Source organism: Rhizobium sophoriradicis (genome assembly GCF_003939025.1).
Lineage (GTDB): Bacteria > Pseudomonadota > Alphaproteobacteria > Rhizobiales > Rhizobiaceae > Rhizobium > Rhizobium sophoriradicis.
In genome coordinates this window covers 400,753-441,358 of the sequence record NZ_RQIH01000004.1, presented here as the reverse complement: position 1 = coordinate 441,358, position 40,606 = coordinate 400,753, and the positions used below count along the sequence as shown (strand labels likewise).

The window sequence follows — 40,606 nt, the reverse complement described above, 5'->3', positions numbered from 1 at the left end:
GCGATATCCGCTCCCACTGCTCGTCCCGAAGGATCAGACGATCCAAAACACCCATGACTGCCTCCAAAAGACAGTCTTGAATCTGATTTGCTCAGCCTTGGGAATCCCAAGAGTCCACACCGCCTAGTGGCTGACGCCATTTGAAGTGCCGTCGTCAGGGGCACGGCTCGGGACAAATCTCTTCGAGATCAGCCAGCAGCCGAGCGCCCACAGCGCACCCGCGCACCACCCGGCGAAAACGTCTGTGGGGTAGTGGACGCCGAGATAGATCCGGCTCAAGCCGATGATGACGGCGAGGAAAACGCCTGCGGCCAGGACGAAGATCCGCGTCGAGCGGTAACGCTGCGTGCGGGCCAAAAGTGCGCCGAGCGTCAGGTAGGTGACCGCCGAAACCATCGCATGACCTGAGGGAAAACTGAGGTCGCTCACCTCGACGAGATGCGGCACGACATCCGGACGCGGCCTGGCGATCAGGATTTTCAGCGTCGTGCTCGCAAGCCATCCTGTTAGCACCGAGGAAAAGATGAAGAGCGCGATCGGCCAACGGCGGTCGAGAAGGAGATAGATGGTGACGAGCCCCGTCAACAGTGAGAGAACGGTGACGCCGCCGAGACTGGTGATGTCGTCGACGGCATGCGTCAGCCAGGCGGGACCGATCGGCACGGCGAGATCGTTCGCCCGCCGCAGCGCCAGCAGGATCGTCTCGTCGAAACGAAAGGTTTCGCCTTCGAGCACCTCGCTCGTCAGCCGCTGCAGCACGAACAGCCCGCCGGCGATCGATGCCATGGTAATCAATGTCAGCGGCTCATATGCGCTGAGTCTCGCCCAAAATCCGCGTCGTTGAACCTCGCTCATCCCTGAGTTCGAACTCCCTTCTGATCATGCCATTCCCCGCCAGATCGGCAAGGTCAGCCGCAAATTCAAGCCCTTGCGACATTTTGAGAGCCGTACATGAAGGCATGCGGCGCCCGTCCCGGCGGCTCGGTAGCAAAAGCTCAACCTTCTTTTGCTATGGCTGGACCGATTGTCCTGGAGAGGTTTCGGCGATGAAAATTCTGACCGCGATGGTTTTGATGGCAGCCGTCCTGCCGCCGGTCTCCGCCTTCGCAGAGACCGAATGGATGGGCGGCGCGAGACAATGGTCGGTCGGCTTTGCCAATGAAAGCCCGCATCCTTATTGCCGGCTGCTGTGGAACAGCGAGATCGGCAAAACCATGGAATTCCGCCAGAGCGCCACCGAGACCTTCTGGCTGGTGACGAAAAACACCTGGGATATTCCCGCCGGCACCAAGACCGAGGTGACGCTGACCGATCGCGACGTGACGAAAGTGGTCGCCGCCGAATTCTTCGACAAGACCACGCTTCGCCTCTGGCCGATGGGCAGCAAGGGAAGCGCCGGCCTGAAGAAGATCATCAAGAATACCTTTGCCGGGACCCCCGACGTGCAATTGACCTTTGCCGGCGACGAAGGCGACTGGACGCTGCCGCTCTCGCGCGTGGATCAGCTCTATCCCACGTTCTCTCAGTGCCTCAAGCGCCTCGAGGCCGGCGAACCGGCCAAGCAGGATTCGGCAACGAGTAAACCTTTCTGACAGCCCTCGCCTAGATAGCCGGCGGCGCGGTCTCGCGGATCAGGCTGCGCACGGCCTCGATATCGCCGTTCAGCGGCCGCTCGTCGCCATAATGCGAGATGCACTCCCGCACCGCCTGATAGACGAGATCCGTGCCCGGCGCCCGCGGCGCTGTCGCCGCCAGGAAATCATGCGCCTGGGCCGCGGCCATCAGTTCGATCGCCAGGATATATTCGGCATTGTCGATGACGGCGTGCAGCTTGCCGGCGGCGGCTGTCGGATGGGCGAGGAAATCCTCCTGCAGGCCGGAGGTCAGGCCGCCATCCAGGGCGGCGGGCGCGGCAAGGCGGCGGTTCTCGTTACTGAGCGCGGCGGCGGTATATTGGGCGATCATGAAGCCGGAATGGCTGCCGGCATCGCTCGCCAGAAACGGCGGCAGGCCGTTGACCAGCGGATTGACGAGCCGGTCCATGCGCCGTTCGCTGATCGCGCCGATCTGCGCCAGCGCAATGGCGAGACTATCGGCCGCCTGCCCGAGCGCCGGCGCCACGGCATGCGCCTCTGAAAAGATGATCGGCTGCTCCGGCGTACCCGAGACGGCGGGATTGTCCGTCACCGAGGCAAGTTCCTGATCGGCGATGCGGGCGGAATTTCCGAAGACATCGCGGGCGGCGCCATGGGCATGCGGCACCGAGCGAAGGCTAAGCGCATCCTGGGTGCGGCGGCCGAAGGCGGCGGCGACGAGGCCGCTGCCCTGGAGGCGGGCGCGCAGTGTAGCGCCGACTCTCGCGATCCCGGCCGACGGGCGCAGTGCCAGCACCGCCTCGTCGAAGGCGGCGATCTGGCAGCCTGCCGCTTCCAGCGTCAGCGCCGCGATGGCATCGGCCCAGTCGAGCAGCCGTTCGGCGCGGAAAAGTGCTGCGGCGGTGAGCCCGGTGGCGCAGGCCGTGCCGTTGACAAGGCTCAAGCCCTCCTTGGCGCCGAGCACCAACGGCTGAAGGCCGATCGCCGCCAGCGCCTCGCGGCCGCTCATGCGCCGGCCGGTGAGCGTGGCGCTGCCTTCGCCGATCAGCACCAGTGCCGTATGGGCATTGTGGGTGAGATAACCGGCCGAGCCTTTCGACGGCACGTCGGGAATGCAGTCGTGCTCCAGCAAGGCTGTGAGATGCTGGATGATCTCGCGCCGCACGCCGGAATGGCCATGGGCGAAATTGGCGATCTGGGCGGCGATGATGGCGCGCACGTCGCGCCCGGCCAGCAGCGGCCCGACGCCGCAGGCATGGCTGAGCACGATGCTGCGCGACAACAGGCTCTGCGAGGCCCGGTCGACCACCGTATCGGCGAGCGCCCCGACGCCGGTATTGACGCCATAGGCGCGCACACCGGTCTCGACGATACGCTCGACGATGCGGCTTGCCTGCTCGACCCGCGCCCAGGCGGCCGGCGACAGCGCAAGCGCCTCCCCTGCCCCGACGCGCGCGATGTCACGCCAGGTCAGCACTCTATCGATGGTGACGGTCATTGGCCTGTTCCGAAATGGCCGATGAACTGGCGGAAGGCCGGCGAGGCGCCGCTGCCGAACATCTCGTCCGGCTTGCCGCTGCTTTCGATCAGCCCCTCGCGCATGAAGACGACGCGGTTGGAGACATTGCGGGCAAAGCTCATCTCGTGGGTGACGACGAGCATCGTCATGCCCTCCTCGGCAAGTGCGCGCATGACGCGCAGCACCTCGCCGACCAATTCCGGATCGAGCGCCGAGGTCGGTTCGTCGAAAAGCATCACCTTCGGTTTCATCGCCAACGCGCGGGCGATTGCGGCGCGCTGCTGCTGGCCGCCGGAGAGATGGGCGGGATAGGCGTGACGTTTGTCTGCGATTCCGACCTTTTCGAGCAGCGCTTCGGCCTCGGCGATGCAGTCGGCGCGCGGCCGCTTCAGCACATGGATCGGGCCTTCAATGACGTTCTGCAGGATGGTCATATGGGACCAGAGATTGAAGGACTGGAACACCATGCCGAGCTCGGATCTTATATGGTCGACCTGCTTCTGGCTCGCCGGCCTTGTCTTGCCGTTCTTGTGAACCATCTCGATGTGCTCGCCATCGACCCAGATCTCGCCGTCGCTTGCGGTTTCGAGGAGGTTGATGCAGCGCAGAAAGGTCGATTTGCCGGAGCCGGAGGCACCGAGCAGCGAAATTACGTCGCCATCCTCGGCATCGAGGGAAATGCCGCGCAGCACCTCGTGCGTGCCGAAGCTCTTGCGGATATTGCGGACCGAAAGTCGGGTTACGCCTGGCATGGTTGCTCCAATCAGGTCAAATCGCTTACGCCTTCAGCGGCTGCGGGGCCGCGCGGCGGTGTCGGGACAGCGAATATTCCAGCAGGGCCATGCCCTGCAGGATGATGAAGTTCAAAACGAGATAGATGATCGCCGCACAGATGAAGACTTCCATCGTCCGGTAGGTCTGCGAGATCAGCCGCTGGGCGACACCGGTGACCTCCCAGACGGTGACGAGGCTAGCGAGCGCCGTCGATTTCATCATCAGCACGATCTCGGTCGAATAGGCCGGCAACGCGTGGCGGAAGGCGATCGGCGCCAGGATGCGCCGCACCATCAGGAAGCCGGACATGCCGATCGAGCGCGCCGCCTCGATCTCCTTCGGCGAAACGGCGCGAATGCCGCCGCGGAAGATCTCCGCCGTGTAGCCGGCGGTGCAGAGCGCCAGCGACAGCACGGCGCAGACCATCGGCTCGCGCAGGAACGGCCAAAGGAAGGAATAGCGGATGACGCCGAACTGGCCGAGGCCGTAGAAGACCAGGAACATCTGGATCAACAGCGGCGAGCCACGAAAGACGAAGATATAGCCCTTGGCGAAACCGGACAGATAGCGGTTGCCGCTGACCCGCATCGTGACGATGACGAGCGCCAGCAGGCCGCCGAAGAAGATCGACAGCGAAAACAGGATCAGCGTCGTCGGCACGGCTTTCAGCAGCGTTACCATGGTCGAGGCGAGAAAGGTGAAATCCATCATCGCCTCCTTACGCCTGGCCCATGGCGGAAGCCGGCATGCTGCGGTTGGCGCGGCGCTCCGCACCGTTGAAGATGCGGTCGGAAAGGCTGGTGAGGATCAGGTAGAGGCAGCCGCCGGCGATGAAGAACAGAAAATATTGCCGGGTCGAACCCGCCGCCACCTGGCTGGTGCGCATCAGCTCGGCAAGACCGGTGACCGAGATCAGCGCGGAATCCTTGAGGCTGAGCTGCCAGACATTGCCGAGGCCGGGAATGGCGAAGCGAAGCACTTGCGGGATGATGATGCGACGGAAGCGCATGCCGCGATGCATGCCGATCGCCGAAGCGGCTTCGAGCTCACCCTTGGAAATGGCGAGGAAAGCGCCGCGGAACACCTCCGCCTGATAGGCGCCGGAGATGATGCCGACGGCAAGCGCGCCGGCGGCAAAGGAGGGAAGGCCGAGGAAACCCTCATAACCCATCGCCTTGCCGATCGAGGTGACGGCCGAAGAGCCGCCGAAATAGATGAGATAGATGATCAGCAATTCCGGCACGCCGCGAAACACGGTCGTATAGACATTGCCGAGCGCCACGAAGAGGGGATTGCCGGAGAGCTTCGCACCCGCGACGATCGCGCCCAGCACCGCGCCGATCGCCAGCGCCGTCGCGGTGACGGCGAGCGTCATCAAGGCGGCGAAAATAAGCAGCGCGCCCCATCCCGTCGAGCCGAAGCCAAGCAGTTCCAAACTTGCCATATCGTCCGTTCCCCGTCCGCGGCAGTGTTTTGTGGATTGACAATAACACGCTGTCCCCGGCGATAAAGCCGGAGACCCGTGTCTGCGGCCGAAGGGCCGAAACGCTTACTGCTGGGGGCTGACGTCCATCTTGAACCACTTCATCGAGAGGTTCTTGACCGTGCCGTCGGCAAGCGCTGACTTGATCGCCACGTTGAACTTGTCACGCAGGTCCGTATCGGCCTTGCGCAGTCCGAGGCCTTCGCCCTCGCCCCAGATCGGACCGGCGATCTCGGGACCGGTGAAGGCAAGCGTGTCGTTGGCGGCCTTGAAGGCGTTGGCGAAATAGACGGCATCGTCAAAACCGAGGTCGATACGACCGTTCTGCAGGTCGAGGTCGCGGTCGGCGCCGGTCTTGTATTCGCGGATCTCGGCAATATCGCCGAAATTGTCATAGACGAACTTGGCATAGACGGTCGCCGCCTGAATGCCGATCGTCTTGCCCTTGAAGAGTTCCTTCAGCGCGTCGATCTCCTTCACGCCGGTCTGGCCGGGCGTCATCTTGATCGTGGCGCCGGTGCCGGCGGCATTGGCCAGCGGGCTGTCCTTGGCGGTGGCGAAGGCAGCGGGCGTCGCGGCATAGGGGATGGTGAAATCGATGATCTGCTTGCGCTCTTCAGTGATCGACAGCGCATCCATGATGACGTCGAACTTGCCGGCATTGAGCGCCGGGATCATGCCGTCCCAATCGGAGGCGACCAACGTGCATTCGATCTTGGCGCGTTCGCACAGCACCTTGGCAAGCTCCGGCTCGAAGCCGCCGAGCGTGCCGTCGGCATTGGTGAGATTCCACGGCGCATAGGCGCCTTCAAGCGTGATGGTCGCCTTCGCCCAGTCCTTGGCAAAGGCGGGGGCGGCAAAGGCGGAAAAAGCGGCGACGCCGCAAAACAGGATTGCGCTGAATTTCATTGATGAATTCTCCTCTGGAGTTGAAACAGACCTTGCGGCGCCATGCCGATCTTCGCCGGCTTGCCCTTTCCGTCCTATTTTATCTGCCAGGACCAATTGGGAGGTTGTATATGGTACCATATGAAAAAATTTGTGATATGCAAGAGGAAAGTCGATTATGTGGCAAATTGAATCCGTGCATAAGGAATAGGCAATGAAGCGGTCCGGCGAAATGAAGCGCGACCTGGCGGGAAATGACAGCACGCCGCTCTATGCCGGCGTCAAGCAGGTGATCCTCGATCGCATCCACAGCGGCGAATGGCCGCCGAAATACCGCGTGCCGTCGGAAAACGAGCTGGTTGTCGAGCTCGGCGTCAGCAAGATGACCGCCAACCGGGCGCTGCGCGAACTCGCCAATGAAGGTGAACTCGTGCGCATCCAGGGCGTCGGCTCCTTCGTCGCCGAGCGCAAGGGTTATTCGGCGCTGTTCGAGGTGCGCAACATCGCCGAGGAAATCGCCGAACGCGGCCATGTCCATGAGGCTGCCGTCGTCATTCTCGCCCGGGAAACCGCCTCTCCCGAGGTTGCCGACGCCTTGGAGCTGGCAATCGGCGCCGCCGTTTTCCACTCGCTGATCGTCCACAGCGAAAACGGCGTTCCGGTGCAGATCGAGGACCGGTTCGTCCATCCGGAGGCCGCTCCCGAATATCTCGAGCAGGATTTCACGACGCTGACGCCGAACGCCTATCTGACGGCCGCCGCCCCGCTCAGCGGCTCCGAGCACGTCGTCGAGGCGGCGATGCCGCAGGCCTGGGAATGCAAGCTCCTGACCATTCTGAAGAGCGAGCCCTGCCTGACGATCCGCCGGCGCACATGGTCGGCAAAACAGGTGGTTTCGACCGCCCGCCTCATCTATCCCGGCTATCGCTACCGGCTCGAAGCGCGCAGCGGCAAGATGTTCGAAGACTAAAACACCCGCTATCTTGTATATGGAACCTTGCTTATTGTGACGCCGGCGTGAACCGCGCCACCAGCGCGTGACGATCGCCGGGATAGGTGAAGCGCACATGGGTCACCGGGCCGGCGCCGCTCCAGGTGCGGCGCTCCACCACCAGGCAGGCGGCGTTGCGGGCGATGTCGAGGGCGGCGGCCACCTCGGCATTGGCGGGGACGGCGTGGATCCTGTGTTCGGCGGCGCTCCACGGCACCTGATTGAGCAGCCACGGCCCCGGCGCCACCGCCAGGAAATCGGCGTCGGCGGCCTCCGGCACGGTTGCAAGACTGATCAGCCGCTCTTCCAGGCAGAAGGGACGTGCGCCGGCATTGTGGATGCAGACGATCTCGACGACGGAGGAAGCCACCGGCAGTTCCAGCCGGCGGCTGTCTTCCGCCTTGGCCTTGCGGCTCGCCTTCTTCGCAACCGCATAGGAATAGGGCAGGTTCAGAGACTGCACCTCGGCCTTGATGTCGTGGATTTCGAGAATGGCCGATTGCGCCTGCGGCTGGGTGACGAAGCTGCCGGATTTCTTGCGGCGCTCGATGAGGCCAGCCTTGGCGAGCTGGGTCAGCACCTTGTTCACCGTCATCCGCGAGACGTCATACTGGGTGGCGAGATCGACCTCGAAGGGAATGCGATGACCCGGCGGCCATTCGCCCGAGACGATACGGCCCTCGATGTCGCTCAGGATGCGCTGATGCAAGGTGGGGTCCCTGCTTTGATTCATCGCCACGTTCCGATTGGTTTTCCGATCTAGTCCGAATGCCCCGCTCATGAAAAGCGCTTTTTCAGCCGGCCAGCAATTCGCCCATCGCGGCGAGAAACCGCCGGTCGATGGCCTCGCGCTTGCGATGGCGGCCGCCTTCCACCTGCTTGCGGCCGCGCGCCCAGACGCAATCGACGGAAACCCCGCCGGCAAACAGCCAGTGATCGAGAATCTGGTCATTGGAGAGATAGGGAACCGCCGACGTATCGAGCGAAACGAGATCGGCGTGATGGCCCTCGGCGAGACCGGCCGGGGCTTTGAGCGCCGCGCCGCCGCCGGCGAGCGCCTGGCTGAACAGCGCAAGCGCCGTCGAACCGCCGGGTGCGGCAATGACGTTGCGGGCGCGCAGCGCCAGACGCTGCGAATATTCGAGCTGGCGCAGTTCCTCCGGCAGCGAGATGCGCACGTTGGAATCCGAACCAATGCCGTACCGCCCGCCCTCTTCGAGGAAAAGCGGCGCGGCAAAGGCGCCGTCGCCGAGATTGGCTTCGGTGATCGGGCAGAGGCCGGCGATCGCGCCGCTTTTCGCCATCCGCCGCGTCTCGTCCTCGGTCATATGAGTCGCATGGATCAGGCACCAGCGCTGATCGACCGGCATGTGGTCGAGCAGCCATTGCACGGGCCGCGCTCCCGACCAGGCGACGCAGTCCTCGACCTCCTTCACCTGCTCGGCGACATGGATATGGATCGGGCCGTCGCCCGCCATCGGCACGAGCGTCGCCAATTCCTCGGGCGTTGCGGCGCGCAGGCTGTGCGGCGCAAGCCCGAGTTCGGCGCCATCGAGCCGGCCGGTCGCCGCCCGGCATCCCTCCATCAGCCTTTCGAAGCTTTCGAGCGAATTGATGAAGCGCCGCTGGCCGTCGATCGGCTGAGCGCCACCGAAACCGGAATGGGCGTAGAAGACCGGCAGCAGGGTCAGACCGATGCCGGTCTCCTGGCTCGCCGCACCGATGCGCTCGGCAAGCTCGGCAATATTGGCATAAGCTGCGCCATCCCTGTCGTGATGGAGATAGTGGAATTCGCCGACGCGGGAAAAGCCTGCCTCGAGCATCTCCGCATAGAGCTTGGCCGCGACCGCCTCGACATGCTCCGGCGTCATCGCCAAAGCGAATTTGTACATGACGGTGCGCCAGCTCCAGAAGCTGTCGTTGGCGGGACCGCGCACTTCGGCAAGACCGGCCATCGCCCTTTGGAAGGCATGGCTGTGCAGATTGCCCATGGCCGGGACGATCAGGGCATGGCGCTCATCGCCGGGTGCGGCGGCAACGCCCACCTCGATCCGCGCGAGGCGCCCGGCTTCGAGCGTCAGCCGCACGTCCTTCCGCCAGCCTTGCGGCGTCAGCGCCGTCCTCGCGTGAAGTATGGTCATGGCCTCTTCTCCCCTTCTGCCGCGCCGCCGATCTTTCTTTTCCAGAAGAGCGCGCAAAATTTCTCTTGTCACCTGCTTATTATGTATATACATGTTTTGGCATAAGGAAAGGCGCAAAGCTGATGACCGGGAACAATTTTTCTGAAGGAACCCCATCCGCCGATACCAGGCCGGTGCTGTGGCGCAACGCCCGACTGGCGACGCTCGCGCCTGATAGTCCGGGGCTCGGCATCGTCGAAAAGGGTGCCGTGCTCACCGAAAATGGCCGCATCGCCTTTGCCGGCGCCGAAAGCGACCTGCCGGCATCAGCCATCGAACGCTCCGACATTGCCGATCTCGAAGGCCGCTGGGTAACGCCCGGCCTCGTCGACTGCCACACCCATATCGTTCACGGCGGCAATCGCGCCCGCGAGTTCGAGATGCGGCTCGAAGGCGCGACCTATGAGGAGATCGCGCGGGCCGGCGGCGGCATCGTCTCCTCGGTTCAGGCAACCAATGCGCTGTCGGTCGAAGAACTTGTCGCCACGGCGCTGCCGCGGCTCGATACGCTGCTTGCCGAAGGCGTGACCACGATCGAGATCAAATCCGGTTATGGTCTCAACCGCAGCGGCGAAGTGAAGATGCTGCAGAGCGCCCGCCTGCTCGGCCATATCAGACCGGTCCGTGTCGCCACCAGCTATCTCGGCGCCCATGCGACCCCTGTCGACTACAAAGGCCGCAACGGCGACTATCTCGACGATGTCGTGCTGCCCGGGCTCGACGACATGTATAATCTCGGCCTTGCCGATGCCGTCGACGGTTTTTGCGAGGGCATCGCCTTTTCCACGACCGAGATCGCCCGCGTCTTCGACAAGGCAAAGACGCTCGGCCTGCCGGTCAAGCTGCATGCCGAACAGCTCTCCAATCTCGGCGGCGCCAAGCTGGCAGCCGCCTATGGCGCGCTTTCGGCCGATCATCTGGAATATCTCGACGAGGAAGGCGTCGCGGCGATGGCCGCCGCCGGCACCGTCGCCGTGCTGCTGCCCGGCGCCTTCTACGCCATCCATGAAAAACAGAAGCCGCCGGTGGAAGCGCTGCGCCGGGCCGGCGTGCCGATCGCCGTCGCCACCGATTGCAATCCCGGCACCTCGCCGCTCACCTCGATGCTGCTCACCATGAACATGTCGGCGACGCTGTTCGGCCTGACCGTCGAGGAATGCATCGCCGGCGCCACCCGCGAAGGCGCGCGTGCGCTCGGCCTCATCGGCGAGGCCGGAACGCTCGAAACCGGCAAATCCGCCGATCTCGCCGTCTGGAATATCGAGAGCCTTGCCGAGCTCGTCTACCGCATCGGCTTCAACCCGCTTCATACACGCGTCTTCAAAGGCGAAAGGAACGGTCGATGACCATCACGCTCCACCCGGGCTCCGTCTCGCTCAGGGATCTGGAAACCATCTACTGGACCGGCGCGCCGGCAAGGCTCGATCCCGCCTTCGATGCCGGCATCGCCAAGGCCGCCGGCCGCATCGCCGAGATCGCCGCCGGCAATGCGCCGGTTTACGGCATCAATACCGGCTTCGGCAAACTCGCCTCGATCAAGATCGACAGCGCCGATGTCGCCACGCTGCAGCGCAATCTCATCCTGTCGCATTGCTGCGGCATCGGTGCGCCGCTGCCGGAAAATATCGTCCGGCTGATCATGGCGCTAAAGCTGATATCGCTCGGGCGCGGCGCCTCGGGCGTGCGGCTGGAACTGGTGCGGCTGATCGAAGCCATGCTGGATAAGGGCGTCATCCCGCTGATCCCGGAAAAGGGCTCGGTCGGCGCCTCCGGCGATCTCGCGCCGCTCGCCCATATGGCGGCGGTGATGATGGGCGAGGCCGAAGCCTTCTTCGCCGGCGAACGTCTTTCGGGCGCCATAGCGCTCGAAAGGGCCGGGCTGAAACCTATCGTGCTCGCCGCAAAGGAAGGCCTGGCGCTGATCAACGGCACACAGACCTCGACGGCGCTGGCGCTCGCCGGCCTCTTCCGCGCCCATCGCGCCGCGCAATCGGCGTTGATCACCGGCGCCATGTCGACCGACGCGGCCATGGGCTCTTCGGCGCCCTTCCATGCCGATATCCATACGCTGCGCGGCCATAAGGGCCAGATCGATACCGCAGCCGCGCTCCGCGGCCTGCTCGAAAACTCCGTCATCCGCCAGAGCCATATCGAGGGCGACGAGCGCGTTCAGGATCCGTACTGCATCCGCTGCCAGCCGCAGGTCGACGGCGCCTGCCTCGACCTCTTGCGTTCGGTTGCCCGCACGCTGGAAATCGAGGCCAATGCGGTGACCGACAACCCGCTGGTGCTGTCGGACAATTCGGTCGTTTCAGGCGGCAATTTCCATGCCGAACCCGTCGCCTTCGCCGCCGATCAGATCGCGCTTGCGGTCTGCGAAATCGGCGCGATCTCGCAGCGCCGCATTGCGCTGCTGGTCGACCCGGTGCTCTCCTACGGCCTTCCTGCCTTCCTAGCCAAGAAGCCGGGCCTCAACTCCGGCCTGATGATTGCCGAGGTCACTTCGGCAGCGCTGATGTCTGAAAACAAGCAGATGTCGCACCCCGCCTCGGTCGATTCGACCCCGACCTCGGCCAATCAGGAAGACCACGTCTCCATGGCCTGCCACGGCGCCCGCCGCCTTCTGCAGATGACCGAAAACCTGTTCGGCATCATCGGCATCGAGGCGCTGACCGCCGCGCAAGGCGTCGAATTGCGCGCGCCGCTTTCGACGAGCCCGGAGCTTTTGAAGGCAATCGCCGCGATCCGCAGCCAGGTGCCGAGCCTCGATAACGACCGCTACATGGCGGGCGATCTCGCCGCCGCGGCTGAGTTGGTGGCGACGGGGGCGCTGAATGCTTCGGTTTCATCCGGCATTCTACCGGTTTTGGAGGGCTGAGATGATAGTGAACGAAAAAAACCCCTCCCCAACCCCTCCCCGCAAGGGGGAGGGGCTTAACCTGCGGCCCTCGCAGCGGTCGTTCTTGAACGCGGAGCGTAAGGCTAGCCTTAGCCCCTCCCCCCTGTGGGGAGGGGTTGGGGAGGGGTTTTTGCCATGAGCACCCCCGTCTTCGAAACCCACCAGGGCACCTCCCCCGTCATCCTCGCCTTCCCCCACACCGGCACCGACGTGCCGCCGGCGATTTACGATCGCCTCAACGACAACGGCCGGATCCTTGCCGATACCGACTGGCACATCCACGAGCTTTATGACGGGCTGCTGCCCGACGCGACGACCGTACGGGCCACCTTCCACCGCTATGTGATCGACGCCAATCGCGATCCCCAGGGCGTCAGCCTCTATCCCGGCCAGAACACCACCGGCCTCGTTCCAGAAACGGACTTCGACGGCAAGCCGATCTGGAAGGATGGGCAGGCGCCCGATGAGGCCGATATCGCGGCGCGGCTCAGGGATTTTCATGCGCCCTATCATGCCGCCCTTGTCGCAGAGATCGAGCGAGTCAGAGCAATCCATGGCGTCGCCATCCTCTACGACTGCCACTCGATCCGCTCGCACATTCCCTTCCTCTTCGAAAGCAAGCTGCCGGATTTCAATATCGGCACCGATATGGGCCGGACCTGCGACGGGTCGATCGAGCAGGCGACGCTCACCGTAGTCGAAGCCGCTGAAGGCTATGACAGCGTGCTCAACGGCCGCTTCAAGGGCGGCTGGACGACCCGCCATTATGGCCGGCCGGAAACCGGCGTGCATGCGATCCAGATGGAGCTCGCGCAATCGACTCATCTTGAGACCGAGGCACCGCCCTTCGCCTACGACACCGCCAAGTCGGACAGGCTTCGCGTCCATCTCAAAGACATTCTGGTGCGCATCGAGCAGATCGCGCCGGGCCTGAAACGATAACGACAGGGGAACCGCCATGAGCAATCCACGCCATAATATCCGCGAAATCCGCGCACCCCGCGGCAACGAGCTCAATGCCAAGAGCTGGATGACCGAAGCGCCGCTGCGCATGCTGATGAACAATCTCGATCCCGACGTCGCCGAAAATCCGAACGAACTCGTCGTTTACGGCGGCATCGGCCGCGCCGCCCGCACCTGGGAAGATTTCGACCGCATCGTCGCGACGCTGAAGACGCTGACGGAAGAAGAGACCCTGCTCGTCCAATCCGGCAAGCCGGTCGGCGTGTTCCGCACCCACAAGGATGCGCCGCGCGTGCTGATCGCCAACTCCAACCTCGTGCCACACTGGGCGACTTGGGATCATTTCAACGAGCTGGATAAGAAGGGCCTTGCCATGTACGGCCAGATGACGGCCGGCTCGTGGATCTATATCGGCACGCAGGGCATCGTGCAGGGCACCTACGAGACCTTCGTCGAGGCCGGCCGCCAACATTACGGCGGCAACCTCAAGGGCAGATGGATCCTGACCGGCGGCCTCGGCGGCATGGGCGGCGCCCAGCCACTGGCCGCCGTCATGGCCGGCGCTTGCTGCCTTGCCGTCGAATGTAACCCCGATTCGATCGATTTCCGCCTGCGCACCCGCTATCTCGACGCCAAGGCCGAGACGCTCGACGAAGCGCTCGAGATGATCGACCGCTGGACCAAGGCGGGCGAAGCCAAATCCGTCGGCCTGCTCGGCAATGCCGCCGAAATCCTGCCGGAAATGGTCCGCCGCGGCATCCGTCCCGATATCGTCACCGACCAGACCTCGGCGCACGACCCGATCAACGGCTACCTGCCGAAGGGCTGGACGATGGCCGAGTGGAAGGCAAAGCGCGAGAGCGATCCAAAGGCTGTCGAAAAGGCGGCGCGCGCCTCGATGCGCGAGCATGTCGAGGCGATGATCGCCTTCTGGGATGCCGGCATTCCGACGCTCGACTACGGCAACAATATCCGCCAGGTCGCCAAGGACGAAGGCCTGGAAAACGCCTTCGCCTTCCCGGGCTTCGTGCCGGCCTATATAAGACCGCTGTTCTGCCGCGGCATCGGCCCCTTCCGCTGGGCTGCCTTATCGGGCAATCCGGAGGATATCTACAAGACCGACGCCAAGGTGAAGGAGCTGCTGCCCGACAACAAGCACCTGCACAACTGGCTCGACATGGCGAGAGAACGCATCGCCTTCCAGGGCCTGCCGGCGCGCATTTGCTGGGTCGGCCTCGGCGACCGCCACCGCCTGGCTCTGGCCTTCAATGAAATGGTCAGGAATGGCGAGCTCTCCGCCCCGATCGTCATCGGCCGCGATCATCTCGACTCGGGCTCCGTGGCCTCGCCGAACCGCGAGACGGAAGCGATGAAGGACGGCTCGGACGCCGTCTCCGACTGGCCGCTGTTGAACGCCCTGCTCAACACCGCCTCGGGCGCCACCTGGGTATCGCTGCATCATGGCGGCGGCGTCGGCATGGGCTTCTCCCAGCACTCCGGCGTCGTCATCTGCGCCGATGGCACCGATGATGCGGCCAAGCGCCTTGAGCGGGTGCTCTGGAACGATCCGGCGACCGGCGTCATGCGCCACGCCGATGCCGGCTACGACATCGCCCTCGACTGCGCCAGGGACAAGGGCCTGCGCCTGCCCGGCATTCTCGGGAACTGAGTCTCGTGAGGATCCTGCGCGCGGCCGATCATAAGCGCATGCCGTGGAAAAACGGCGGCGGCGAAACGGTGGAGATCGCCGTTTCGCCCGAAGAGGCCAGCCTTGCCGGCTTCGACTGGCGCGTCAGCATGGCGACCGTCGCAGCCGACGGGCCGTTCTCGATCTTTCCCGGCATCGACCGCACGCTGGCGATCCTCGACGGCAACGGCATGGTGCTGGACATTGAAGGCATGGCGCCGGCGCTGCTGACGGTGGCGAGCGATCCGCTGGCCTTCCCGGCGGATATCCCGGTCACGGCAAAACTCCAGGACGGCGCAATCACCGATCTCAATGTCATGACCCGCCGCGACGGCATTGACCATGGGCTGGTCCGCATCGAAATCGCCGGCGGCAAGACCGTGCCGCTAATGTCGCCGACATGCCTGTTGCTCTGCCACCGCGGCACCCTGTCGTTCCGCCACGGCGACGAGACCGGCGCGCTTGCCGCCGGCGATGCGCTGCTGATCGAGAATCAAGCGGAAAGCTCGCTTGAAATCGACGGCGATGCCAAATGTTATCTCGTCTCGATCGCTACACCCTGATCCTGACGCAATCGTTTGAAAATATTGGATAATCGCGGAATCATGCAGGCGTTCGCATCGGCTATTTCCGTGTCGGGCCATGGACGTCATTCGTGCTTTCGGTCTAAACTTCGCCTTTCTGATGCAGAAGAAGACCTAGACTGCCCGCGAGACCGGGGCAGCAGGGGAGCAGGCGTGACGGATCCATACGATATTCTCGGCGTTGAACGCGATGCGGACGATGCGCAACTGAAGGCAGCCTATCGCAAGCTTGCGAAGGTCGCCCACCCGGATTCGGGCGGCGATTCGCAAGCCTTCGACAATCTGCAGAAGGCCTATGCGCTGCTCCTCGATCCGGTCCGCCGCAAGGTTTACGACGATACCGGCTACGACGTCGAATTCGCCGACGCCGCCGAATTGCAGGCGCTTGTCATGATCGAGAAGCTCGTCACCGATGCGGTGCTCGATGAGCGCACGCCGGGAAGCTTCGATCCCGTCGCCGTCATGCAGGACAGCCTTTCGGAGGAGCTGCGGAAAGCGCGCTTCAGCAAGAGCGAGCTGGAACGCCATGCCTCACGCATCGGACTGCATCTGGAGCGGCTCGAAAAACAGTCCGGCCGCGATGTGCTCGCTCATATGTTCCGCGCCCGCATCGAAGCGATTGGCAAGGCGGTCGCGGAAACCGAGGCGAAGATCAAGGCAGCGGAACGCGCCGCCGATATGCTCGCGGGCTATGTCTACGACATCGATCCGCCGCCGCTGCCGGAGGCGTCGATCACCAACCTCGAATGGGCCGAGGCGTCGAGAAACCGCTCCACCGGCTGAAGGCCTGCAGCCTCAATAGGACAGCTTCGGATACCAGTCCGGCGCCCGGCCTTCTGGCGTCGCATCGAGCACGGTCCAGAGCGGCATCAGATCGGGCGCGCCCCGCGGATCCTCGCTGGGATCGGCCGTCACCTCGCCCATCTCCTCGCTCCAGAAATGACGGAGGGTGCCGTCGCGCCGCGTGAAGACGTTGAAGGCGGCACCATCGCTGCCATCCCTGCCGATCGCGTGATAATCACGGCTGTATTCATCGGTCATATCCGAATAGAGCGGCAGGTGATGCCAACCGCGCTCCTTCTTGAAAGCGAGCAGCCTTTCGATCGGCGAGCGGGCGACGACGGCAAGCGCCACGCGTTGCTGCATATCGGGCACTTCACCATCCCAGGCCGACAGCAGCGAGGTGCACATCGGACACGGGCGCTCGCGTTCACGCCCGTACATGTAACTGTAGACGACGAGCGTGTCCTTGTCGGCGAAGAGCTCGCTGAAGCTTATCGGCCCATTGCTGCCTTCGAAGCGGTAGTCTTTCTTCACCTCGCCGCCCGGCGGCAACGCCCGGCGCTGTCTCGCCACGCGCTCGATGTGGCGGCGCAATTCGATCTCTTCGGCGAGCAGCGTATCGCGGGCGATGCGATATTCCGCGCTCTCGTTGGGGAACCGGACGCCGTTCTTTGCCGCAAGCACGGCGGCGGGTACGAGATTCTGATTATTCATGTTCATATCTCCTACAATTGCCTGAGAACGTGCTGACCTGCAGCACATCGTTAAGATGACGAACGGCGGATGCGAAAATCGACAGCACGGCGCAGAAAGCGCCTAAAGAAAAAGTCCCACTTCGGAATCCCGAAATCCCCCCGCTTCGGGATTCCGAAATGCGCGGGCTTTTTTGCCCCGCCGCGGCGCAAAAATATGTAATGATCTCAGTCCCACAGCCAATTTCGGGATTCCGAAGTGCTATATAGATTTTGGTGGGAGTTCCTCAAGATCGCCCAGCTTCGAAGCGAGGCCTCGAGAACGTCCGAAATCAAAAAGGGCGCTCGACCCTTGCGGGGAGCGCCCTTATCCTGTCGGACAGCAAAGGGTTCGACGACGTCGATACCCCGGGCATCCATTTTTCAGGCAGGGCTGCTATATGCGCCCTTTGCGTCGCCGTTTCAAGGGCCGGTCTGCACGATAATTTTGCGATCCCCTAAAAGGCGACACCGGTGACGGGGTTGACCACCGGCCGTTCGCTTTTGTCCCCTTCTCCCGCCGGCTGCACGGCTGGCGGCGCCACCGATTCTGAGTCGGCGGGCTCGGGTTTCTCGGGAACAGCGGCGACATCCTTGGGACGGCGCTGCTCCGGCTTTACGTTTTCGTCATTCGTCGACATTGTCATCTCCTTTCCAGGAAGAAGTCACGGCCATCGACATGGTTCCGATGGCGGATGGAGGATTGCCGATGCTTGACAGGTTTCTGCTGCAAGGCCCCGAGGATGCGCGCTTCACGATCCTGCTTGCGCACGGCGCCGGCGCGCCGATGGATTCGGCGTCGATGACGGCGGCGGCGGAAGCGCTTGCCGATGTCGGTTTCCGCGTTATCAGGTTTGAATTCGCCTATATGGCTGCCCGCCGCAGCGGAATCCGCAAGCCGCCGCCGCGCGCCGAAACGCTCAATCCCGAATATGAGGCGGCGATTGCCGCGCTCGGCGCAAGAGGCCCCCTCATCATCGGCGGCAAGTCGATGGGCGGCCGGGTCGCCAGCATGGTCGCCGACGATCTCCATGATAAGGGAAAGATCGCCGGCCTCCTCTGCCTCGGTTATCCCTTCCATCCGCCCGGCCAGCCGGGCAAGCTGCGCACCGGCCATCTCAAGCGGCTGGCGACGCCTGCGCTGATCTGCCAGGGCACGCGCGACGAATTCGGCACGCGCGACGAGGTGCCGGGCTACGATCTCTCCGACCGGATCGAGATCCTCTGGCTCGAGGACGGCGACCATGACCTTAAGCCGCGCAAGAAGATCTCCGGCTTCTCAACTGCCGATCACCTTGCCACGATGGCCAAGGCGGCCAAGGCATGGGCCGAACGGTTGCCTGCTTAGGCTTTCGGCTGTCGTCGCCGGCTTGCGAGCTTGCGGACATCGATGCGCCGGTCAGTGGCCGATACGGTGATTTCGAAATGATCGGCCTGGACCACGTCGCGAATGTTGCGCGGCCGGTGCGCGGCGATGTTGACGCCGCCCCTCAGCCGGACACTGTCATAGAGAATGCCGGCGCCGCCGCTCGAACGCACCTGTTCTCCAAGCAGCTGCGAGGCCGCATAGCTTGCGCCGTCATAGACATCGGGCCGCAGCGTCTGTTCACCGCGAATGTCGAGATAGTCGCCGACCAGGGTGGAGGTGTAGCTTCGATAAGTGCGCGCCATCGTCGTCACCCCGCGCGCGACAGCCTCGCGCCGGAGATGATGGCCGACCTCGGCGGCGGCAGTCTTGAGGTTGTCGGCGGCATACCAGGCGCCGAGATCGGGGCCGTTGAAGCGCATGCCGCCGGGCGTGACATGCAGGAAGGCCGCCATGACGATGCTGGCATTGGGCGTGCCGTAGACCCATTCGGTCTCGGGAAGCCGCCGGATGCGGTCGGTCACGAGCCGATCATTGGTCCAGCCGACGAGCTCCATCACGGCTTCGAGATCTGCCGCCCTCGCCACCGTATCGAAGAGACCGATCGGCGGAAATTGCGACGGGATCAGCCGATAGGACGGCCGCGGCGCCTCGGCAAAACGCTCGCTCACCGGAAGACGATGTCCGCGTCTTCATACGGCGTGAAGGCCTCGTCAAGCCGGTTCGGCGGCATGTAGAGGCCGCCGCGGGCGCCATCGAGGAACCGGCGCACGGTCATCAGCCCGTCCTGGGTTCCGTTGGTGACGATATCCAGCGGCGGATGGCCGCCGAACACCGGCGCCTGGTGCGGCGTGCGCAGCCAGGCGACGCCGGCGCGTTCGTCGGAAAACAGCACACCAAGCGCCTGATGAATGCCGAACACAGCGGAAATGCGGGTCAGCGTATCGACATCAAGCGTGAAAGCCCCGTGTTCGCGCGCCTGCTTGGCCCAGCTATGATAGGTCGAGCGGGAGGGATAGCCGAGCACCAGCAGGCGCTGCTCTTCGCTTAAGCCCCAGAGATCGGCGATCGCCAAAAAGGTCCGCAAGGCCGGCGGGCTCAGCCTCCGTCGGTTTGCCGGCGCAAACCGCTCCGTTTCCAGCCGTTCCGGCTCTTGCTCCCTGCGTCGCGCCTGCTGCATCACGTTCTCCTGTCCCGAACTAGATTTAGTCCAAATCTGGGCATTCAGCAAGCGAATTTGAAGAGGTGAGGTCAGGAAAGCTCCCGCGCCGCCTCACGGATCGTCTGCATCAGGATCGACTGCGGCGCCGACGGCACGGCATCAGCACGCATCGTCAGCCCAACCGGCCCCTTGGTCTCGCCGGTATCGACCGGCAGAAGCGCCAGCCGCCCGTCGGCGACGTCGCCGGCCACCACGCCGTTGGAAATGATCCAGATCGCGTCGCTCGAGCGCAGGAAGGCGCGGCCGAAGGAATCCGACACTGTCTCAATCTGGTCCGGGAGGCTGGAAACGCCGTTGGCGATGAGGAAGTTTTCGACAACCGGGCGGATGATCGATCCGCGCGTCGGCATCAGCACCGTATAGTCCGCGAAGGCTGAGAACAGCGATTGGCGGCCGTCAAGCAGCGGATGACCAGCCCGCACGGCAAACACCACCTGTTCGGAATAAAGATGTTCGAAGGAAAAGCCGGCCATCTTTTCGGCGCCGGCCAGGCGGCCGACGACCACGTCGAGGTCACCGACGCGAAGCTCTTCCAAAAGCACCGCGTTCTCGCCGGTGACGATCTTCACCCGGCTCCAGGTCTTCTCCCTGAGGAAGAGTTCCATCGCCCGGGGCATGATGCGCGACGAGACCGTCGGCAGGGCGCCGATGCGGATCGGCGGCGCATCGGCGAACTGTTCCCGCGAGACGGAATCGAGACCCTGGCGCAGCGCCGTCAGCGCCGCCCCGGCATGCCGCAGAAAGACCTCGCCGTAGCGGGTGATCTTGATGCCGCGGCCGTCGCGCTCGAAGACGTCGACACCCAGCACCTGCTCCAGTTCGCGGATCGTCTTAGTCACCGCCGGCTGGCTGACATGCAGCAATTCGGCCGCCTTCATCACGCTCCTCTGCCGCGCCACCTCGACAAAGGTCTGCAGATGGCGAAACTTGATGCGGCTGTCGATCATTGTTCGCATAACTCCCTGGTTATCGAAAAGCTAGAAAATATCATTTTACTTAACCGGATCAACCGGTCAGTTTTATCAGTAGGAGTATATACTGTTGGATGGGCGCCGTGCGGCGGGGCGAGTTTGGCAAAAGCCAACGCCGCCCTCCGTCATGCTCGGCCTTGAGCCGAGGATCCATTCCACGGCTGCTTGGTGGATGCCGCGTGGATGCTCGGCTCAAGGCCGAGCATGACGGAGGGTGGGTAGGCGATAAAGACATTCGCGGCGCCGAGATTGAGGGAGACGGTGCGGCATAGCCCCTCGCGCCCCCACTGCCGGGGCCGAGGGACGGGTCGAGACGCGCGGGGCTCGATTCCGGCACGCTAGGATTAGGGGCGGCCAAACCCAATCTCCGTCATCCTCGGGCTTGACCCGAGGATCCATGGCGCAAATGCTGGTGGGTGTCGTGTGGATGCTCGGCTCAAGGCCGAGCATGACGGAGGGCGGGGGGACGGATCGAGCTTTTCGCGGCGTAGAGCCGGATGAGGGGAGAAGTGAAAGCCAGCCTAGTGAAGCATCCGAAACGCGGTGTGCTTTGTAGGGCTGGCGAGTTGGGCGAGACGCCGCCCCACTCTCCGTCATCCACGGGCTTGACCCGAGGATCCATGGCGCGGCTTGGTGGATGCCGCATAACGGAAACGCCAATGGACGCCCCTCACCCTAACCCTCTCCCCGTAGGCGGGGCGAGGGGACGTGCCAAACGGAGCGTCGAGGTTGAGGGAGACGGCGCGGCATATGTCCTTCTCCCGCTGGCGGGGGTCTGAAAGACGGATCGAGACGCGTGGATCGACCCAGGCAAGGTGGCGGCAGCCGGATGAGGGGCCCGCCCCCCGCTGAATTGAGGAGATTGAAGTGCAATTCGCCCGCATAAACGACGTGACGATCCATTATCAGGTCATCGGCGCGCCCGCCGACCGGCCGGTGATCGTCTTCATCAATTCGCTCGGAACGGATTTCCGCATCTGGCGCGACGTGGTGCGGCTCGCCGGCGACGTCGCCATCCTGCTCTACGACAAGCGCGGCCACGGCCTGTCCGATGTCGGCCAGCTCCCCGCATCGATCGAGGACCATGCGACCGATCTTGCCGGCCTGCTCGATCTGCTGTCGGTGAAGGATGCCGTCATCTGCGGCCTCTCCGTCGGCGGCCTGATTGCCCAGTCGCTCTATCAGCGCCGGCCGGATCTCGTGCGCGCCCTTATCCTCAGCGACACCGCCCATAAGATCGGCACGGCAGAGAGCTGGAATGCCCGCATCGCCGCGGTCGAGAAAAACGGCATCGGCAGCATCGTCGACGCCGTCATGGAGCGCTGGTTCACACCCGCCTTCCGCCGGCCCGAGAACACAGCCTATGCAGGCTATTGCAACATGCTGACGCGCCAGCCGGTCGAAGGTTATATCGCCGCCTGCGAAGCGATCCGCGATGCCGATTTCACCGAGGCGGCGAAGAGGATCACGGTTCCGACCATCTGCATCGTCGGCGACCAGGACGGCTCGACGCCGCCCGATCTCGTGCTTGCAACCGCCAAGCTGATCCCGGCCTCCCGTTACGAGGTCATCGCGGACTGCGCCCACATTCCCTGCGTCGAACAGCCGGAAGCGCTGACGGCGATCATCCTCGCCTTCCTCACATCGATTTCGCCTGGAGAAAGCAGCCCATGAACGAGACTCCCTCCGAACGCTACCGGCAGGGCATGGCGACCCGCCGCGCCGTGCTCGGCGACGCCCATGTCGACCGTGCCGCCGCAACGGCAACCGAGTTCGACCGCCCCTTTCAGGAGCTGATCACCGAAGCGGCCTGGGGCCATGTCTGGTCACGCCCTGTCCTGACCAAGCGCGAGCGCTCGATCGTCACTATCGCGCTGCTGGCGGCGCTCGGCCAGGATGACGAGGTCGCTATGCATGTGCGCGCCACGGCCAATACCGGAGCGACCCGCGAGGATATCTGCGAGGCGCTCCTGCATGTGGCGATCTATGCCGGCGTTCCCGCCGCCAACCATGCGATCAAGATCGCCAAGCAGACCTTTGCACAAATGGACGCCGAGCAGGCGGCCTGAGGGGGAAACATGTCCGAATTGGTCAATCGCAAGCCGGAGACCGGCGCCTTCTTCGCCCGCGACCGCGCCTGGCATGCGCCGGCGCTGACGCCCGGCTACAAGACGTCGGTGCTGCGGGCGCCGCAGCGCGCCCTGCTGTCGCTCGACGGCACGATCTCCGAAACGACAGGTCCGGTCTTCGGCCATTCGATGATCGGCGAGCTCGACAACGACCTGATCCTGAATTATGCGCGGCCCGGCGAAAGCGCCATCGGCGAACGCATTATCGTCCACGGCCGCGTGCTCGACGAGCGCGCAAAGCCGGTGGCCGGCGCCCTCGTCGAGTTCTGGCAGGCCAATGCCGGCGGGCGCTATCGCCACAAGAAGGAAAGCTATCTGGCGGCGATCGACCCGAATTTCGGCGGCTGCGGCCGCGCCATCACCGATGAGGAAGGCCGCTATCATTTCCGCACGGTGCGGCCCGGCGCCTATCCCTGGCCGAACGGCGTCAACGACTGGCGTCCCGCCCATATCCATTTCTCGATCTTCGGCCACGGTTTTGCCCAGCGGCTGATCACCCAGATGTATTTCGAGGGCGATCCGATGATCTGGAAATGTCCGATCGTCGGCACCATCCCGGACAAGGCGGCGATCGAGCAGTTGATCGCGCCGCTCGACTGGGGCAACACGATCCCGATGGATTCACGTGCTTATAAATTCGATATCGTGCTGCGCGGCCGCCGCTCGACGATGTTCGAAAACAAGCTGGAGGGCAATTGATGCAGCAGCTCGGCTATCTCAAGGAAACCCCGTCGCAGACGGCCGGTCCCTATGTCCATATCGGCCTGACGCCGAATTTCTGCGACATAACCGGCGTTTACGACAGCGATCTCGGCGTGGCGATGGTCAACGACAAGACGCTCGGCGAACGCATCACCGTCACCGGCCGCATCTTCGACGGCGCCGGCGCCCTCGTGCGCGACGCCGTCGTCGAGATCTGGCAGGCCGACAGCGCCGGCCTCTACAACAGCCCCTCGGAAATGCGCGGCGCCGCCGATCCGAATTTCACTGGCTGGGGCCGCTGCCCGACCCGCGCCGAGGACGGCGTCTACAGCTTCGAGACCATCAAGCCCGGCCGCGTCCCCTTCAAGGACGGCCGCAGACAAGCCCCGCACATCACCGTCTGGATCGTCGCCCGCGGCATCAATATCGGCCTGCAGACGCGCATGTATTTCCCCGAGGAGACAGAGGCCAACGCCGCCGATCCGCTGCTGTCGCGCATCGAACATCGCGAACGCGTCGCGACGATGGTCGCCACCCGCGACGGTGCGACGTGTCATTTCGACATCCGTTTGCAGGGTCCTTACGAAACGGTGTTTTTGGATATTTGAGGGGCTCGCGAATTGCTTTTTCACGAAGTCTTGCGCAAGTAGCCCCCTCACCCTGCCCTCTCCCCGAGGGGAGAGGGGAACAGTGCCCCAAATCCCTTCTCCCCTCGGGGAGAAGGTGGCGGCAGCCGGATGAGGGGGCCGCAGCCACAAAGAGCAGACCATGACCGCATCGCCCTTCGACCATCCCTTCCTCTCCGGCCTCGTCGGCGACGATGAAATCGCGCCTTACTTCTCCGCTGAAGCCGATCTCCGCGCCATGCTTTCCTTCGAGGCCGCGCTCGCCAAAGCCGAAGCCGCACACGGCGTCCTGCCCGGCGAAGCGGCAAGAAAGATCGCCGAAGCCTGCGCGGGCTTTTCTCCCGATCTCGCCAGTCTTCGCGCGGCAACGGCGCGCGATGGCGTTGTCGTCCCTGATTTTATCAAGCAGCTGCGCGCCGCGGTCGGCGAGGAAGCGGGCAAGAGCCTGCATTTCGGTGCCACCAGCCAGGATGTCATCGACACCAGTCTGATGATCCGGCTGAAGGCGATCGCCTTCCTGTTTGCAGGCCGGCTTTCCGCCATCGTCAAAGGCCTCGATGCACTCGAGCGCCTGTTCGGCGGCAACCGGCTGATGGGGCATACCCGCATGCAGGCGGCGATCGCGATCACCGCCGCCGACCGTCTCGCTGCCTGGCGCGCGCCGCTGACGACCTATCGGGACCGCCTGACCGAGCAGAATTTCCCCGTTCAGTTCGGCGGCGCCGCCGGCACCCTCGACAAGCTTGGGCCGCAGGCCGCAGCCGTGCGCGCCTCGCTCGCCCAGGAGCTCGGCCTCACCGACATCGGCCAATGGCAGAGCACGCGCCTTGTGATCGCCGATCTCGCCGGCCTGTTTGCCTCGATCTCGGGCAGCCTCGGCAAGATCGGCCAGGATATCGCCCTGCTCGCCCAAGCCGGTGATGAGATCGAAATGGCAGGCGGCGGCACCTCCTCGGCCATGGCCCACAAGCAGAATCCCGTCGCCGCCGAAGTCCTGGTCTCGCTTGCCCGCTTCAACGCCACAGCGCTGTCCGGCATCCACCAGTCCCTTGTCCATGAACAGGAACGCTCCGGTGCGGCCTGGACGCTGGAATGGCTGCTGCTGCCGCAAATGACCATGGCAACGGCTGCCAGCCTGCGGCTGGCGGGAGAATTGGCCGGCAATATCAAGCGTCTGGGAAGCGCCTGAGCCTGTCGCAACGTCAGAGACAAGGGCACAAGAGGCGGCAATTGTTTTTTCGATCGCGCGCAACCATCTAATAGGCATGACTTGCGGAAAACGCCCCGCCCCGGCAGCCCATTTACCGAAAACCAGCCATACTGGGTTGCTTTCCGACGCGAAAGCCGATTGCTTAGGAGAATATACTTCTTCTTCCGCTAGCGGTTAGGAGAATGAAAGGGGGCGCAGGCAAACCCGTGGAATTCTGCTGCTTCGCATCGGGATGAACTATGAGTACGATGGCGATGCGGGAAGGCCGGTTTGAAAAACGATGACGACAGAACTGTTTCAGATAAAATTTTGGGGCGTCCGCGGCAGTATTCCCGTATCGGGCCCCGAGTTCGACCGCTACGGCGGTAACACTTCCTGCATCGAAATTCGCTGCGGAAAACATCGGATGCTTTTCGACGCAGGTTCCGGTCTGCGCGAGGCGGGACTGTCGTTGCTTGCCGACGGCGTCAGCGACGTCGATCTGTTTTTCAGCCACTGCCATTACGACCACATCATCGGCCTGCCCTTCTTCAAGGCGATCTACTATCCCTCGATCAACGTCAACATCTGGTCGGGCCATCTCGACGGCAAGATGAGCACACGGGAAATGGTCGAGCAGTTCATCAGCCCGCCCTGGTTCCCCGTCAAGACCGACATCTGTCAGGCGACGATGAACTTCCGCGACTTCCATGCCGGTCAGGTTCTGACCCCGCACGAGGGGATCGAGATCAAAACCTTCACGCTCAACCATCCGGGCGGCGCCATCGGCTATCGCATCGAATGGCAGGGCCGTTCGATCGCTCTGATCTACGACATCGAGCACAATCCCGGCAGCTATGATCCCGTCTCGCTGGAAATGATGCAGGGCGCCGATCTCGTCGTCTACGACTGCACCTACAATGAAGACGAGATGCAGCGTTTCAAGGGTTTCGGCCATTCGACCTGGCAGCATGGCACCGAGCTTGCGAAGATGGCCGGTGCCAAACGCTTCGCGCTATTCCATCACGCCCCCTCCCGCACGGACGAACAGCTGGCGCAGATGGAAGCGCAGGCCGAGGCCGCCTTCCCCGGCGCCTTTGCCGCGCGCGACAATCAGACCGTGGTGATCTGACCACTGCCGAACCGCTCCTTTCTCCGCCCCAGGGCAAGGTAGGGACACCTCGGCCTATCGCAGCCCGTGTGCTTGCGCTTTCCTGACGGAACAGTTGCCTGGCCCGACCGTTTCCCCGGCAGCGCAAGATCGATGAAGCGGGGATCAACCATGACCGTGTTGTCAGGACAATGCCTTTGCGGGCAGGTGCAGCTTTCTGTTCGCCGCGAACCGTTGCGCGTGGGCATTTGTCATTGCACCGATTGCAGGAAGGAGAGCGGCTCGGCCTTCACCTTCTATGGAATCTGGCCGGCCGGCCAGTTCGAATATTCCGGAGAAACAGGCGAGTTCCAGGGCCGGCGTTTTTGCACCGGCTGCGGCTCGCGGCTGTTTTCCGCCGATGCGGAAGAGGCGGAAATCAAACTCGGCATCCTGTCCGAAGCCCCGACACCGCTCGTGCCGCGTTATGAACTCTGGATCAAGCGCCGCGAACCATGGCTGCGACCGGTGGAGGGCGCAGAGCAGCATGAGGAGGACCGAAGGTGAACCCGGCTACGCTCGTCCGGCATCGCCGGATCACCGTTGCCGGCATCGAGACCTTCTATCGCGAGGCCGGTCGGCCGGACGCGCCGGTCCTGTTGCTGCCGCATGGCTATCCCTGCTCGTCTTACGAATTCCGCAATCTCATGCCGCGCCTGGCCGACCGCTGGCACCTGATCGCTCCGGATTTCCCAGGTGCGGGCTACAGCGGTACGCCTGATGATTTCGACTACAGCTTCGACGGCTATGCCGCCTGGCTGGAGGCATTTGTCGGCGCCGTGAATGCCGACCGCTTCGCCATCTATCTCCACGATTTCGGCTCGCCGATCGGCGCGCGGCTGGGAATCAGAAATCCCAGGCGGATCACGGCGCTGATCATCCAGAACGGCGATATCCCCTATGAAGATGCCCTCGGCCCGAAATATAAGGACATCGAGGCGACCTGGGCGCTTCAGCCTGCCGAGATGAGGAAAGCGCTGGGCGAAGCAATCAGCGAGGAGACCTTCAGGGAGGAGTTTCTCAACGATCTGGCGCCGCCTCTGGCCGATACGATCCCGCCTGACATGTGGAAGCTGCACTGGTCGCTGATCACCCAGCGGCGCAAGGAAATCGCCATCGACCTGATCGCCGGATTGAGGGAGAACCGCGCCTGGTTTCCCGAGCACCGGAAATACCTTGGGGAAAACAGGCCGCCAACCCTGATCGTCTGGGGACCGAACGATCACTACATGCCGGAAAAGTCGGCGCGAGCCTATCTGCGTGATCTGCCCGATGCCGAACTGCATCTGCTCGGAGGCGGGCATTGGCTGCTCGAGACGCATCTCGATGAAGTCGCAGCCCTCATGCGGGACTTTCTCGGACGCGTTCACCCCGGCTGATCATGCATCCAGAAGCGCCGGCGCCGGCGACCAGCGGACGGCGGGATGCCGACCGGTCGCAGCAAACAGGGCCGACAGGAAGTCCCAGGCAGCGGCGTCATGCACCAGGTGATGGGTGAGAAGACCGATCGGTTCGTCGCTGCCGGCAAAACGGTCGCGGAGTTCCGCCACCAACTCGGCCACCAGCTCCTCGTCGCCGCGCCCGCCGCGCGTGCCGTGCCAGTCGATGATGTCGACATGGGTGTTGAGAAGCCGCACCCGGCCGCCCGGCTTTGCCCGCCCGTAAACCGAAAGCGCCGAAAAGCCGTTTTCGGGCAATGCCGAGATGAGCGCCGCGTCGATCCGGTTCCATGGCGGCACCAGCACCGGCACGAAGCGGGCGGGATGCAGCCGCTGCAGCAGCCGAAAACCGTCGCGCAATTCACCGAGCACCACGTCCGCCGGCCGCTCGCTGCCGAGTTCCTGCTTCTTGCGCTCACGCCCGGCATAATTGGTGTGAGACCAGCCATGCACCGCGACGGCGACGGCTGCTTCCTCCGCCAGCCGCGCGGCCAGTGCTTCGCCGGTCAAAGCGGGAATGACGGCAAGCGTCAGCGGAATGTCATGCGTGCCGGTCAGCGCCAGCAGCGTTTCCAGATCCTGCGTCGGCGCGACGGCATCGTCATCGCGCAGCCAGAACCGGGCCACGCGGCCGGTGGCCTGCCAGCGGTCAAGCTCGCGGCGCAGCGGCTCCCAGCTCTTGCCTTCGCTCATTCTCTTGCTCCTGTTCCGGCGCTTTCACGCAAAATTCCGTCCAAGGCGCGCGCAGCCGTCGCAAGCGAGCGCTCCTCGAGCACGAAGCGCCGTGCCGCCTGCCCCATCACATCACGCGTCTCACCGTTTTCGAGCAGGGCGGCCACCGCCGCGGCATAAGCGGCAACGTCTCCATCCGGCGTCAAAAGACCGGTCGCACCAGCCTCGACGACGGCGGGCACGCCGGCCGTTGCTTGCGCAACGACAGGCAGGCCGGCCGCCTGCGCCTCCAAATAGGCAAGGCCGTAAGCCTCGCCGCAGCCCGGCCAGACATAGATGCCGCCACGCCCGAGGACTTTGGCAATTTCGCCCGCGCCAAGCGCGCCCAACCATTCAATCCGGCCGGAAAGGCCGGCGAACAGCACCTGCACCTCATGCCGCATCGGCCCGTCGCCGATGACCGAAAGGCTCCACATCCGGCTTTCGATCAGGCGCAATGCTTTTGCAAGCATCGCGTAACTCTCCATCTTGTCGCCCGCCCGCATCATTGCGACCGTCACCAGCCGGCGCGGATCCGGCGTGGGTGGCAGCGCTTCGAAGAGCGCCGCATCGATAAAGGGCTTCAGGCCGGCGAGCCGCGCCGCCGGAAAGGCGGCGGAAAGGCCTACCCGGTCGCGATCGGTGAAGCAGATATTGACTGCCGCCTGCAGGACCGCCTCACCCACGCGCTGCTGCTGGGCCGCCCAGCCGGTCCCGTCTCGCTTTGCCGCGTAGGAGGCCTCGGCGGTGACATAGGGAATGGCGAATTCGGCTGAGATCGCCGGCCCGAAGGGATCGGGCGATTTGTAATAGGGGTGGTAACAGAACCAGAGCTCGGGGCGCGGCGCCGATTGCCATTTCAGCCGCAGTCGCTCGTCTTCGGCGCTGATGGCGGGCGCGAGCGCGGCTGCCGCCTCCGGCGTTGCGGCATAAGTCCGGAATTCGGAGGCGACCTCGACCTCGTGCCCGGCCAGCTCCAGCGCCCGGATCAGCAGCCGCGCCATCAATCGATCGCCCGACGGCACCGGATGGTTCGGCGATTTCATCGGCGCGTAGAAAGCCACCCGCATCCGCGTTCCTCACGTAAAGACACACTGTTTCCAATCGGCCTGGCCGCTGGCGAAACTCCGCTATTGTCCATTTCCCGAAAACTTGCGCATAAGCATATGGAATGTGATCGCGATGGAAGCAATTCCGCCTCCTTCTCAATTTCTATGGGCCTGCGGTTGCATCGACAAGAACGGGAATGAATGACGACGGTCTCGGCCACAGGGATTTTTTCGGAACGGACGATCAGAAGGGCGAGGCTTGGATCCGGCCTCGTCATTTTCACCTTCGTCCTATTGCATTTGTCGAACCATGCGCTGGGGCTGATTTCGCTTTCCGCCGCTGATAAGGCTCGCCATCTTTTTATCGGCATCTGGCGCAATCCCGTCGGCACCGCGGTGTTTTATTCCTCGGTGCTGATCCATATGGCGCTGGTGCTGCGCGCCATCTACATGCGCCGCAGCCTGGTGATGCCGAAAGGCGAAACAGCCCAGACCCTGCTCGGCCTGCTCATTCCGCTGCTTCTGATCGATCACGTCATCGGCACACGCATCGGCCACGAACTCTACGGTTATATCGACGATTACCAGACGATCGTCGAACAGCAGTGGATCAAGTCGCCGGCGACCGGCATGCGCCAGGCTGTCGCCGTCATCGTGGTGTGGATCCACGGCTGCATCGGCATTCATTTCTGGCTGCGTTACCGCGCATGGTATGCAAACGTCTCCGCGCCGCTCTTGGCGCTGGCAATCCTCGTGCCGGTGCTCTCGCTGCTCGGTTTCGTCCAGATGGGCCGCACGCTCGCCGACCCTTCCTATCAGCTGTCGACCAATCCTTACGAGGTGAACCTCAACGCCCGTTTTCTCTCCGACCCGCAAGTGCGCGCCGATGTCGCAACGGTGCGCGCCGGCCTCTACGGCGCCTTCTCAGCCTCGCTGCTGATCGTCGTTGCCGCCCGCGCCCGGCGCCGGCTGAAGGAGCGGCTCGACCAGGTGGCGGTGCATTATCCGGGCGGCGAGGTGATCCGCGTGCCGCGCGGCTTCACCGTGCTGGAGGCAAGCCGGCTCGGCGGCCTGCCGCATTATTCCGTCTGCGGCGGCAAGGGCCAGTGCTCCACCTGCCGGGTGCAGATCCTCGGCGATTACGAAAGCCTGCCGCCCGCCGACAAGATGGAACAGACGACACTGAGGCGCATTAATGCCGGCCCGGATGTGCGTCTCGCCTGCCAGCTTCGTCCCGACCGCGACCTCGCAGTCGCGCCGCTGCTCGTGCCGGCGGTCGAAACCGCCCTTCCCGCCAACAGCCAGGAGACCAGCCCGGGCCGCGAACGCGAGATCGTCGTGCTCTTCGTCGATATCCGCCATTTCACCACGCTGACGGAAACGCGCCTGCCCTTCGACGTCGTTTTCCTGTTGAACCGCTATTTTGCCATCATCGGCAAGGCGGTGGAGCAGGCGGGCGGACGGCTTGACAAGTTCATCGGCGACGGCGCGATGGCGCTCTTCGGCCTCAACACCGCACCGGAAGAGGCCTGCCGCCAGGCGCTTAACGCCGCCGCGGCGATTGTCGCCGAGATCGAAAAACTCGCCGCAGAACTCGCCGACGAACTGACGCTGCCGCTGCGCATCGCGATCGGCATCCACACCGGCCCGGCCGTCGTCGGCACGATGGGATATGGAAGGGTGCGCAGCATGACGGCGATCGGCGATACGGTGAACGTCGCAAGCCGGCTGGAAAGTGCCGCCAAGGAATTCGAGGCGGCGATCGTCATCTCCGAGCCGGTGGCGAAGCTTGCCGACGCCAACCTCTCCGGCATCGAAAGTCGTGAAATCAGCGTGCGCGGCCGGGCCCTACCCTTGAAAGTCTATGTGATTCCGAGAGAGAAAGCGGCAGAACCGCTCGAAGGAAAAGACTGATGCCCGGCAAGCCCTGGCTCACCGCCAAATATTGGAGCCGCCGTCTGCGCAAGGCGCGCAATGCCGCCGCCTCGCGCTTCTTCGACACCCGCTTCGGCCGCCGCCTGCTGATCGAGAACATCGGCCCGCGCGTCGTCTCGATGACGGTCAACGCCGGCGATCACCTGATGACCTTTTCACCGGCCGACTATATCGGCCGCAAGGTCTTCCGGAAGGGCCATTTCGAGCGCGATGCCGTGGACCGGCTGATCGTCATCCTGCGCGAGCGCGGCCTGCTCAGAAAGGATGCGACGCTGCTCGAGATCGGCGGCAATATCGGCACCCAGACCGTCTATTTCGCCTTGAGCAACACCTATGCCAAGATCGTCAGCATCGAACCAGACCCGCGCAATTTCCCCTTGCTCGAGCTCAACATCCGCCAGAACCGGCTGGAGGAGAAGGTCCGCCTCGTCAATTGCGCCGCCGGCGAGCGCGACGGCGAGATCGACTTTTTCCTGAACCGCAATAATCACGGCAAGAGCAGCGCCATCCGCCAAAGTCCGACCGACACGAAGATCAGCGTGCCAGTGAAGCCGGTATCCGAAATTCTGGCCGACCTCTCGATCGACCCGGCCGCCATCGGCCTCGTCTGGATGGATATCGAGGGCTACGAGCCGGTCGCCTGCCGCTCGATGCAGCCGCTGCTTTCCCGCCGCGTGCCGCTCCATATGGAGTTCACGCCGCTGTTCTATGGGCCTAAGGGCACGAAAGCCTTCATCTCGATGCTTGCCGGCTTCTACGAGAATTGCCTCGTCCTCTTCGAGGACCGCGAGGAGGAGATGAAGGTACGGGATCTGCCGGCGGTCATCGATCAGTACAACGTGCTGTTTTTGCCGTAGCTGATCGTCGTTGGCGCGTAGCGTGCGGCCCCCTTTTATTAGCCGAACCAGACGCCCCACCCCGGCCGTTCGTAGCGAGCCTGGCATTGGGCACAGCGCCGGCAGCTCATGGCAACAGCGGGTCAATCCGAAAAATTGGCGGCGGTGAAGTCACGCACCTCGTCGGCGATCCAGTTCCGCAAGGCCCGCACCTTCGGGTGATCCTGATTGCCCATGCGGTAGACAAGGTCGTATCCCCATTCCACCTCCATCTTCGTTCGCGGAAAGAGCGCCACAAGGCGGCCGGCGATCAGATCTTCGGCGACCAGCGCGCTGCGGCCGAGCGCCACGCCCTCGCCTCGGATCGCCGCCTCGATCGACATGCTGCCGTGACTGAAGCCTGCCCCTCGCATCTTCGGGTGCGGCATCATTGCAAACCAATGCTCTAGGCAAAGACCTCTGCTTGCGCCTCGGGACGCAGCGGATCCGGACCGAACTTGTTCGGACCTTCCGTGCCCGGAAGCAGGGAGATGACAATCGTTACCGGGAATGTGACGAAAGCGGCATAGGGAATAAAGCTCAGGATGAACAGCGCGAGATACCACCAACCGGAAATGTTGCGATCATGGAAGCGGCGGACCTGTAGGGATATGGACGGCAAAAAAACTGCGATTGTGAACAACAACCAGATGACCACGGTATAATGAGCCGGAGATGGGGCGCCACCACCACTGGTGGCGTAGGCGAGCACAATGGCCAGTATTGCAAGTGGGAACAGCGCCAGCACGCAGAATAGTATGAACCACCAATATTCCGACCTGGATGCCCTGCCGGAAAAGGTTGCATATTTCTGCTTCAGAACAGTCTGAACAGCTTCAGTCAATCCCATTTGAATTCCCCAATTCCCAATTGTCCGAGCATCGCAAGGTGCTGGCTTTCTGCTATAATGCGCCGATAGAACAGCTACAATTCAAACGTAAAGATTGCAAGAAGAGGACCTGCTCCCCGAAGCGGGTCAAAGGCGCCGTCAAGTTATCCGTGACGGTAGGCGTATCGACATCGACGCCTTGTGCAAGCCCGAAAAAAGCAGTTAGCTGGCATCGTTGGGGACGCTCATTTCGCACGGGTGGACGAGCATCGGGACGATAGGTGCGCTGAGACGTATCCGCATTTTGAGGGGAATCTCGTGCGCTGGTCCAAACCGCTCAGAGTGCATCTCGGCGTCCTGGTCGTCGCGTCGCTGCTTTGCACGTCGATGCCAATCATCTGGTTGGCATTCCGGCAGGGAAGCGCTGCTGCGGTGAACGCCGGCGCGCAGCAGATGCGCGAGATGAGCTTACGGCTGATCGAGGGATACAAAGCTGCGCTTCACGGCGGCACCGAGGCGGTGGCGCTGGCATCGACCCTGCCGCAGCTCATTTCCCCGCCGTCTCAGGACATCAAGGCAAAACAGGAAGTCTTTCTCGAGGTGTTGCGAAACGTCCCCGAGGCGACGAGCGTTTACACCGGCTATCCCGATGGTTCTTATCTGCAGGTCATTAACACCGCCAGAAAGGATGTGCGTCAGGCGCTGGCGGCGCCCGATGGCACGGCTTTCGCGATCAGAACGATCGCGGAGAGACAAGGCGCGAATATTATATCGACGCTTCGCTTTCTCGATAGCCAGGCAAGACCGATCGGCGAGCGGGACATCGACTACCTATCCTTCGATCCGCGGCAACGGCCCTGGTACCAATCCGTCGTCCAGGACGGTGTGCCGGTTTCCGTCGGGCCTTATGTGACCGGAACGCTCAATATCCCGACGTTGACGATCGCGGCGCCGATGAAGGATGATGGCCGGGTGGTCGTCGGCATCAACATTCACCTGCAGACGATCGGCCGCCTGCTGAATGCGCAGGGGATTTCTCCGCATGCGCGAGCCTACATCATCGATGGCGGCGGCAACCTCGTCGCCCATTCCGACGCCCAGATCATGAGCAGGGTCATCGGATTATGGGCGAGAACATCAGGCGCCTTCGCCGCGACGGCAAACAGTTTCGACACGAGCCTGGAAGCCGTGGCCAGGCTCAGGCGAGATCCCGCCTTCGCAAGCGGCGGCTTGGCGCGGCTCGATATCGACGGCGAAAGCCACCTGGCGCAAATCGCCCCTGTCAGTGTCTCAGGCCTGTTTAAGGACAGCACGGCCGTGATCGTCGCGCCGCTCGCAGACCTCGTGGAGGAAGCCCATCGGCTGCTCGTGCGCAATCTCCTGATTGCTGGCGCTCTGTTGATCGCCGGAGTCGGCGCATCGGTGGTGCTTTCCCGCATGGTCAGCCGCTCTCTCTATCGGCTCGCCGACGAGGCGCGGCGGATCGGCGATCTCGATCTCGGCGAGACGCCCGTCTCGCATTCCTGGATAACGGAGATCAATACGCTGGCCGGCGCGCTCTCGGCAAGCCGGCATGCCATCAGCCAGTTTGCCCTCTACGTTCCGCGTGAAGTGGTTCGGCGCATCATCAGCCCCGAGGGGCGAGCGGTCGTCAAAGCCAAACGGCAGGATGTGACCGTGCTGTTCACCGATATCAGGGACTTCACCACCATATCCGAGCTCAATTCTCCGGAAAACGTCGTCGATACGCTATCGGCCTATTTCGAGCTGCTGAACATCATTGCCGAGCGCCACGGCGGGACGGTCGTGCAATATCTCGGCGATTCCATTTTCGTCATGTGGAACGCCCCCGTTGCGGATGCCGAACATGCCGAAAACGGCTGCCGCTGCGCGCTCGCGATGAATGCGGCAATCGACGGCCTTAACGAGGAGAACAGAGTGAACGGCCGTCCTGTCCTCATCACGCGATTTGGCCTGCACACAGGCCCGGCCGTCGTCGGCAGTTTCGGGGCGATTTCGCGCCAGCAATACACGGCCATGGGCGATACGATCAATGTCGCCTCGCGCCTGGAGGGATTGAACAAGGATTTCGGTACGTCGATCCTGGTCAGCGCCGCCATCCATAACGCCGTCGGCGACCGTTTCGTGTTTGTGTCGCTCGGCCTGGCGCAGGTGAAGGGCCGGGCGGAGAAGGTGGATATATGGGAATTGATTGGGGAGAGTGACGGCTAAATGTCTGATCGCGAAAACTGGCGATATTCGTTTTCGCAAACGCCCCATCACCCTCGTGAAGCCTCTGCTCAACATCTTGGCGCCTATCCGGCAGGCTGCATCACCAGCGACTGATGGCAATGCACGCCGGCGAGCACCCCCGCGGCCGAGGCAAGCGTGCCGCTGTGCATGGAGCTTGCGGCATCGCCGGCGGCGAAGACGCCCTTGACGCTGGTCTCCTTGTTTTCGCCGGTGCGGATGACCGGACCGAACATACCGTCGTCGAAGGCGCAGCCGATTTGTTCGGCAATGGGGCTTGCCATCGCCGTTTTCGGCGCGACGAAGATGGCGTCGAGCGGCGCGATGCGGCCATCGGCGAGGCGCACTGCCTCGAGTTTCGGACTATCACCCAGCAATTCGACGATCGGGCTGCGTTCTATGCGGACGCCGCGGGCGCGCAGCTTCGCGAGCTGCTCTTCGTCAGGCTCGAACCGCGCCTGGGTGAAAAAGGTGGTCGCGCCCCAGTCAGGGATCATCACGGCCGAATGCGCCGAGTGGGGATGGTTTGCAAGGACGCCAAGCTCGCCGCCACTCACCTCATAACCATGGCAATAGGGGCAGTGCAGCACCGAGCGCCCCCAGCGGTCTCCGAGGCCGGCAATCTCGGGCAGCGTGTCGCGGACGCCGGTTGCGAGAATGAGTCGGTCAGCGCGTTCTTCGCCGCCGCCTTCGATGCCGACGATAAATTGGTCATCCTGCTTCTGCGCGTGGACGACCCTGCCGTCGCGCAACGTGATGTTCGGATAAAGCGAAAGCTGTCTCTTCCCCTCCTCCATGATCGCCGCCGGTGCCCGGCCGTCCTGACCGAGAAAACCGTGCGCGGCCTGCGAAAATCGGTTTCGCGGCATGCCCGCATCGACGAGCAGAACCCGCCGCCGCGCCCGGGCAAGCTGCATGGCAGCCGACAGGCCGGCAAAATTGCCGCCGATGACGATGACTTCGTAAGACATGCTGTCACTCCTCCGGTGTTTCATTTTCATGAATCAACATAAGTTACATGAAATAACCCAGTCAAGCGTCATGTCACTTGTGTTGTTACAGATGGCCTGCGATAATTACCCGCTCGACAGGATGGAACAATGCGCAACGACAGCCGCCTTTCCCGCATGCTGCACGTGCTGATCCACATGGATCGGCACGAGCATTCGGCGACCTCCGAAATGATATCAAAGATGTTGAACACCAATCCCGTCGTCGTCCGCCGCACCATGGCCGGCCTTCGCGAACGGGGTTATGTCAGCTCCGAAAAGGGCCACGGCGGCGGCTGGACCTTGGCGCGTCCCTTGTCTGAGATCACCCTGCTCGACGTCTACAACGCCCTTGGCGAGCCTCACCTCTTCGCCATCGGCCCCGCCGGCGACCAGCCGCAATGTCTGGTGGAGCAGGCCGTCAATAGCGCGCTGGCAGATGCGATGCAGGAGGCCGAGGCGCTGCTGCTGAGGCGGCTGGGCAGTGTGACTCTCAAGCAAATCGCTGACGAGTTCGAGGCAAAACTGGAAGCCCGCTCGGCAGCGGCTTATTCCTGCGCCTCGTGAGGGATTAAATCCTCCAAAGAGGAATAACTGCCACTGCAAATCGCGACAGCGGCCGATGCCGCGGTCCCCGCTCCAATCGCTTACGTCCTGCGATAGAGAAAATACCGCCCTTCTTTGATCCCCTCCGGCAGCGGCAGCGCCACAAGCTCGGGATGCTCCAGCGGCAGGCCGCTGACGGCGACGCCGTTATGAGCGAGCACGCCGGCGATCAGTTGCGGCAGCCAGGTCAGCGTCACGGCGTCGATCTCGTCATGGCCGGTGCCGATATCGGCATGGGCGAGCGCCGCGCCGATGCCGAGGAAGGCCTGGCCGGAGTCGCGGATATTGCCGGTCACCATGTCTTGCGGCTCCGGCGTCGAGGCCGAATAGGAACGGACCTCCCAGTCGAAGGCGATGATGCGGCGGCCGGGAAAATTCTCGCGCAGATGATCATAGGTGCGGCCGTTGCCGAGGCCGAATTCCAGCACCGGGCCGTCGATTTCTGCGACGAGATCGGTGATCGCGTTCAAAATATCGCGCTGGGCCGTCAACCGGCGAATGAAGCTGTCGAGGCGGCTCATCTAAATCCGTATCCGTCATGAAAATCGTGAGCGCGTGCTAACACTGAAACCTTGCCAAGTCGATTGCTGTAAATGGGAATTGGCGTTGCAGCACCAACATGGGTCTGTGCTAAGGTCGATGACATGGAAACCGTGACCGACGAAGACTTCTTTGCCGCCGTGCCGCTCTTCAGCGCCTTCGAGGGCGTGACCGATGCCGCCAACTACCGGCCTCTGCCGGATGGCTGGGTGCTGGCGCTTGCCGATATTGTCGGCTCGACCCAGGCGATCGCCGGCGGCCGGTACAAGGACGTCAACATGGCGGGCGCCAGCGTCATTTCGGCGGTGTTGAACGCCGTCGGCAAGGGCGACTATCCCTTCGTCTTCGGCGGCGACGGGGCGCTGATCGCGCTTCCGGGTTCGCTGGAAAAGGCGGCGCGCGATGCGCTTGCCGCCGTGCAGGTCTGGGTCGAGGAGGATCTCGGCCTGATGCTGCGCATCGCCATCGTTCCGGTCGCCGACACCCGCGCAGAGGGGCTCGACGTGCGTGTCGCGCGTTACTCGGCAAGCCCTTATGTCACCTACGCGATGTTCTGGGGCGGCGGCACCAGCTGGGCGGAACGGCAGATGAAGCAGGGCCGTTACGGCGTCGAGCGCGCCGCCCCGGGCACGCGGCCCGATCTCACCGGCCTCTCCTGCCGCTGGAGCCCCATCGAGGCCGAGAATGGCGAGATCGTCTCAATCATCGCCGTGCCCGGCGAAGGCCGGCCGGGCGAAGAATTCCGCGACCTCGTCAACGGCATCGTCGCCATCACCGCCGAGCAGAACCGCGGCAGCCACCCGGTGCCGGCCGGCGGCCCGAAATTCGCCTTCTCGCTAAAGGGAATCAATCGCGAGGCCAGGGCCACGGCGCCGGCCGGCAAACGTCTTCGGCAGAAGCTGATCATCTTCCTTCAGCTCGCCATCACCGTTCTCTGCTACAAGCTCGACATCCCGCTCGGCCGCTTCGATGCCCGCCGCTACAAGGGCGACGTCGCCGGCAATTCCGATTTCCGCAAATTCGACGACGGGCTGAAGATGACGGTCGATGTCGATGCCGAGCACCTGAAACGCATCGAGACGCTGCTGGCAACGGCGCAGGCAAAGGGCATCGCCCGCTATGGCCTGCATCGGCAGGCTTCGGCGCTGATGACCTGCTTCGTGCCGACGCCGATTTCGCGCGACCATATGCATTTCATCGATGGCGCGTCCGGGGGTTATGCGGTGGCCGCCAGCCGGATGACCGGCAAGGCGCTCTCCGGCGTTGCCGTCACGCCTTGATGACGTGATCGGCCGAAAGGCCGAGCCGGTTGAAGACATTGCGGGTGTCGATGATCAGCGCCGCGCTTTTCGCGATCGCCGCATAATCCACGCTGTCATGGTCGGTCGCCACCAGCACCGCATCGTAGTCGGCGACAGCGTCCGGCATCAGCGCCACCGACCGGCGGCCCTTCAGCGCCTGGTATTCGCGCGTCGGCGGGATCTCGGCGACGAAGGGGTCGTGATAGTCGGCCCGTCCGCCGCGTTCCTCGATGATCTCGATCAGCCGCAGCGACGGGCTTTCTCTGATATCGGCGACGTTCTTCTTGTAGGCGAGCCCGAGTACCAGCACCCGGCTGCGGCTCAGCGCCTTGCCGGCGCGGATGTCGAGCGCTTCGGCGAGCTTGCCGACGACATAACGCGGCATCGCCGAATTGATCTCGCCGGCAAGCTCGATGAAGCGGGTCGGCAGCTCGTATTCGCGCGATTTCCAGGTGAGATAGAATGGGTCGATCGGGATGCAATGGCCGCCGAGACCGGGGCCGGGGTAGAAGGGCATGTAGCCGAAGGGCTTGGTCTTGGCCGCCTCGATCACTTCCCAGACATCGATGCCCATCGCCGCATAGACGGTCTTCAATTCGTTGACCAGGGCGATATTGACCGAACGGAAGATGTTTTCGGTGAGCTTCACCGCCTCGGCCGTCGCATTCGAGGAGACGGGGACAACTGTAGAAACTGCAGCACCGTAAAAGGCCTTCATCAGGGACAGCGCCTCCGGCCCGTCGCCGGCGACGACCTTCGGGATGGTGGCGGTGTGATAATGCTGGTTGCCGGGATCCTCGCGCTCCGGCGAGAAGCCGACGAAGAAATCCGCGCCGGATCTCAGCCCGGTGCCTTCGAGAATGACCTTGACGATATCGTCGGTGGTGCCGGGATATGTGGTCGATTCCAGCACGACGAGCTGGCCGGGACGCAGATGCGCGGCGATCGAGCGCGACGTCGCCTCGACGAAGGAAAGATCGGGATCGCGATGTTTGGTCAGCGGCGTAGGTACGCAGATGATGATGACCTCGCAAGCGGCAAGACCGGCGAAATCGGTCGTCGCCTGAAAGCGTCCGGCATCGATCTCGGCGGCAAGGGCTGCATCGCTGACGGCATCGATATAGGAGCGGCGGGCCTCGAGCGCCACCATCTTGGAAGGGTCGATGTCGAAGCCGGTGACCGCAAAGCCGCTGCGCGCCACCGCCATCGCCAACGGCAGGCCGACATAGCCGAGGCCAATGACGCCGGCGCGCGCCGCGCGGGTTTCGATCTTCTGCAAAAGCGTATCGAAGGTGGAAGTGGCCAAGGCGGGATCTTTCAAACGGAGAAATTCAGAACGCTGATCTAATGCATGATGGCGGCGAATTAAACCCGGGCGCCGATCTTCCGCTTTCCCCCGACAGAAATGCCGATTCGGCGTCAGATTTGCCCCTCACCCTAACCCTCTCCCCGTAAACACGGGGCGAGGGGACGTGCCCTGCGAGACGCTGGCGAAGAATGGAGAGGTTGCGGCTATCCTCCTTCGCCCCGCAAGCGGGGAGAAGGTGCCGGCAGGCGGATGAGGGGCAGTTCTCGCTGACAGACCTGAAAAAGCCTTTAGCCGGGTGTGGCCGAAATGTGCCGGCTGGGTCATCCGATGCAACTTTGAAG

Annotated in this window: 42 protein-coding genes; 22 read left to right on the top strand and 20 right to left on the bottom strand. The window is 63.5% G+C overall.

The genetic code is table 11. The features are described from left to right. Positions 1–123: 123 nt before the first annotated feature. Complete coding sequence (locus EFR00_RS09015) at positions 124–855, bottom strand: phosphatase PAP2 family protein (protein ID WP_077989482.1); 732 nt, start codon at positions 853–855, stop codon at positions 124–126. Positions 856–1,046: 191 nt separating this feature from the next. On the opposite strand from EFR00_RS09015, the gene EFR00_RS09010 reads away from it, so the two are divergent. Next, positions 1,047–1,592 carry a hypothetical protein gene (locus EFR00_RS09010; protein WP_009996322.1) on the top strand — a complete coding sequence of 182 codons (546 nt, stop codon included), beginning with the start codon at positions 1,047–1,049 and terminating at the stop codon, positions 1,590–1,592. 10 nt (positions 1,593–1,602) lie between these two features. Here the strand turns inward: EFR00_RS09010 and EFR00_RS09005 are convergent, their stop codons facing one another. From EFR00_RS09005 to EFR00_RS08985, 5 genes are all read right to left on the bottom strand, one after another. Beyond that, positions 1,603–3,093, bottom strand: coding sequence for an HAL/PAL/TAL family ammonia-lyase (locus tag EFR00_RS09005; protein WP_009996321.1), 1,491 nt, complete (start codon positions 3,091–3,093; stop codon positions 1,603–1,605). Next, positions 3,090–3,866, bottom strand: a complete 777-nt coding sequence (locus EFR00_RS09000) for an ABC transporter ATP-binding protein (RefSeq protein ID WP_077989483.1) — start codon at positions 3,864–3,866, stop codon at positions 3,090–3,092. Before EFR00_RS09000 ends, EFR00_RS09005 begins: the two co-directional genes overlap by 4 nt. A 25-nt stretch (positions 3,867–3,891) precedes the next feature. Continuing rightward, positions 3,892–4,596, bottom strand: a complete 705-nt coding sequence (locus tag EFR00_RS08995; protein WP_077989484.1) for an ABC transporter permease — start codon at positions 4,594–4,596, stop codon at positions 3,892–3,894. 10 nt (positions 4,597–4,606) lie between these two features. Further along, positions 4,607–5,332, bottom strand: a complete 726-nt coding sequence (locus tag EFR00_RS08990) for an ABC transporter permease (protein WP_040140925.1) — start codon at positions 5,330–5,332, stop codon at positions 4,607–4,609. Positions 5,333–5,437: 105 nt separating this feature from the next. Continuing rightward, positions 5,438–6,280 (bottom strand): transporter substrate-binding domain-containing protein, encoded by an 843-nt coding sequence (locus EFR00_RS08985; RefSeq protein WP_077989485.1) that lies wholly within the window; start codon positions 6,278–6,280, stop codon positions 5,438–5,440. 193 nt (positions 6,281–6,473) lie between these two features. On the opposite strand from EFR00_RS08985, the gene hutC (EFR00_RS08980) reads away from it, so the two are divergent. Continuing rightward, on the top strand, positions 6,474–7,229 hold the full coding sequence (gene hutC / locus EFR00_RS08980) for a histidine utilization transcriptional repressor HutC (RefSeq protein ID WP_077989486.1): 756 nt from the start codon (positions 6,474–6,476) through the stop codon (positions 7,227–7,229). A 31-nt stretch (positions 7,230–7,260) separates the two neighbouring features. On the opposite strand, the gene hutC (EFR00_RS08975) is transcribed toward hutC (EFR00_RS08980), so the two are convergent. Then, on the bottom strand, positions 7,261–7,983 hold the full coding sequence (hutC, locus tag EFR00_RS08975) for a histidine utilization transcriptional repressor HutC (protein WP_077989487.1): 723 nt from the start codon (positions 7,981–7,983) through the stop codon (positions 7,261–7,263). A 61-nt stretch (positions 7,984–8,044) separates the two neighbouring features. Then, entirely contained in the window at positions 8,045–9,391 is a 1,347-nt protein-coding gene (locus EFR00_RS08970; protein WP_077989488.1) for a formimidoylglutamate deiminase, read from the bottom strand. A 122-nt stretch (positions 9,392–9,513) separates the two neighbouring features. Between EFR00_RS08970 and hutI the strand changes: the two genes are divergently transcribed. From hutI to EFR00_RS08940, 6 genes are all read left to right on the top strand, one after another. Next, a complete protein-coding gene (gene hutI / locus EFR00_RS08965; protein WP_077989489.1) occupies positions 9,514–10,776 on the top strand; it encodes an imidazolonepropionase in 1,263 nt (420 codons plus the stop codon). Next, positions 10,773–12,308, top strand: a complete 1,536-nt coding sequence (gene hutH / locus EFR00_RS08960) for a histidine ammonia-lyase (RefSeq protein WP_077989490.1) — start codon at positions 10,773–10,775, stop codon at positions 12,306–12,308. Before hutI ends, hutH begins: the two co-directional genes overlap by 4 nt. A gap of 156 nt (positions 12,309–12,464) precedes the next feature. Continuing rightward, a complete protein-coding gene (hutG, locus tag EFR00_RS08955) occupies positions 12,465–13,271 on the top strand; it encodes an N-formylglutamate deformylase (RefSeq protein ID WP_077989491.1) in 807 nt (268 codons plus the stop codon). 16 nt (positions 13,272–13,287) lie between these two features. Next, entirely contained in the window at positions 13,288–14,961 is a 1,674-nt protein-coding gene (gene hutU / locus EFR00_RS08950; RefSeq protein ID WP_077989492.1) for a urocanate hydratase, read from the top strand. Positions 14,962–14,966: 5 nt separating this feature from the next. Next, a complete protein-coding gene (locus tag EFR00_RS08945) occupies positions 14,967–15,542 on the top strand; it encodes a HutD/Ves family protein (RefSeq protein WP_077989493.1) in 576 nt (191 codons plus the stop codon). A gap of 174 nt (positions 15,543–15,716) precedes the next feature. Further along, positions 15,717–16,346 (top strand): J domain-containing protein, encoded by a 630-nt coding sequence (locus tag EFR00_RS08940; RefSeq protein WP_077989494.1) that lies wholly within the window; start codon positions 15,717–15,719, stop codon positions 16,344–16,346. 12 nt (positions 16,347–16,358) lie between these two features. On the opposite strand, the gene EFR00_RS08935 is transcribed toward EFR00_RS08940, so the two are convergent. Continuing rightward, on the bottom strand, positions 16,359–17,060 hold the full coding sequence (locus tag EFR00_RS08935; protein WP_077989495.1) for a DUF899 family protein: 702 nt from the start codon (positions 17,058–17,060) through the stop codon (positions 16,359–16,361). A gap of 475 nt (positions 17,061–17,535) precedes the next feature. Then, complete coding sequence (locus EFR00_RS08930; protein WP_010039227.1) at positions 17,536–17,718, bottom strand: hypothetical protein; 183 nt, start codon at positions 17,716–17,718, stop codon at positions 17,536–17,538. 68 nt (positions 17,719–17,786) lie between these two features. On the opposite strand from EFR00_RS08930, the gene EFR00_RS08925 reads away from it, so the two are divergent. Beyond that, positions 17,787–18,425 (top strand): alpha/beta hydrolase family protein, encoded by a 639-nt coding sequence (locus tag EFR00_RS08925; protein ID WP_077989496.1) that lies wholly within the window; start codon positions 17,787–17,789, stop codon positions 18,423–18,425. On the opposite strand, the gene EFR00_RS08920 is transcribed toward EFR00_RS08925, so the two are convergent. The 3 genes from EFR00_RS08920 to pcaQ form a co-directional block, all read right to left on the bottom strand. Continuing rightward, positions 18,422–19,114 carry an RES family NAD+ phosphorylase gene (locus tag EFR00_RS08920; RefSeq protein ID WP_077989497.1) on the bottom strand — a complete coding sequence of 231 codons (693 nt, stop codon included), beginning with the start codon at positions 19,112–19,114 and terminating at the stop codon, positions 18,422–18,424. The genes EFR00_RS08925 and EFR00_RS08920 overlap by 4 nt on opposite strands. Beyond that, the gene (locus tag EFR00_RS08915) at positions 19,111–19,623 is read right to left on the bottom strand and encodes an MbcA/ParS/Xre antitoxin family protein (RefSeq protein WP_009991053.1); all 513 of its coding nucleotides are present in this window, start codon (positions 19,621–19,623) and stop codon (positions 19,111–19,113) included. The genes EFR00_RS08920 and EFR00_RS08915 overlap by 4 nt, the downstream gene beginning before the upstream one ends. A gap of 71 nt (positions 19,624–19,694) precedes the next feature. Further along, positions 19,695–20,612 carry a pca operon transcription factor PcaQ gene (gene pcaQ, locus EFR00_RS08910; protein WP_077989498.1) on the bottom strand — a complete coding sequence of 306 codons (918 nt, stop codon included), beginning with the start codon at positions 20,610–20,612 and terminating at the stop codon, positions 19,695–19,697. Between the two features lie 891 nt (positions 20,613–21,503). On the opposite strand from pcaQ, the gene pcaD reads away from it, so the two are divergent. From pcaD to EFR00_RS08870, 8 genes are all read left to right on the top strand, one after another. Then, a complete protein-coding gene (gene pcaD, locus EFR00_RS08905; protein ID WP_077989499.1) occupies positions 21,504–22,310 on the top strand; it encodes a 3-oxoadipate enol-lactonase in 807 nt (268 codons plus the stop codon). Then, the gene (gene pcaC / locus EFR00_RS08900; protein ID WP_010060636.1) at positions 22,307–22,705 is read left to right on the top strand and encodes a 4-carboxymuconolactone decarboxylase; all 399 of its coding nucleotides are present in this window, start codon (positions 22,307–22,309) and stop codon (positions 22,703–22,705) included. Before pcaD ends, pcaC begins: the two co-directional genes overlap by 4 nt. A gap of 9 nt (positions 22,706–22,714) precedes the next feature. Continuing rightward, positions 22,715–23,464 (top strand): protocatechuate 3,4-dioxygenase subunit beta, encoded by a 750-nt coding sequence (pcaH, locus tag EFR00_RS08895; RefSeq protein ID WP_009987880.1) that lies wholly within the window; start codon positions 22,715–22,717, stop codon positions 23,462–23,464. Beyond that, a complete protein-coding gene (gene pcaG, locus EFR00_RS08890; RefSeq protein WP_077989500.1) occupies positions 23,464–24,075 on the top strand; it encodes a protocatechuate 3,4-dioxygenase subunit alpha in 612 nt (203 codons plus the stop codon). The genes pcaH and pcaG overlap by 1 nt, the downstream gene beginning before the upstream one ends. Positions 24,076–24,235: 160 nt before the next feature. Beyond that, the gene (locus EFR00_RS08885) at positions 24,236–25,282 is read left to right on the top strand and encodes a 3-carboxy-cis,cis-muconate cycloisomerase (RefSeq protein ID WP_077989501.1); all 1,047 of its coding nucleotides are present in this window, start codon (positions 24,236–24,238) and stop codon (positions 25,280–25,282) included. Between the two features lie 301 nt (positions 25,283–25,583). Beyond that, a complete protein-coding gene (locus tag EFR00_RS08880) occupies positions 25,584–26,414 on the top strand; it encodes an MBL fold metallo-hydrolase (RefSeq protein WP_009992881.1) in 831 nt (276 codons plus the stop codon). A 150-nt stretch (positions 26,415–26,564) separates the two neighbouring features. Next, a complete protein-coding gene (locus EFR00_RS08875; RefSeq protein WP_077989502.1) occupies positions 26,565–26,939 on the top strand; it encodes a GFA family protein in 375 nt (124 codons plus the stop codon). Continuing rightward, positions 26,936–27,811, top strand: coding sequence for an alpha/beta fold hydrolase (locus EFR00_RS08870; protein WP_077989503.1), 876 nt, complete (start codon positions 26,936–26,938; stop codon positions 27,809–27,811). Before EFR00_RS08875 ends, EFR00_RS08870 begins: the two co-directional genes overlap by 4 nt. Here EFR00_RS08870 and EFR00_RS08865 read toward each other — a convergent pair whose 3' ends face one another. Together EFR00_RS08865 and EFR00_RS08860 are read right to left on the bottom strand one after the other, a co-directional pair. Further along, positions 27,812–28,564 carry a polysaccharide deacetylase family protein gene (locus EFR00_RS08865; protein WP_077989504.1) on the bottom strand — a complete coding sequence of 251 codons (753 nt, stop codon included), beginning with the start codon at positions 28,562–28,564 and terminating at the stop codon, positions 27,812–27,814. Further along, positions 28,561–29,652, bottom strand: a complete 1,092-nt coding sequence (locus tag EFR00_RS08860; RefSeq protein WP_009994716.1) for a glycosyltransferase family 4 protein — start codon at positions 29,650–29,652, stop codon at positions 28,561–28,563. The genes EFR00_RS08865 and EFR00_RS08860 overlap by 4 nt, the downstream gene beginning before the upstream one ends. Before the next feature lie 180 nt (positions 29,653–29,832). Here EFR00_RS08860 and EFR00_RS08855 point away from each other — a divergent pair, with 180 nt between their 5' ends. Both EFR00_RS08855 and EFR00_RS08850 read left to right on the top strand, forming a co-directional pair. Continuing rightward, positions 29,833–31,545, top strand: a complete 1,713-nt coding sequence (locus EFR00_RS08855) for an adenylate/guanylate cyclase domain-containing protein (protein ID WP_040140886.1) — start codon at positions 29,833–29,835, stop codon at positions 31,543–31,545. Next, a complete protein-coding gene (locus EFR00_RS08850) occupies positions 31,545–32,423 on the top strand; it encodes an FkbM family methyltransferase (RefSeq protein WP_077989505.1) in 879 nt (292 codons plus the stop codon). The genes EFR00_RS08855 and EFR00_RS08850 overlap by 1 nt, the downstream gene beginning before the upstream one ends. 122 nt (positions 32,424–32,545) lie before the next feature. Here EFR00_RS08850 and EFR00_RS08845 read toward each other — a convergent pair whose 3' ends face one another. Next, positions 32,546–32,953 (bottom strand): LysR substrate-binding domain-containing protein, encoded by a 408-nt coding sequence (locus EFR00_RS08845; RefSeq protein ID WP_483431139.1) that lies wholly within the window; start codon positions 32,951–32,953, stop codon positions 32,546–32,548. After that, complete coding sequence (locus EFR00_RS08840) at positions 32,848–33,291, bottom strand: DUF805 domain-containing protein (RefSeq protein WP_077989507.1); 444 nt, start codon at positions 33,289–33,291, stop codon at positions 32,848–32,850. The genes EFR00_RS08845 and EFR00_RS08840 overlap by 106 nt, the downstream gene beginning before the upstream one ends. A gap of 297 nt (positions 33,292–33,588) precedes the next feature. Here EFR00_RS08840 and EFR00_RS08835 point away from each other — a divergent pair, with 297 nt between their 5' ends. Further along, the gene (locus EFR00_RS08835; RefSeq protein ID WP_077989508.1) at positions 33,589–35,502 is read left to right on the top strand and encodes an adenylate/guanylate cyclase domain-containing protein; all 1,914 of its coding nucleotides are present in this window, start codon (positions 33,589–33,591) and stop codon (positions 35,500–35,502) included. An 83-nt stretch (positions 35,503–35,585) separates the two neighbouring features. On the opposite strand, the gene EFR00_RS08830 is transcribed toward EFR00_RS08835, so the two are convergent. After that, positions 35,586–36,491, bottom strand: coding sequence for an NAD(P)/FAD-dependent oxidoreductase (locus EFR00_RS08830; RefSeq protein WP_077989509.1), 906 nt, complete (start codon positions 36,489–36,491; stop codon positions 35,586–35,588). 129 nt (positions 36,492–36,620) lie between these two features. Between EFR00_RS08830 and EFR00_RS08825 the strand changes: the two genes are divergently transcribed. After that, on the top strand, positions 36,621–37,076 hold the full coding sequence (locus EFR00_RS08825; RefSeq protein WP_077989510.1) for an Rrf2 family transcriptional regulator: 456 nt from the start codon (positions 36,621–36,623) through the stop codon (positions 37,074–37,076). An 80-nt stretch (positions 37,077–37,156) separates the two neighbouring features. Here EFR00_RS08825 and EFR00_RS08820 read toward each other — a convergent pair whose 3' ends face one another. After that, a complete protein-coding gene (locus EFR00_RS08820) occupies positions 37,157–37,636 on the bottom strand; it encodes a class I SAM-dependent methyltransferase (RefSeq protein ID WP_077989511.1) in 480 nt (159 codons plus the stop codon). A 123-nt stretch (positions 37,637–37,759) separates the two neighbouring features. Here EFR00_RS08820 and EFR00_RS08815 point away from each other — a divergent pair, with 123 nt between their 5' ends. After that, complete coding sequence (locus EFR00_RS08815; protein ID WP_077989512.1) at positions 37,760–38,935, top strand: DUF3095 domain-containing protein; 1,176 nt, start codon at positions 37,760–37,762, stop codon at positions 38,933–38,935. On the opposite strand, the gene EFR00_RS08810 is transcribed toward EFR00_RS08815, so the two are convergent. Continuing rightward, on the bottom strand, positions 38,925–40,262 hold the full coding sequence (locus EFR00_RS08810; protein WP_077989513.1) for a nucleotide sugar dehydrogenase: 1,338 nt from the start codon (positions 40,260–40,262) through the stop codon (positions 38,925–38,927). The two genes, EFR00_RS08815 and EFR00_RS08810, sit on opposite strands and share 11 nt — an antisense overlap. Between the last annotated feature and the right edge of the window lie 344 nt (positions 40,263–40,606).

Coding starts and splice junctions, on each gene's coding strand:
- EFR00_RS08990 (WP_040140925.1), bottom strand. CDS start 5,332: ATGGCAAGTTTGGAACTGCTTGGCTTCGGCTCGACGGGATGGGGCGCG.
- EFR00_RS08820 (WP_077989511.1), bottom strand. CDS start 37,636: ATGAGCCGCCTCGACAGCTTCATTCGCCGGTTGACGGCCCAGCGCGAT.
- EFR00_RS08925 (WP_077989496.1), top strand. CDS start 17,787: ATGCTTGACAGGTTTCTGCTGCAAGGCCCCGAGGATGCGCGCTTCACG.
- EFR00_RS08935 (WP_077989495.1), bottom strand. CDS start 17,060: ATGAATAATCAGAATCTCGTACCCGCCGCCGTGCTTGCGGCAAAGAAC.
- EFR00_RS08825 (WP_077989510.1), top strand. CDS start 36,621: ATGCGCAACGACAGCCGCCTTTCCCGCATGCTGCACGTGCTGATCCAC.
- pcaQ (WP_077989498.1), bottom strand. CDS start 20,612: ATGATCGACAGCCGCATCAAGTTTCGCCATCTGCAGACCTTTGTCGAG.
- EFR00_RS08855 (WP_040140886.1), top strand. CDS start 29,833: ATGACGACGGTCTCGGCCACAGGGATTTTTTCGGAACGGACGATCAGA.
- hutU (WP_077989492.1), top strand. CDS start 13,288: ATGAGCAATCCACGCCATAATATCCGCGAAATCCGCGCACCCCGCGGC.
- EFR00_RS09005 (WP_009996321.1), bottom strand. CDS start 3,093: ATGACCGTCACCATCGATAGAGTGCTGACCTGGCGTGACATCGCGCGC.
- EFR00_RS08815 (WP_077989512.1), top strand. CDS start 37,760: ATGGAAACCGTGACCGACGAAGACTTCTTTGCCGCCGTGCCGCTCTTC.
- EFR00_RS08880 (WP_009992881.1), top strand. CDS start 25,584: ATGACGACAGAACTGTTTCAGATAAAATTTTGGGGCGTCCGCGGCAGT.
- EFR00_RS08875 (WP_077989502.1), top strand. CDS start 26,565: ATGACCGTGTTGTCAGGACAATGCCTTTGCGGGCAGGTGCAGCTTTCT.
- pcaC (WP_010060636.1), top strand. CDS start 22,307: ATGAACGAGACTCCCTCCGAACGCTACCGGCAGGGCATGGCGACCCGC.
- EFR00_RS08970 (WP_077989488.1), bottom strand. CDS start 9,391: ATGACCATACTTCACGCGAGGACGGCGCTGACGCCGCAAGGCTGGCGG.
- EFR00_RS08840 (WP_077989507.1), bottom strand. CDS start 33,291: ATGGGATTGACTGAAGCTGTTCAGACTGTTCTGAAGCAGAAATATGCA.
- EFR00_RS09000 (WP_077989483.1), bottom strand. CDS start 3,866: ATGCCAGGCGTAACCCGACTTTCGGTCCGCAATATCCGCAAGAGCTTC.
- hutI (WP_077989489.1), top strand. CDS start 9,514: ATGACCGGGAACAATTTTTCTGAAGGAACCCCATCCGCCGATACCAGG.
- EFR00_RS08830 (WP_077989509.1), bottom strand. CDS start 36,491: ATGTCTTACGAAGTCATCGTCATCGGCGGCAATTTTGCCGGCCTGTCG.
- pcaH (WP_009987880.1), top strand. CDS start 22,715: ATGTCCGAATTGGTCAATCGCAAGCCGGAGACCGGCGCCTTCTTCGCC.
- EFR00_RS08860 (WP_009994716.1), bottom strand. CDS start 29,652: ATGCGGGTGGCTTTCTACGCGCCGATGAAATCGCCGAACCATCCGGTG.
- EFR00_RS09010 (WP_009996322.1), top strand. CDS start 1,047: ATGAAAATTCTGACCGCGATGGTTTTGATGGCAGCCGTCCTGCCGCCG.
- hutG (WP_077989491.1), top strand. CDS start 12,465: ATGAGCACCCCCGTCTTCGAAACCCACCAGGGCACCTCCCCCGTCATC.
- pcaG (WP_077989500.1), top strand. CDS start 23,464: ATGCAGCAGCTCGGCTATCTCAAGGAAACCCCGTCGCAGACGGCCGGT.
- hutC (WP_077989486.1), top strand. CDS start 6,474: ATGAAGCGGTCCGGCGAAATGAAGCGCGACCTGGCGGGAAATGACAGC.
- EFR00_RS08915 (WP_009991053.1), bottom strand. CDS start 19,623: ATGCAGCAGGCGCGACGCAGGGAGCAAGAGCCGGAACGGCTGGAAACG.
- hutH (WP_077989490.1), top strand. CDS start 10,773: ATGACCATCACGCTCCACCCGGGCTCCGTCTCGCTCAGGGATCTGGAA.
- EFR00_RS08865 (WP_077989504.1), bottom strand. CDS start 28,564: ATGAGCGAAGGCAAGAGCTGGGAGCCGCTGCGCCGCGAGCTTGACCGC.
- EFR00_RS08885 (WP_077989501.1), top strand. CDS start 24,236: ATGACCGCATCGCCCTTCGACCATCCCTTCCTCTCCGGCCTCGTCGGC.
- EFR00_RS09015 (WP_077989482.1), bottom strand. CDS start 855: ATGAGCGAGGTTCAACGACGCGGATTTTGGGCGAGACTCAGCGCATAT.
- hutC (WP_077989487.1), bottom strand. CDS start 7,983: ATGAATCAAAGCAGGGACCCCACCTTGCATCAGCGCATCCTGAGCGAC.
- EFR00_RS08995 (WP_077989484.1), bottom strand. CDS start 4,596: ATGGATTTCACCTTTCTCGCCTCGACCATGGTAACGCTGCTGAAAGCC.
- EFR00_RS08850 (WP_077989505.1), top strand. CDS start 31,545: ATGCCCGGCAAGCCCTGGCTCACCGCCAAATATTGGAGCCGCCGTCTG.
- EFR00_RS08985 (WP_077989485.1), bottom strand. CDS start 6,280: ATGAAATTCAGCGCAATCCTGTTTTGCGGCGTCGCCGCTTTTTCCGCC.
- EFR00_RS08930 (WP_010039227.1), bottom strand. CDS start 17,718: ATGTCGACGAATGACGAAAACGTAAAGCCGGAGCAGCGCCGTCCCAAG.